This window comes from Pseudoalteromonas sp. P80D2 (genome assembly GCF_036680945.1).
Classification (GTDB): domain Bacteria; phylum Pseudomonadota; class Gammaproteobacteria; order Enterobacterales; family Alteromonadaceae; genus Pseudoalteromonas; species Pseudoalteromonas shioyasakiensis.
In genome coordinates this window covers 288,357-346,027 of the sequence record NZ_JAZDAR010000022.1, presented here as the reverse complement: position 1 = coordinate 346,027, position 57,671 = coordinate 288,357, and the positions used below count along the sequence as shown (strand labels likewise).

Genomic DNA, 57,671 nt, shown 5'->3' with positions numbered 1-57,671 from the left:
GTGCCGCCTTTGTAATCATGACCTTAGTGATCCGCACAATTGTGGCACCACTACAGCAAATTCAACAGCGCGTTGATAACCTTGCCAGTGCCGAAGGTGACTTAACTCAAACCCTGCATGTTGATACTCACGCTGAGCTAATCGCATTGGCAACTGGCTTTAATGCATTTCTTGCTAAATTGCGCGATTTAATTGGTGAGCTTAAAAATGTATCAACGCAAACCAAAGAGCAGGCTCACTTAGCGACCAGTGTTGCTGTTGATACTAAGCACAACGTTCAAGCGCAGTTCCAAGAAATTGAGAGTGTTGTGACCGCCATGAATGAAATGAGCGCAACAGCACTCGAAGTAGCAAGAGCCTCAGAGCAGTCAGCACAGCAAGCTGATGAAATAAACAGCCTTGTGGTGAGCAGTGAATCGAGCTTGTCGTCTGCGGTTACCCAAGTTAAAACCATGTCGGATGAAATCAAAGAGGCCAATCAAGCAGTTGAAAAAGTTGCGGCACGTAGTAACGACATTACACAAATTTTAGATGTGATCAGAACAATTGCAGAGCAAACTAACTTACTTGCACTGAATGCAGCAATTGAAGCGGCAAGGGCCGGTGAACAAGGCCGTGGCTTTGCGGTGGTGGCTGATGAAGTAAGGGCACTTGCTTCAAAAACACGTTCATCAACCGATGACATCAGCGGCCTAATCGACAGTTTACAGCTTGAAGTAGGCAACGCGTCTAAGGTCATTGAGCAAGGTGTTGTGCGTGCACAAACTGCGGTAGATGAAACCTCCGTTGCATTTGATGCATTACACGAAGTTGTCGTCAAAGTGGACGAAATCACGCAGCAAATTACCCATATTGCAACGGCCGCAGAAGAGCAAAGCTCAGTCACAGAAGAGATAAACCGCAACCTGACGTTAATTTCAGATGCCGCATCGCAACTAGCTGAACTATCTACCCAAGCCGGAGATGGTAGCCAAACACTTAATGCACTCGTTGCACAACAAGATGATGAGTTGAATAAGTTAAAGACGAAATAGTTTTAAGGTGCTAGGAGCTAGGCGCTAGGAGCTAGGAGCGAGAAAAACGCGATGTAAAATCGCTGCTACATGCTCGCATCTCGTTCCTCGTAACTAATATCTTGTTTCGAGCGCCAAGCAAGCGTGACGCCTACAAGGTAGCAGCGGCTTTATGCCGCGACAAAGGGTAAAAATATCGTTATGCGGTGAAGTAATCGGATCTGAAAATCGATTAAGGATGGTTATACATCGCTCGTAATTGTTAGATATTTATTTTTACCAAAAGTAACGTAATAAATGGGTAAAAATAGACCCGATAGTAAGTTCCTGCTCATAGTGTTTGAAACAGTTACTTTATTTGATTGAATATCTTTGACAGAAAGTTTAGGGCTAGAGCACCAATCAATGGAGAACCAGATAAATTCAGCGTCATCAGGTATTGTGTAGTTGGCTAAAGAGTTGGGTTTGACTTTGCCGATTTTTTTAGAGTCGGCCCATAAAGTGTAATCTCTAATTTTATCATGATATTGTTTTGGTCTGTTTACTTCAATTTCCATTTGAACCTCACAAGGATAGTAATTCCATTAAACTTAACGGGCTTATAGCTCGTTTTCTTCCATATCCATTGTATTTTTATCAGAGCCGTTAATTAATTACTAGTCGTATAGTGCAAAGAAACTTAAGCTCATGCTCGCATCTCGCATCTCGCATCTCGCATCTCGCACCTCGCATCTTTACTCTCGTCATGAATAATTAACCACCACACAAAAGTTAGCTCCTTGGACGTAGGCGTGAAACTTGTTTCGCGCGCCAAGCCTACATGTAGCAGCGGCTTTATGCCGCGACATGGGTGAGGTAAGGGCGATACGAGAATAAAAACGCGATGTAAAATAGCTGTTATAGACTCGTACCTCGATTCTCGCACCTCGCATCTCGTACCTCGTCTCTCGTAACTTTACTCTCGTAACTAGCAACTCGTAACTCATTCTAACTACACTGCGCTTGATTACGGCCTTGGTTTTTGGCTTGGTACAATGCTTTATCGGCGCGTTTTAACATCGATTCTATATGCTGATCGCTTGCTTGTAAGGTGCTTACGCCAATACTCACGGTGAATTTAACGTGTTTGTTGTCGGCGATGATGTCTTGTTGTTCGATATCGGCTCTGATCTTTTCTGCGATAGCAAAGGCTGTGTGGTTATTTGCCATAGGTAAAAATAAGACAAATTCTTCTCCACCAATGCGCCCCGCAATATCTGATGCTCTGCTATGTTGGATGAGCTTATGCGCTGTGGTTCGTATTACTTCATCGCCAGTAGCGTGGCCATATTTGTCGTTTATAGCTTTAAATTGGTCTAAATCTAACAGTAACAGGGAGCAGGTACATTGCGCGTCATGATATTTTACAAACTGTTGATTAACCTTTTCGAAGAAGCCACGGCGATTATAAAGTTGTGTTAAATGATCTGTCACAGATAAGGCTAATGCTTCATGCTTAGCACGTTCTAGCTCATAGGTTCTTTCTTCTACTTTTTGTTCGAGCATGGTGGTTAGTTTTTGTTGTTCTTTCTTGCGCTGAATAAACACAGCTTGAATAAGTAATACCGCTGAAAGAGTAAATAAAAAGAAAAACTGCATGGTCACTTCTGCTGTTTTAGGATGATGATAATAAAAATACCCCCAGCCTTGATTACTTCCGACCCAAGCTGCAAAAAATACTAACATATTCATGCAGCTGGTGGCGGTTGGTGATAACCGCGTAGCGGCATAAAGCAGTGGAAACAGCAGTAATGCAGGCTGTAAAAATGGCAATGTCATGGTTGTGTATGCGAGGCCAAAAATAAAATAACACAACAAAACCACGGTAAAAGTAAGCAACAGAAGTTTAGAAAATTCACTAGGGGTGACCGTATGCGGCCAATTTCGCCATAAAAAGTAAAGGGCAGGGGTGAACACAATTGCTGCTAAGGCATTGCTAATACTCCAATTTAATATGCCTACATACAAGCCATTAAACCACTCGATACCAACTAGTGAGTATATGCCCACACCGAAAAGCGCAGAAATCACGCCAATCGCAATGCAAGCAACAATAAACACCCTGGCTAAACTGGTAACGCTCGTCAGCAGTGTGTGTTGTTTAAGTTTTCGGTTAATTAGCCAAAATGCAGTCAAAGCAGCGAGAGTATTACCTGTGGTTGTCGCGGCATTTATTGCTATGTGTTTAAACGTGAATGGGTTTAAGCCGCTGAGATAAAAGTAAAAGAGCACAACTAAAAAGGTGCCTGATGCAACGCCCAACCAGGCTTTACGACCAAATAACATCAAGCCTGCCAATGCGACTCCTGCTGGAGGCCATACCGCCAGTGTTTTTAGCACTTGCATAGTAAACAAGCCAAACAGCAGATAAACAGAGCAAACAATGATATTAAATTGCCAAGGCTTGAGCTGTGTGTTCATACATCCCTTTATGCGCTTATGTGAGAAAGCCACCGACTGGCGAGTTAGTATTAATCAAACTACTAATAAATTAGTATATTAGTAGTTAGGAATTAGGCAAATTCGATTAATTTAAAAGTAGTTTTTCTCTAGCTGTTTGCTATTCATACAATTTATTAGACTAATAGTTAATGTGCTTAAAAAACAATCTTTTGCTTACTCTTTAAAAGCACTAAATATAAATAAATCATTAATTATCAATTGTTTGAGTGTATTTTATGAGTCTCTCAACTTATTAAAAACACCTATTTTATAAATTCATACCCGACCATTTGCCTAATCGTGTTTTGTATCTGGCTGCTTTACCCTAACTGCATAATAAAAGCTCACACAATTTTTCAAGATAGGCAGTAGGAGAACTCATGAATACGAGGCAGCAATCAGCGTCAACAACGCCTGCTGAACAAGGATCGGATACTCATACCGACCAGCAAAGCTATCAAGCTCTTCATAAACCCAGCAGTGAATTTTCGAGTCGTGACGAATACCTTGAACACGAATTACAAATTATGCAGCCTAAGCGCTGGCGTCCTAACTTACCATTTCGTGATTATCGGTTCGAATTAGAAGACTCTATCCCTGCCATGGCAGGGACCATAGGCAAGGTGGTTATGGTGGGTGCAATTGCTGCAACGTTTGCAGCGCCACTAGGCTTAGGTGAAGGCTTTATTCTAGAAAACGTGCGTTATGAACTGTTAATTGTATCAATCTTCATTTTATTATTTTCAGGCTTCTTTTTACCAACAGCAAACTTAGCGGGTACGCATGGCCCGCTTATTCCTTTGATCCCGATTGTGGTTGCTGCAGGGGGTCACCCAATGGCCTTCGGTTTACTGATAGGGGCGTTTGGTCTGTTACTGGCACTTAGTAAAGGCGGGAGTTTATTGGCGGGGTTAACCAGCCGAGGCGTGTGTGGTGGTTTACTGCTCTACCTTGGTTTTATTGGCACGATTTCGCAGGTTAAAAAGCTATTTGCATGGGCTGAAGGCATTGATATGACCCATATCGCTTTCATTGTGATCTTGTCGACTATCGTGTTATATGCCTTACTTGAGCACTTCAAAAAACGTTGGTTAGCTGTGCCTTTAAGTTGCTTACTTGGTGGTTTAATCGCATTTTTACTGGGTGCACCGTTTGAGTTTAAAACAGCGCCGGGTTTACCAAATATGAACCCAATGTATTGGTGGGGTGAAAATACCGGTTGGATGCTGGGTTTACCAACCCTAGAGAGCTTTGTGGTGGTATTGCCATTTGCGGTGCTTGCGGTTGCCATGTGGTCACCTGACTTTTTAGGACATCAAGTATTCCAAAAAATTAGTTACCCAGAACGCACAGAAAAAGTACAAATGAACATTGATGATACCATGTTCAGCGCTTCAATCCGCCAGACATTTGGTTCCTTGTTAGGCGGCTCTAACTTTACCTCGTCATGGGGAACCTACATAGTGCCAGCAGCCATCGCTAAACGCCCAATTCCTGCCGGAGCGGTGTTAACGGCATTATTTTGTATTATTGCCAGTATTTGGGGTTACCCAATGGATTTAGCTATTTGGCAACCTGTGTTATGTGTCGCGCTAATAGTTGGTGTGTTTATCCCGCTTCTAGAAGCGGGTATGGAAATGACTCGCGAAGGTAAAACTACGCAATCGGCTGCTATTGTGGTGTTTTCATCGACTTTAGTGAATCCTGCATTTGGCTGGTCATTAACTATGTTGCTCGACAATCTGGGCTTAATTGGTTGTAAAGAACGAAGCTCTGAACTAACCCCAATGAGCCGCTGGATCATTCCATTAGTAATGTTTGTTATTTTAACAAGCGTGATGGCAATGGTGGGTATGTTGCCAGGGATCCCAGCATTAATGGCAGACTTTAGACATTAATATATAAGGGTAAGGTGATAAACGCCTTACCCTTTTTTAAAGCTTTTATTTAAACTTAACTGTTTTTTCGCTGCGGGTGTAAGTTCGGGTATCGGGTTTTGTCCATTGACCTTTTTTAAGGTAAGAGGTCGACACTACAAAGCTGTTGTTTTTAAACTCGCTTGTCGATTTCACCTTAGTGATCCCTTCTTTATTACCCGTTACATTTTCATAAGCAACAAATTGAGTAGGGCTAAGTACATTCATAGTGCCTTGGGTATAAAAACCTGCCGTAGTGAAGTAATAAAACACCAAAGACTGCTTTTTATTGTCCCAAAAAATCATCGACTCACCACCATATTCACCTTCATTGATAGAGTGAATGGTTTTAATCGCCGTGCCATTGAGCGCGCGTTGCCAGCTACTCACATCTTGCACCGCAGGTTTACCTGCTGCGACATTAAAGTCTGACTGCCACGTGCCTAAGTAAGGCTCAAACACTTTTAGCTTGTCATCAAGTTGTTGATCTGCAGCCATAACAGAAAGCGAACATAAGCAGATTGATAGTAAAAGTGATTTTAGGTATGCCATAATAGCGTCCCGATAAAATTAATTTGTTTTGCAGAGTATAGGTGATAATTCGTTGATTAAGAAAACATTAATTACATTTTCATTGTTGTTTCTAGCGCTGCTATGGCTGGTATCGTGGCAACTTAATATTACCTACTTTATTGCAGGCACTTACAGCGTAGCGAGCTTAATAAGCTTTTTGGTATATGGCTGGGATAAACGTTTAGCGATGCAACATGGCGAGCATGTGATAAGAGTACCTGAGCGTACACTGCATATTTTAGGATTAATCGGCGGCTGGCCAGGTTCATTAATTGCACAGCAATGGTTAAGACACAAATCTAAAAAGCGCAGTTTTATTGCCGTACTTTGGTTAACAATTATTGTTAATGGCAGTGCACTGTCGTCACTGTATTATTTGCAGTTAATTTAAGAGCACAAACAGTTGTGTATTAATCTCTTTCTAACAGCACAGCGCCGCTGTTCTCTTCACCTAAATAATCATCTTTGTTGTAGATAGGGCATTTGGCCATTGATAAACAGCCGCAGCCAATGCAACCGTTAACGCGTTCGCGCAATCGTTGCATGTATTGAATGCGTTCATCTAATTGCGTTTGCCAGACTTTAGAAAGAGCTGCCCAATCTTGTTTAGTGGGTGTGCGTTGCTCGGGTAGGGTGCTTAACGTTTGTTTAATGTCTTCAAGAGTTATGCCCATGGTTTGCGCAGCTTTTATAACGGCAATTCGACGTAATACATCGGGTTTATAGCGGCGCTGGTTACCGTTATTACGCCAGCTGCGAATAAGCCCTTTAGACTCATAAAAATGCAAAGTTGAAACTTTTACGCCACTGCGTTTTGCCACAAAGCCAACCGAAAGGTTTGCATCAATAAGTTTCTTATCTGACATAATTTGCTCCAAGGTGTTGACCTAAAGTTAGCTTGAGGTTTTACGCTGCGCACATCATAAAAAAGGAGTGATAGTCATGCAACAAAAACCAATAACAAATACGGTAATTATTTATTCAAGTGCGCGAAAAAAGGGTAACACGAGCTTACAAGTTAATGATTATAAAACCCAATATGGTGGCGATGTAGTATGTCTTGATGACTATGCTATCTCGCCTTATTGCTACGATAAGCAATATAAAAATGATGACTTTTATGCGGTATTTGAAGCGCTGTTGAATTATCAACACTGGGTGCTGGCATCACCTGTGTATTGGTATAACACCACACCGCAGTTTAAAGCATTTTTAGACCGGATCACTGATTACATGGATGATGAAACACTCAGGCCAAAACTGAGAACACTGCGTGAAAAGCAGTTTTCATTGCTCTCAAATGCAGGATCTGCACACGCACCTAACGCGTTTATCGAGATGTTTAAAAACACCTTTAATTACTTAGGCATGACCTTTAAAGCGCACCAACATATTGATGCTAGTTAAACGGGTTTAAACAAGGTAGGCTAGAGTAAAAAACAACAGGAACTTTTATGAAATCAACACTGTTAGCTTTATCTTTAGCCTTATTATCTTCGTTTAGTCATGCAGAGCAAGTTGAGCCTGCTATCAAAGGTTTTGGTTTTTATTATGATGTGCCAAATCATGCACCAATCTCTGATCAAACGGTTTTCAAAGTGGCGTTTGATGTAGCTGATGCGGCAGAAAAAGGGGCGCAGAATAACAAAATGAACTCATTAGCCCGGTTCATTAATATGCATATAGCCCATGGTGTGAAGCCTGAGAACATTCAACTCGCTTTAGTTGTGCATGGTGGCGCGAGTGTTGATGTACTGGAAAACAGTTTTTATAAACAGCGCTTTGACAGTGACAATAAAAATCAGCAATTGATCTCACAATTGTTGGCAAATAATACCGTTGTGTATGTGTGTGGGCAGTCTGCAACGCACATGAAAGTAAAGCAGCAACAGCTTATTCCTGGTGTGCAAATGGCATTATCAGCAATGACGGCGCATGCACAGTTGCAGCAGCAAGGTTACACACTGAATCCATTCTAATGAATATCTTATGTTTTGGTGATTCAAACACCTATGGTATTTCCCCCGTCGATGGTAAGCGCTTTGCAGCCGATGAGCGCTGGCCTAGTTTACTGGGTATTAAATTAGGTGCCGGCTACCAAGTTATTGAAGCCGGCCAACCCAATCGTACACTGGTGAACGACCCACCTTTTAGTGGTGATAAACTGGGCATAAAATACCTAGAGCCTTACTTAGCGGCTTATCATTTAGATGTGATTGTTATTCAGCTCGGCACGAATGATTTAAAGCGCCGTTTTGCACTGTCGGCTGCTGATATTGCCAAAGCCCTCGAAATATTCATTTTAGATATAAAAAACTACTATCTGCACCGCGAATTACCCAAAATAATGATATTAAGCCCGCCGGCGGTGTATGAGGTTGGCGCGTATCAATCTATATATGCAGGCGCGGCTGCAAAGTCTAGCGAGCTAGTTGAGGCTTTTTCTGAAGTGTGTGTGAAACAGCAAACTCTGTTTTTGGATATCAAAGCAATCGCTATGCCTTGCCAGCAAGAAGGTGTGCATTTAATTCTTGAATCACATAAGTCTTTAGCAGAGCATTTACATTGCTTAATTGAAAAACAAAAAAGCCACAGGTTATAAAACACTGTGGCTTGGGTATTGATTCTTTCAATCAAGGGGTTTGGGAGAATCGCTTAAAACTCGTAGCTAATGCTTAAGCGTGTAGTACGAGGCATAATGTAACGACCATTCGGTGCATCAGCATTACGAGGGTCACCTTCAGTGATACCTTGCTCGTCAGTTAAGTTATCAACTGCTAGCTGCACTTTAATACCTTCCATAGGCTCAACAATTAAACCAATGTCTACTTTTTCGTAACCTTCTAACACAACAGTGTTTTCGTTGTCGCCCCAACGATCATCAACCGCTGAGATTGTGCCGTATAAGGTTGCATACATGTCGCTTACTTCAAAGTCATAGCTTGGTGTTACACGTACTTGCCATTTTGGCTGACGTTGGCTTTCGTTACCTTCGTTGCTTGGGCTTTCAGTGATTTCAGTTTCTTGAAGCGTTGAGTTTAAGTTAACTGAGAAACCAGATTCGTGGTTGTAGTTATAATCAAGCTCAATACCGTATGCTTCGTTGGTTAAGATTTCAGCTGGTACACCAGGGCGACGAACAAAGGTGTCACCTTTTACTTCGTTAGTGAAGAATGTTGCATAGAAATCGGTGCTATCAGTTAATAGCTTATAACCAAACTCGGCTTGTGTTACTTCTTTAATTAACTTTTCGCCACCTTCGTATGCGCTAAAGTTATCGCGGAAGTCGTCAAAGTAAGGCATTTTGTAACCACGGTTTACGCGGGCAAATACACCCATGTCATCGTTAATTGAGTAGTTAATACCCGTTGTCCACGATGTTTTGCTTTCGTCATATTGAACAGACTTGTCGATTACGCCATCAAGGCCTTCATCAACCGAGTATTCCACTTCGTGGTTTTCAAAACGAACACCGGCATCAAGCGTAAAGTCATCGTTGAATTTATATTGAGCTGTTGTGTAAAAGGCATTGGTACGTGCATCGCCTGTAGAGTTGATATCGTAGTTGAAGTCACAACCATCAACACTTGCATTACACTCGATGCCGTCTAGCATTTCGCCGCCTGCTTCAAGGACGTGATACGCTGTGTTACCTAAGCTCCACCAGTCATTTGCTGATGTGCTGGCTGTGTAATAACCAAAGGCCAGTGATAAATTATCAAGCTTTTTAGCAAATGCTAAATCATTGGTGAATGCGCTAATTTCTTTTAATACCACCCAACGACCAAGTTGTTGAACCGCTGTGTCTGCATCGTATTCTGTGCCAGTTACTGCACCTGTTGCTGTTTCACCGTTATCAGCCACCGCACCAACGGTTGTTGCAGAGCCTGCCGGTACTAAGCCGTACGTGTTTGCATCACCTTTGGTGATGTTGAAGCGATCTGTGAAGCTCCAACCGTTATCGAATTCAAGTTTGATGCTACCGCCAGAAACATGACCTTTCCAACCACGGCCTTCACCTAAGTCGATCTGTTGCTCGTCATTATTTGCGCCTGTGTAGATAGTCGCTTGGCGATTTAAAGTACCCAGCTGCGTGTAGCTTGCGTCAACGCCGTCAACATTAAGTGGTGTTGGTAAGTACCAAGCACCGTGGTCGTCGGTTTGACGGGTGTATAAATTAATGGTGCCGTTTTCTAATTCTTTAGTGATATTAATTGTGAACTGGCTGCCTTTTTCTGATGTGAATCCAGCATCACGAATACCTGGAGAGCTTTTAACATAACCACCCACCATGAAGAATAAGTCATCAGAAATCTCACCACTTACCATAGCGTCAATGCGTTGTAAGTCGTAATCTGAAGTTGTGTATTTGAATACACCTTCGGTATCTTCACTACCACGTTTAAGGCGGAAGTTAGTTGTTAAACCTGGTTGGCCATTTGATACAACAGGGTTTGGACCACCGCGTAATGCTTCCATCGTTTCAATTGTTTCATCTAAACGAAATAACGACGAGTTTTCTAAAAATGACAAAGTAGGCGCAGGGTAAATTGGCGAACCTTCAAGGCTTAATGTTAAGAATGGTGCATCACCACCACCAGGGAAACCACGTACAAATACGTTCGCGCCAGACTCACCACCCGAGCTTTCTACCCACACACCCGGCACGGCTTTGAATAAATCAGCTGTACTTTTTGGCGATAATTTAACAATTTGATCTGCATCTATATTGGTTACTGCATAGCCAGCATCAATTTTACGTACGCCAATACCTGCAGGTGTACCAGATACAATAATTCGTTCTACTTTTTCTTTAGCTGGTTGCTCAGTTTGCTCTTCGGCCATAACTGTTTGGCCACTCAAAGCTAGCAAAATTGCAGAGGCTAGCGCACTGCGTGTGTATGTAGTTGTCATTGTGTGTTCCCATTTTTTATGTTGTTGAAAGCAATGTATTAGCGAATATTTTGCAATTGTTAACACCTTGCTTTTATAAACCATAAAGATTTATGCAAACGTTTGCAATTTGTTTTTTCAATTTTTTGTCCTTTTTTTACCCACAGGGTGAGTTGGTCTGTTTTGCTTACTGAAAAAATATTATGCTCTTTGGCGCAGCGATTTGGTCGAAATGGTGGTATATTGCCAGCATATGTTTTAAAGGAAAGCAGTGTTTCAGTATCATGAATGATAGAAAATTAAAGTTAGCAGATCTTGCGAAATTAGCCGGTGTTTCTACGTCGACAGTTTCCCGTGCGCTCAATGATAACCCATTGATAAAACAGGAAACTCGCGACAAGCTTCAACAGTTAGCAAAAAAACATAACTTTAGTTTAAACACGGCTGCTAGCCGCCTTCGCACCCAAAAAACCAATGTTGTTGCGGTTATTATTAACCTCGATGGTGATACAGAACAGTCTATTAACGACCCTTTCTTACTTAAAATTGTTGGTGAAATAAATTTAGCACTAAATAAATTTGGCTTAGAGTTATTACTTTCTAATTCGTTTATGGCCAGTGATGATTGGGCAAATTACTTTATTAATAGCCGCCGTGCCGATGGCATTATTGTGGTCGGCCAAGGTAAAAGCCAAGCAAATATTGAAGCTGCAGCGAGTGCTGGTGTTCCTTTGGTTGTGTGGGGCGATCCAAAAACACCCAGCAGTTACCCAATTGTTGGCAGCGATAATTATTTAGGGGGCCGCCTAGCGACTGAGCACTTATTGGCAAATGGCGCTAAAAACATATTGTTTTTAGGTGACCCTGGGCACGCTGAAATTAGTGAACGCCACCGTGGTTATTTAGATGCTATTAATGAAGCCAAAGCCACTCCTCACGTGGTTTCTATCGATATTACTAGTAGTGCTGCTTATAAAGGAATTAACCAATTGTTGGTAGAAAAAGGGCTGTGCTTTGATGGCATTATGGCATGTAGTGACATGGTGGCTTTAGGTGCGATGAAAGCCCTGAAAGAGCGTTACATCAGCATTCCAAACGACGTTGCCCTCGTGGGCTTTGATGATATTGCCATGGCAGATATCAGTCATCCTTCTTTGTCGAGTATTAAACAAAATACTCAACGCGCTTCAGTTATTCTTGTTGAAAAGTTGTTAGCCCAGTTAGCAGGGCAGTCGGTAGAATCTCAAGTTGTTGAAATAGAACTAGTAAATAGGCAGTCGAGCCAGCGCTAAGCCTATTAAATGTTAGCAATATGTGTAATTTTAAATGCAAACGTTTGCATTTTGTTTTGCGCTAAACTAGACTGAATAAAAATAATCGTAGGTTGAAGTGAATGAATCCTATAAGAATAACTATCGCGCTGGCATGCAGCTATTTTGTCTTTGCTATTATGCTTAATAGTGTGGGCACTGTTATTTTACAAGCAATCAATAGCTTAGATGTAAGCAAAACTCAGGCGTCTGTTCTTGAAGGATTTAAGGATCTTAGTATTGCCATTGTGTCATTTTTAGTGGCGTCATTTATCCCTCGTATAGGCTATAAAATTGCCATGCTTGGCGCTTTATTACTGGTTGCAGTGATGTGCTTGGTTGTTCCGAGCATTGCCGACTTTTGGGTATTAAAAGCGCTCTTTGCCGCAATTGGTTGCAGCTTTGCAGTAATGAAAATCTCTGTTTACTCTGTTATTGGTCAAGTGACTGATAATGCTAATAAACATTCAGCGTTATTAAACACCATTGAAGGGGTGTTTATGCTTGGCGTGCTGTCGGGTTATTGGATTTTTGCACTATTTATAGACGCTGATGACCCGCAAAGTAGCCACTGGTTGAATGTTTATTACTTGCTTGCAGCGATTGTTGCGGTGGCGTTTGTTTCTGTGCTTGCGGCACCAATAAAATCGCCAGAACTAAAAACTAATCAGCAATCTCAGCTTCATGATTTTATTGACATGTTAAAGCTGACTTACCAACCCCTTGTGCTTATTTTTGTTGTTAGTGCATTTATGTATGTACTAATAGAGCAAGGCGTGGGCACTTGGCTACCGACCTTTAATAACCAAGTTTTAAAATTGCCTGTTGATGTCAGTATCCAACTTGCCAGTTTGTTTGCAGCTGCGTTAGCGCTTGGTCGTTTGGTAGCAGGGCAAGTACTTAGGTTCATTAGTTGGTTTAGTTTATTAATGGGCTGCTTGGTCGCTATGGGTATGCTCGTATTATTGGTGCTGCCTTTGACTCACGATGTTGATGGTAGCCAAGTGAAAAGTGTGTTTGATGTACCTTTTGCAGCACACATGCTGCCGTTGATTGGCTTTTTTATGGCACCGATTTACCCGTTACTTAACTCTGTCATGCTGAGTTCACTTGCTAAGCACAAGCATGCGGCTATGACAGGCTTAATTGTGGTTTTTTCAGCATTAGGTGGAACAACAGGCTCAATTATTACGGGCTTTGTATTCGATAAATTTAGCGGTCAGCATGCGTTTTATCTCACATTAGTGCCAATAGCCTTGCTATTAATCACCGTTTCAATCTTTAAGAAAATTACCCTAAAACCACAGTATCAAGCGGCTTCAAGCGCAGAATAAGGGATTGTCATGAACTTCGTTAATAGCCAATTATTTAAAGACGTACAGCTAGCAGAAGTGTTTGCTGATTCAAAAATGTTTGCCGATGCAGTGCCAAATTTATCTTGGCAAAGTGCTTGTGAGTTGTATCAACTTGTAGGCCCTTTAAAAGGTGATGAGCTGCGCGAATTTGTTATGTCGAACTTTTTGTTTGCTGATCAGTCTATTCCGACTGCGAAATTAGATACCACTTCGGTTAAACAGTATATTCTTGATTTATGGCCGCATTTGCATCGCAATGCTGATACAGATTTAGCAAGCTCACTAATGCCCTTGCAGTTTGACTACATTGTACCGGGTGGTCGTTTTCAAGAAATTTATTATTGGGATAGTTATTTTACAGCTTTGGGTCTAGAAGATTGTGGCGACCTAGCCACCATTGAAGCCATGGTTAATAACTTTATAGACCTACAAGAACGTAATGGCTGTATTCCAAATGGTAACCGAGTTTATTATAGCTCTCGCTCGCAACCACCTGTTTTGGCGTTAATGATAGCGATGCTATGGGACGCTAAATATAAACAAGAAGCAGATTTAACTTGGCTGGCAAACGCGGTAAAAGCACTTGAAGCTGAGTATCAATTTTGGATGCAAGGCTGTAACGATCTTAGCAGTGAAACGCCTGCTATTAGGCGTGTTGTAAAAATGCCTAATAAGGCTATTTTAAACCGCTATTGGGATAGTGCGGCAACACCTCGTCCAGAATCATTAAAAGAAGATTTACATGACGCTGAAGGGCTAACAACTGAGCTGCAACAAAGTTATTTTCAACATATTCGCGCTGCATGCGAGTCTGGCTGGGACTTTAGTAGCCGTTGGCTTTGTGATCATAATGACTTAAAAAGCATTGAAACAACCAATATCATACCGGTTGATTTGAATAGCTTACTGTATAACTTAGAGCATACGTTATCTCGTTTTTACCGTTTACTTGGTAAAGAACAAAAGAGCCAGTCGATTGCTGAGCTGGCTACACTGCGCTTAGATGCAATTAATACCTATTGTTGGAATTCTGAGGCGGGTGTTTATCGTGATTACAACATTAGACTCAATCAGCAAAGCAGTGTCGATTCGATGGCAATGGCTGTTCCTTTGTTTGTAGGCGCTGCATCTGTACAACAAGCTCAACAAGTGAAGCAAAAACTGATGAATGAGTTTTTAAAACCCGGTGGTTTAGTGACAACATTGTGTAGCACATCACAACAATGGGATAGTCCTAACGGTTGGGCGCCGCTACAATGGTTCGCTGTAAAAGGTTTAACAGAGTATGGCTTTGTCAGCGAGGCACAGGCGATCATAAAAAACTGGCTGAGTATGATCGAAATGCGTTTTGCAGAAGATAAGTGCCTCCTTGAAAAATACAATGTGTGTGAATTAGTTAGCCGTGCAGGTGGTGGTGAATACACAGTACAACAAGGATTCGGTTGGACGAACGGTGTAACATCACGTTTTTACAAACTACTTGATGACTCGCTGTAAAAGGGGAGATGTGAGTATTGGTTGTTTACACTCTGTTAACTTTGGTGTCTGGCCATCCAAATGGGTTAGCAATGTTGTAAATTGCCAAAATAAAGGCTTATAAATGGTTGAATCATGTATCCAAATTGGGTATTGTGAATAAAATGTTTCAAGGAAGAAATGAGATGATTCAACCAACTTCTGTATTTCTAAAAACACAGCCAAGGTTACAAAACCGCAGTCAAAATTATCAATATTTAATTAAAATACTCGATGCGTTTTTTATGCGTGTGAAAGTCGATGCAAGCTTGCCTCATGAGTCTATGCGCGATGAGTTTAATCTTTATTTAATTGATAGCACTGATGCACATTGGAAAGACTTATTACCTGCTGAGTTAGTGCAACTTGCTAAGCAACATTTAGTGGTTATTTTTAATGCGGACGCTAATGCAATTTGCGAAAAAAACTTACTTTTAAATGGCATTAAAGGGGTGTTTTTTGCAGATCAATCACCTGAAGATATTTTTGCAGGGCTGGTCAGAGTGATCAATGGCGAGCTGTTTTTTAGCCGTAAAAGTATTTCTACTACGTTTAATCATATGCTGTCAGCAATGTCTCGTAGCCAATTCAATGCCAGCAACGATTCGGTAAATACAGATATTGACCTCAGCTTACTGACTAAACGAGAAAAATCAGTGATTCACTTACTTGCCCAAGGTGCGAGTAATCGAGATATCGCAGAGCGTTTAAATATCAGCGACCATACAGTTAAAACCCATCTGTACAGTGCATTCAAGAAAACGGCATCGCGTAACCGCGTGGAGCTGGCTAATTGGGCACAAAATTACATGGCAGTGAGTTTGTCTTTACAAAATACACAGTGACAAACTATAGCCAGTTTAATCCCAGTGGTAGTGTTTGATCAGAATATTCAGCCACTTGCTCGATGCTTAAAAAACCGGCTTCGAGCAAGCAGCCTTCAAAATCGTGTTTCCGTTTAGCTTACATTATTCGATACTCAGTTCGATTTAGATGTGACCTTATTCATAAAATACAGTGGAATACACAGTATTAATAATCCTAGCCATTGCCATAATGGCGCAAAAAGAAACACCAGCGCTGATTGTGCATCATGAGAAAAATAGATTGAACCTATGGTCACAGTACCAAATAAGACACACATAATAGTGACAATAAACGTGGCGATTTGTGCCACTCTTGTTTTACTGTGTTCAACCATCCACGCTATTAATAAATAGGGCGAAATACCCCATAAGACAAAGCCAATTGGCAGGCTTTTTGAACTGTCAAAATTATCAATGGTGATAACCAGGGTAATCAGTGCGGCTAAAACAATAAGAGAATAAGCGCATTTGGAGAAAGTAATCCATTTCATAAATAAAACATAATTGACTGAATGCTATAAGTATTTATTTCGATGGATAATTAAGCAGAAAGTTCAAATTGGGCGCTGTGATGTTCAGCGCCACAATAATATACTCATTAAATTAGACCGCTTTTGCAGACCAAATGCCTTTGTTAATACCTTTTAATACAAGGTCGCTAAGCGCTTTTTCAATTGCTTGCGTTACGCAAATACTCATAGGCTCATTGTCGGTGAATCCGGCTTCTGCTTCTGCAAGACGTTTGTAGCTCACATAGCGAAAGAAGCCTGCGCGCATTTCTTGGCTGAGTACTTTTTTGCTTGTCGCAACGGATAACAAAACTTGGCCTGTGCGAACATCGACAGCGCGTAAATAAATTGAGATTGCATCTTCACGGTATAACTCTGATGCGCCAATCCCGAAGTATTCCATACCAATCCCGCCGGTTTTGATATTTGTGTCGTAGCTAATGATACCGCCTTCTAAGATTATTTTAGCTGTCGTGAGCGGTGGTAATTCAGGTAGCTTATCGTTTTCGGCTTGCGCAGCGCGAATAATTTTACGCTCAGTTAAGATATTTTGTAGACCTTCGCGTTCTACCGGAATAAACCAATCAGATTCATGCAATGCTTGCACTAAAATAGAGTTAGCGCCTTGTGTTACTGCGGTAGAAAATGAGCTTACATTTGCCTGTGGTTTGTATTGCCCAGTTTGGTCACGAAATGAGTATACTGACACAGGAATGCTTCCCATTGGTTGAGGAAGGGCCTGCAAAGCCTGGAATGTTTCGGTTGGCTCAAGAGAGTCTGCCAGCTGTTTGGTCGGCGGGATTAAATTGCCCATTGATGAACAACCCGACAGAAGTAATACCATTGCTGCTAATGTGAGTGTCTTCATTATCCAAACCTCGGTACTTCAATTACTGTCACTGTGCCATCAGAGGTGTTGGTAATTCTAACGGTGATTGTGTCACTGGTACTGGTGATAATTTGAATTTCATAATCACCTGTCATAAAGGTCGAGTCACCATTAAAGATGCTGTCGTCGATTTCGTCACCAAATGCCATATCTGTGATTTCTCGTACCATTCTATTTAAGTAGGTACGCTCTAACGAATCTTGAAATTTTTCCCCGTAGGTTTGTTCGATAACCGGCGCTTTGTGCTTGTTTTGTGATTGCGCTTTATTAAGTAGCATGCTGGCATTTAATGGGCTGCCACCAAAGCTTGGGTTAATTGGGGTATAAACGAGTTCGGTTGCCCAACTAGAAAGAGGGCAGAGGATTATTATTAGTGTTGTTAAGTATTTCATTTTACCATCCATTTTTTGCCATATCGGGTGTTGATTGCTGCATTTGACTGCGTGCCATGGCATCCATCACGCTATACATGGCTTGTTTTACATGTTCATCTAATGGCTCTAAGCGACGTCCTAGATAGGTGACGTACACTATTTGGTTATTCATTTTTAAGACAAGTCGAGTCCCCGCTCGGGGTAATACCGTTTCTTTTATTTCGATATTAAAACCTGCTGTTGAAGGTAAATCGCGCCATAGGTTGGCAAACTCAAAATAAAATTGATGGCCAAATCGGCTAATACTTCTATCGAGTACTAAGCCATCGATTTCGAGGTCTTCGCCATAACTAGCCGTACTTTGAGCTGCAAGCACGATGCAACATATGCGTAGTAAGTTTCTTATTTTCATAATGGAATGAGGGAGCAAAGCTCCCTCTTAAGCGATTATTCTTGGGTTACAGTTGCGGTATTGCCATCACCTAGTTGAGTGATAACAACTGTGCTGTTAGAGCCAATCATTGAGCCTTCAACAAGGTTTGCATTGCCGTCTTGTACAACGACAAGTGAGTTACCCTCACCACCTAGCAAGAATGCACTTTGACCTATACCTACAACAAAGTTTTCTGAGCCTGTTTGGCTAATATCAACAGAGTTGTTGCTACCTTCCATAATCAGGTCGATGGCATTGAGTTCACCAACTTGTGTGAAAGCAACTTGGTTGTTGTTGCTATCAAGCACGCTTGCGAATGTTAATGCCGCTTCGTTAAGGTCACCCAGCTGATTAACTGAAATGTCATTATCGTTTGAAGAGAGTGAGTCGTCTGGGTATGAAGACTGAACTAGTACAGTGTTTTCATTGCCGCCTTGAGCAATATCAACGTTGTTGTCGCTACCACTGAAGTTAGCAACGTGAGCACTGTTTGCGTCACCAATTTGGTTAGCAACAAACTCATTGCTATCGCCAATAGCACCTAAGTACACATCATTACCGTTACCATTTTGGAATGCAGTGAGTTCGTTGTCGTTGCCAATAGCATCTAAGCCAGCGGTATTACTGTCATGCTTTTGATTGACCAATAATGTATTGCCATCACCAACAATCACGCCTGATTCAAAGCTGTTGCTGTTGCCTTCTTGATCAGACTTAACCTCGTTGTCATTGCCTGTGATTTCTGCAACTAATGCGCTATTAGAGTCACCATCTTGCTCAAATTCAACTTCGTTATAATCACCATGCAGCGAAGTAAGCTCAGCGCTGTTGAAGAAACCTGTTTGGTCAATAGTAATTTCATTGCCGTTGCCAATTACTTCATCAGAGGTAAACGCATTGAAAACACCCTCTTGCATTACTTCGATGCTGTTGTCATCACCTCTAATTACATTGAACGTTGCTTCATTTAGTAAGCCGCTTTGCTCTGCGCTGATTGTGTTGCTGTTACCTTGTAAGTCAAAGTTGTAGAACCAATGGCCACCATCACCTTGCGTTACAGTTGCGCTATTTTCATCACCAACCATGACGTTGATAGCTTCGTTGTTAACACCAAAGAATCCTGCACCTTCTTGCTCAACGCGAACAGCATTGCCAACACCAACGGTTTCAGATAATGCGCCATTCATGGTGCCGTTTTGGCTGTGCGAAACAGTATTATCGTCACCTGTGTTGTAGATAAGAGATAAGTTAGATGTTTGTGCTTGGCTTACTTCAACCATGTTGCCATCACCTACACTGACAGTTTCTGCACGATGACCTGTACCTTGTTGAGCAATAACCGCATCGTTACCAACACCGGTAACCGATACTTGATCTAGGGTAATTGAGTTTGATACACCCAGTGTTGAAACTTGGCTTGCAAGCTCAGTGCTAGATTGTGTTTTATCATCTGTGTTTGCACTTGCTGCAAAGCTTGAACCTAACGCAATAGTAATTGCACAGGTAAGTAGAGACTTTCTTAACTTCATGATTATTTCCTTTAAATTATTATTAATCAAAGCTCTAAAATTATTATTTTCGCTTTTAGAACCATGTACCAGCATGCCTTGCCGGATTAATTTCTGTGATATTCAACTGTTAGCTAACAATCAGAAGTGAATGAAGCAACTTTGTTAGTTGTGACTCTGAGGTCGTACAAATAACAAGAAAATTACTTTAGACAGATTTGGAATAATATAAAATCATCAGTTTTTGTGGTTTTTATAAATTATTTATTTTCAATTGGTTATGTGTGTTTGTTTAGGTTTTGGTATGGGTTTTGATTTAAAAGTAGTAAAAAAGTTGGGGAAATATTGATGGATCATTGAGGGTGCTTTTTTCACAAAAAAGTGTGAATTGGACGTATTTTTATTGATTCAATCAGCAAAAAAGTATGGATTTAAACTTAGCATCATTTTTTTTCTTGCCTGTTATCTGCAATTTGCCATTTATGAAATATGCCACGTGATATTCATCATTCAGAAGTAATGAGCTTTGGTGGTCGGATCATAGTGATTCGATCAGTTCAACAAATTATGGATAGTAAATATGAAAACTAAATTATCTGTATTAAGCCTAGCCTTATTACCATGTTTAGGTGCTGCACAAATCAGCACACCAGCAAAAACAACCGTCGTTGGTGCAAGTGAAGACTCAGTACTTGTTATGTATAAAAAAGGCACCTCTGCTGCAATGCGTGCCCATGCTCGTAGCTTAGTTAAAGCCACCATCAGCGACATCAACAAAGATGGTGTTGATGATAACTATTCAGCCATTTTGTCTGGCCGTTTAGCTAAATTTAAAATTGCAGGTATGAGCAGCAAAGAAGCTATCAAACGCTTACAAAACCACGCTGCTATTGAATATGTAGAGCCTGACTACCGTGTATCGATTGCCAGTGTACCTAATGATCCTGATTTTTCGTCGCTGTGGGGTTTACACAACGAAGGTCAAACAGGTGGTGTCGCCGATGCTGACATTGATGCAGTTGAAGCATGGTCAATCTCAACCGGTAGCCGCGAAGTTGTTGTTGGTGTAATTGATACCGGTATTGATTACAGCCACGAAGATTTAGCTGATAACGCATGGATCAACCCAGGCGAAATTCCGGGTGATGGTATCGATAATGACGGTAATGGTTACATCGATGACGTGCACGGTATTAATGCGATTACCGACTCAGGTGATCCAATGGATGACCAAGGCCATGGTACTCACGTATCGGGCACAATAGGTGCGTCAGGTAACAATGGCACCGGTGTTGTTGGTGTGAACCATGAGGTATCAATTGCGGGCTGTAAGTTCTTAAGTGCAGATGGTACAGGTTCAACTTCTGATGCAATTAAGTGTATCGATTACATGGTTGATCTTAAAAACCAAGGCGTAAATGTACGTGTTTTAAATAACAGCTGGGGTGGCGGTGGCTTTAGCCAAGCACTGGCAGATGCTATTACGGCAAGTGAACAAGCCGATATTCTATTTGTAGCAGCAGCGGGTAACGATGCGGTTGATAACGATCAAAACCCTCATTATCCGTCTAACTACGAGCATGACAGCGTTTTATCAGTTGCCAGTACTGACAACAGAGATAACATGTCGAGCTTTTCACAATGGGGTTTAACAAGTGTGGATTTAGGCGCACCAGGTAGTGCAATTCTATCAACGGTACCGGGCAATGGTTACGCTAGCTATTCTGGTACATCAATGGCAACACCGCATGTTGCAGGTGCAGCAGCACTCGTGCTTTCGATCAACCCTGATTTATCAGCGCTTGAACTTAAAGAGTTGCTAATGAATAGCGGCGACCAAAATGAAGCGCTGCAAGGCAAAACAGTGTCTGGCAATCGCTTAAATGTGAATCAAGCACTTGAGCAAGCAGATCCGACTCCAAGCTTCAAAATCTCGGTGTCGCCAAGTTCACAGCAAATTACTGCTGGTGAAACTGCAACATATACCTTTGAAATTGGTTCAATCGCCCAGTGGGATGGTGTCGTTAGCCTAGCACTTCAAGCTGATTTAGCGGGCGCAACACTATCGCAAACAGAAGCTGTACCTGGTGATGTAGTTACACTAACGGTACCAACACAAGAAGCAACAGCATGGGGCAGTTATAGTTTTGTTGTTGATGCAACATCAGGTGAGTTAGCTAAACAAAGCAGTGCGTCACTGTTTGTTAACCCTGTTGGCTTAAATGACTTTACTTTCTCAAATGAAACACCAGTGTCTATTCCAGATAACAATGACACGGGTATTGATTCGGTGATTACGGTAGCTGATGAACTTACTGTGTTCTCAACGGATGCAAGTATTGATATTACTCATACTTACATTGGTGATTTAATCGTCACATTAACGTCGCCGCAAGGAACAACTGCAACACTTCACAGCCAATCTGGCGGTGGTGCTGATGATCTAGTACAAAGCTACTCGCTGGCTAATTTTAATGGCGAAGTTGCGACAGGTGATTGGGTACTCAATGTCAAAGACGTACTGTCTGCTGATACCGGTACTTTAAACAGCTGGTCACTGACGTTTAGCGCTATTGGTGAAGTGAGCCCGCAGCCTCCACAAGCTGGCTTTGCATTTGAAACATCAGGTTTAGATGTCACTTTCACTAATACCAGCACAGATAGCAATGACGATATTGTTGCTTGGGCGTGGGATTTTGGTGACGGTGCTTCATCAACAGATGCTGATCCTATGCATACTTACGCACAAGCAGGCAGCTATGAAGTGACGCTAACTGCGACAGATAGCGAAGGTCAAACAGATACGTTCACGCAAACGGTTGTGGTATCTGATGTTGAAATTGAGCTATCGGTTAAACGTGCTAACAAAACACGTTTAGGTACTATGCGTGTTGATTTAAGCTGGCAAACCGTGGCTGATCAAGTAAGCATCTACCGTAATGGTGAACTACTTGAATCAGTAGCTGATCGTGGTTTCTATCGCGATGTAGAGCGTAAAGCTGAGTTACCAAGCTATGAATATCAAGTTTGTGTATCTGATACTGTTTGTTCTAACCCAGTGACAGTGTCCTTCGACTAACATTGTTTCACTGCTCAAAGCCCAGTTTCCCCACTGGGCTTTTTTTATTTGTATTACAAAATGAAGTTTTCGCTAAAACTGTGTATAATTTGCGCCCTTTAAATATCTGTTCACGTGTCGTATTAATGTGGGGTTGTGAGTGAAAGCATTGCTGAAACAGCATGGTGTAATTTTTATTCTTCTAAGTATGCTAACCGGGTTAATGGGGGCATTTGTTAACCCATTGATGAGCTTATTCATTGTCGAAGGGTTGCAAACACCGCCCGTGTATTTAGGTGTTTATATGGTGGCGGTCACCATTACTGGGTTAGTTATTAGTCAGTGGTTAGGTGGCATGGCTGATCAAGGCACCAGTGCGCGAAAGTTATTTATGGTGGCTGTATCAGGTATGGTGTGTGCGTTAGTGACCTTTGCGAATGCCACTGCATTTTGGCAAGTATTGCTCGCAGGCGTGTTGTTTCTTGCGATGGGCAATGCGGCAATTCCGCAAATGATGACCGTGGCAAGACAATGGGCTGGGCGTCAACAGAACATCGACATTACCAGTTTTAATTCCCGTTTACGTGCTGCTATTTCCTTTGCTTGGGTCGGCGGCCCGCCGCTTGGTTATTTATTAGCCGCTGGAGGCGAGTTTAGCCGCTCGTTTTACTTTGCTGCGGTGTGTGCCTTGGTTGCACTTATCTTTGCATTTAAGTTTATTCCTGACTACAGTGCTCAAAAATCGCAAAATGGCAGAGAGCCTGCAGCCGCAACGAGTTTATCATTTTGGTTGCTGGGCTTAGCTATTATGCTTGGTTCAACGGGTAATATTATGTATTCATCGGCACTGCCGCTTTATAGCATTACAGAACTAGGGTTTGCTGAACATACACCCGGGCTGTTTATGGGGGTAGTGGCACTGTTAGAAATTCCTATCATGCTGTATGGGGCAAAGCTTGCTAAAAAATACAATAAAGTTGCGATGCTTGCAGTGGCATTTTGTTGTGCAATTGTATTTTATTTAGGGGTGTTTTTTGCCAGCCAAGTATGGCACTTAATCGCGTTGCAAGTTTTAAATGGGCTATTTTACGGTATTTTTGCGGGCATTGGCTTAACCGTCTTACAAGATCAGCTTCCCGAGCGAATAGGGTTTACCTCTGCGTTTTACACGAACGCTATTAAATTGGGTGTTATGTGCGGGGCAGGGGCAACAGGGGTTGTTGCACAGTTTTATAGTTTTAGGTTTGCAACCCTTGGCTCTATGCTAGCTGCAAGTTTAGCCCTTGGCTGCTTAATGTTGTTTAGCTATGTAAAGCGCCAAGAGCAGCAAGGAGGCGTTATGCCAGTACTGCAAGAAGGCTTAGTTGAATAACTAGCTTAAATAGATAAAAAACCGAGCATCGTAGCTCGGTTTTATTATTTTTAGTAATTAGGCATTAGCCATTGGCGATTTGATCCAGTAAATGCATGACTCGTTCACTGGCTGCTTCCATCTTATTAATGTGATTAATAGCTGCGTCTTTATTGCCAGTTTGCAGCATGACTAACGCTTCAACACCATTGCGATGAACTTCACGATGTGGCTCTTCTAATTGACGATAAGCATTGTGTTGTTTGAAGCCATTTGATTGCTCTGAATTATACCATTTACCTAATCGGCACATGGTGTGATCTGAAAAGTCATCAATCGACTTATTACTTGTGCCATTGGCAACTGAGTAAACTTCACCTTTCCAAACAATATGATCTAGTTTTACGGTTTGCACAAATGAGCGTGTAGCTGCATTAATAATGGTTTCTTTCATTGAGCTACAGTGATTCATGATAGAACCATAGTCATTGTTTAGAGTATCAAAACTGGTTGAAAGCTGAGTGTTATTTTGCTGGATATCTTCAACAGAGGTCACCGTTTCGCCAGTTTTATTGATGATCTCTTTTACTAGATCAGATACTTCTTGGGCTGATTTATTGGTGTTGGTTGCAAGTGTACGAACTTCGTCGGCAACAACGCTAAAGCCACGACCAGCCTCACCAGCACGGGCAGCTTCGATTGCGGCATTTAGCGCAAGTAAGTTGGTTTGATCAGAGATTTTAGAAATGGTTGATACAAATGTGTTGATGCTATCGGCCATATCAGACAGACCCGTAATGTTACTGGTCATGCTGCCCATTTTGCCTGCCATACTCGCCATTTCACTGACAATATGTTGCAGGGCATTATTTGAGTCGTTTAATAGTTGGCTTATTTGTAAAGTAACTTGGCTTTCTTCTTCGATAACAAGGTATGAGTCGAGTACAGTTTGGCGTACGCCCTCAATTTGCGTGATACATTCAATCGAACTATTCAATAAGTTGGCAAGGAACAGTTGGTCTGCATCATCAGCTTGCTGATGTAATTTTGCTTCTAAGCGTTCGTTTTCGTCACGTAATACGTGATTGTCGGCTTTAAGTGCCTCAACTTCAGCTAATAGCGCGTTGTATTGATCTTGGAGTAAAGAGTGGCTTTTGCTAGAGACAAACATGTATGTTCCTAATTTATATGGTTAATACCTACCCATGCTGATTATAGATCAAAGTATTAACTTATTATCAGTGTTTTTTATTAGAGAGAGGTTAATTACGACTATTTGATTAAGTGTAGTAGAAAAGCTGGTTATTAAAGCCGAAAAAGCCCAGTAAAAACTGGGCTAAAACGAGGGAGGAGAGTAATTAATAAAAAGAGTATTTTAAAGTAAGCGACGTTGTACGGCCGTTAATAGTACGGGCACGGATAATGTCGTTATCTGGTACTGAGCCTTCTTCTGCTTCTGTGATACCTACGGTGTCGAACAGGTTGTTCACGTTAAGCGATAGACTTAAGTTTTCAGATAAATTGTAACTTACAAAACCATTCACTTGTGTATAGCCATCAAACTCAAGGTCGTTACTGTCTTGTGCGTAAGCATCTGTTGTACCAATAAAGCTAAGACCAGCAGCACCTTTGTCAAAGTTGTAAGTTGCCATTAATGAGTAAATAAGGTCAGCTTGACGACGAGGTGTATTACCGACTAACTCTGGTGATAACGCATCTTTAGCAATTTCTGCGTCTGTCCAAGTAAAGTTACCACGGAAGTCCCAATCACCTACGTAGTAGGTTGATTCAACCTCAATACCTTTTGCTTCGTACTCGCGGTCAAAGAATTTTTGTGATGTTGCTTCGAAGTTTTGCTCTTCAGTTTCTGCGTAGAATGCTGTTGCAAATACTGATAGTGAATCAAAACGTTTTTTCACACCGAACTCATATTGATTTACTTCATCAATTGCATCGGCTTCGGCAACTGAACCGTCAGCTTCTACTTTACCGAATAGTAAGCGGTCTGCATTTGCGCGGCCGCCTTTACTTAAGCGGGCAAATGTCGCAAAACTTGGGTCAATTTGGTAGTTCGCACCAATTGAGTATGAGCTGTAGTGCCAGTCGTAGTTAACAATGCTTGGGTTCGCGTTATCAATACCAACAACACTTTGCTCAGGAATTGAGATGGTACCGTCGCCATTCATATCAATTGTTGATGTTACGGCACCTGCGTAGTTACCGCGCGCTTCACCTGAATCATAGCGAGCACTTGCATCAATGCTTAAATCGCCAAACTTAGTAGCTAAGTTAATGTAAGGTGCGCGTGTTTCGTACTCTGTATCATAGTTACGCTGACAGCAGTTACCCCAGTAAGGTGTACCATAAGCGTACAAGCCATTATCTGAGTAGCTGTCGCCATTTGCAGCGTAAACGTCAAGTAATGCAGCGTTGTCGCCTTTTAGCTCCATAACATATGAGTTCCAAAGCCACGACATATCAATCGATTGGCTTGATGCAAAGTAACCAAACGTAACGCTAGTGTCATCAGAGAACGACTTAGTTAACTTAAGGTCATTAACAATTGAACCCATGTCGTTTAGCGTTACATCGAATGTATGAATACGCATTGCTAAATCGTCATCGCCATAGGCTTCGCCTGCTGAGCCACCATTTGCATAAACAAGCGATGCACCATCACCAGCAATACTAGAAGCAATAGAGCTTGCGCTTGCAACTTCAGCTGGAATCAGAGAAATAAAGTTACCGCTTACTGATGATGTTCTAAAGCGGTTTTCGATGCGCCAGTCGTTTTCTAAATCAAATGCAGCTTCAAAACCCACTGAGGTAACAACTGGGTTCATACCGTCGGTCATATCGCCCGTGCTGATTTGGTTATCACCATTTAAACGCAGAGTTTGTGTGAAAAGCGCTGAATGGGGCGTATCTGATTGTGCATCAAAACCTGGGATTGAATCACCATCTGAGTACATAGGCATAGGTAGGTAACCTACGCTCTTATCATCGAGGTGTTTAAAGTAAACGCGAACATAACCAGCATCAAATTCTTTGGTTAGGTTTGCCTTAATTTGGCCACCTTTATTTGATGTATAACCGGTTTCACGTGGGCCTTCACCTTGGCGAACAAAGCCACCAATGTGATAGCGCACACTGTCGTTTAGGTAAGTACCATACTCAAAGTCTGTACGAATAGAGTCATAATCAAGGCCTACCGTGGTCGATACACTGCCTGATTCGTTCTCACCCGTTTTTGAAATAAAGTTGATGATACCACCAGGGGCATCACTTGCTGCTGTTGATGCTGAGCCACCACGGATTGATTCAACACTTTGCACTGTTGAATCTAAGCGCATGAAAATGTCTGCGTTACCAAAGGCAATATCGCCAAACTGCATAACTGGTAAGCCATCTTCTTGTAGTTGCAAAAATTTAGCACCGCCCGATGCAACCGGTAAACCACGTACCGCGATATTTGCGTTACCTTCACCACCTGTTGATTCTGAACGAACACCCGGGATTGTTCTAAATGCTTCTGCAGTAGAACGAGGTGTTGATACTTCAATTTCAGCTAATGTAACACTGCTAACCGATGAGCTTGATGCCATGATGGTTGTACGGCGTGGTACACCGGTTACAACGATAGTTTCAAGGCCGCTTTTTTTAGCCTCAGGTTGTGCTTGCTCTTCTGCGTGTAAGTTTTGGCTTACTGCTAATGCAAGCGCGCTTAATGTATAAAGGGCATGTTTGTGTGTTGTCATAATGTGCCTCGTCTCAATCCCAGATGGTTTGTTGTCTAAATTGCTATCTTAATCGATTAAGTAAAGATAACAATAATTTTACACAGTGCAAGTCTTTTTAGCGAAAAACTTGCACAATTTATGTTCGATAATTGATTTTTAACGATTTTTATTTAGTGGCTTAATGCACTGTGCTGCGCTAAAGCTTGCTCAGCAGGGTTTCGTAAGTAGTTATATAGCATGGCTAAAAACAGTATACATGCGAAACCTGTTGCGAGATAAAAGCCGTAACGAATGTGGCCAAAGTAGTCACTGATCACACCCATTAATAATGGGCCTGCTGCCGCAGAAAGGGCAGTAAAAAACAAAATAACCCCAGCAACTGCACCGTGCTGTTGCACCGCAAAGCAAGAAATCCCTTTTGAGTTTAAAGTTGGGTAGATCATCGACATGAATAGCCCAGATAAAGGGAGTAAGAACACCGCCCAATCAACGCCGCCGAAGATTAAGCCTAAATAACACAGTGCAATTCCTAAGCTTAAATACAGCATTGCTGCTTGCCAGCTTAAGTGATTTAAAAGCCATACCGCTAAGAAACGCCCAGCAGCGCGTAAAATGAAAAATAAGGTCAGTGCATAGGTTGCCAGTAATTGCCAAGGGCCGTTGTAATCGCCAAGTAGAGTAGGCATCCACACATAAATAGCCACTTCGGTTGCAACATAAAGGGCAATCGCTAACGAAAAGCCCAGTGCATATGGATTTTTCATCATACTCATGGTGGTTGCAAGAGAGGCTGGTTTGGCGTGTTCTTCAAGCTTTTTAGGTTTAGGATAATCTGCACGCCAAGCAATTAAGGTTAAAATTAAACATAAAACCCCAGCGATAACGTAAAGGTATGTCCAGCTTACCTGTTGGGTGATTAAAAAGCTGACAAGGGCAGGGCCTACAATGGCGCCAACACCAAAAAAGCCTTCGACCAAATTCATGGTTTTTGTGTGCTCTAAATTGTTTTTAGAAATATCACCTAACAGCGCCAAAGCACCGGTTTTAAATAACCCAATAGCAAGACCAATACAGCTAAGCAGCACTACAAATATGCTAAAACTACTGCTAACGGCGAACAGAAAACAACAAATGGTGAATATGCCGAGTCCCAGCATGATGGTTTGCTTGCGACCAAAACTGTCGGCCAAAAAACCTAAGAACAGGCCACTAAAAGCAATAAGTGCCATAGGTGCATAATGGAAAGCACTGGCTTGGGTCATGCTTAAATTAAATTCTTCGATAAGCTCAGGAATGATCATACCAACCGCATCAGAGGTCATCGCAAACATAAAAAACATCATGTATGTCAGCCATCTAATGGTTTGCAAAGGATCGTGTGTTCTATTCATTGTTGTATCCCCACCGAAAGGTCTGCGCCTTTACTATGTATATTAGTGTATAAAAACTATAAAAACTGCTTGAATAATTTGCTGTCGTGGTTAAAGATATATCTTAATCGATTAAGTTTCAACTTGGTATTAACAATTATGATCAACAATAAAGTGCAATTAATCACCTACGCAGACCGTATTACTGGTCAAGGTATTGATGAATTAAGTAATTTATTAAATGGCCCACTTAACAATGTGTTTGCAGGTGTACATTTGTTGCCATTTTATAATCCGATTGATGGCAGTGATGCTGGCTTTGATCCTATTGATCATAGTGAAGTAGACTCGCGCCTTGGTAGCTGGGACGATATTAACGTGCTTGGTGCAAACTATGACCTTATGGCTGACTTAATTGTTAACCACGTTTCAGCACAATCTTTCCAATTTAAAGATGTACTCGCTAAAGGCAAGCAATCTGAATTTTGGGATTTATTTTTAACCAAAGACGATGTATTCCCAAATGGCATGTCTGAGGCTGAGCAACAAGCGATTTACCGTCCGCGTCCGGGTAGCTGCTTTACACCTATTGCGTGTGGTGATGGCCAAACCTATGATTTTTGGACCACATTTACCGATAACCAAATTGATATTAATGTGAAATCAACGGCGGGTATCGAGTATTTAAATACGGTGCTTGGCAAGTTTGCTGATAATAATGTCAACATTATTCGTTTAGATGCGGCAGGCTATGCGATTAAAGAGGCTGGTACAAACTGCTTTATGTTGGATGAAACTTTTGAGTATTTAAATAAGCTTTCGGCACAAGCTAATGAAGCGGGTATGGAAACCATTGCCGAGATCCACAGTCATTTCCAGACTCAGGTTGAAGTCGCAAAGCGTGTAAATATGGTTTATGACTTTGCTTTACCACCCCTTATTTTACACAGCTTGTTTAGCAATGATGCGCAAGCATTACTGAATTGGCTAACCATTTCGCCGCGAAACTGTTTAACGGTACTCGATACCCATGATGGCATTGGCATCATTGACGCAGGCCCAATGGGTGATAAACCGGGTTTATTAAATGCAGCAGAAATTGATAACTTGGTTGAAACCATTCATGAAAAGAGTGAAGGGCAAAGCCGCTTAGCAACTGGTGCAGCAGCAAGTAATGTCGATTTATATCAAGTTAACTGCACATACTACAATGCCTTGGGTGCAGATGACTTTGATTACTTATTAGCGCGTGCAATACAGTTCTTCGCGCCAGGTATTCCACAAGTTTATTATGGTGGCCTGTTCGCTTGTGAAAACGATATGGAATTATTAGCTCGCACCAATGTAGGTCGTGATATCAATCGTCCTTATTTAAATGCGCAAGACATTGATGCTGCGCTTGCTAAACCTGTGGTGAAAGGTTTAATCAAGCTAATTCAATTACGTAATGAGCACCCAGCATTTAACGGTGAGTTTATTGCTAAAGGTGAAGGCAGTGTGTGTCGTTTAAGCTGGCATGATGATACCAGCTCAATCGAGTTAAAAGTTGACTTCGCTAGCCGCGAAGTGATCATTGTTGATCACCGAGACGGCGAACAGAACATTGTTGATTTGGCTGACTTTTTAGCTTAACTACTTTGACCCAATTGCAGTTGATAGTCGATTTCGGCTGTTTGCTGCTCTTTCGATAGAAACAAGGTCGCAGCAATGCGGCCTTTTTCTTCGCTATTTTGATGGACAGTGGTGAGTTTTGGCACAAATCGTTGGCCTTCATCTATGCCATCAAAACCAACAATTCTGACATCTTCAGGAATCGATAAGCCCATTTTTAATGCTTCGCGCATGGCAGCAAGAGCGATTAAATCACTCATGCACAACAGTACGTTTGGTCTTGGAGTGCTGCTAAGCGCTTCTTTGGCGGCAATGCTGGCAAAGCGTTCACTGCTTTCTGGAATATTCCATGTTCTATCATCACCCAAGGTGATGCCTGCGTCGCTGATTGCTTGGTGATAACCACGCAGTCGTTGATGAGCAATCGACTGGCCGGCTTCAAATTCATGATGTTCGTATACTCGGCATAATACGTCGTTATCGAGTAAGCGCAGGCCTAAAATAGCAACCCGATCATCATTTTTTTGTAGTGCATGCTTGGCAATATCGAAACTGGCTTGTTGGTTATTTACGTTTACAGAGGCATCACGACCGATGTTAAAATCAACCGTTACAACATGCTTGGCAACCTGTTTTAACTGTTCAACAAGTTGTTTATTACGAGGGCGACCATAACAAATAAAGCCATCAACAAAATCGACTACGCTATTTAGGTTATCGTTGTTACCTGAAAATAATAAAAGATTAATGCCATTTTTTTCGAGCACCGCCGATACACCGCGCATAAAGCTGCTAGCAACCGGATCTGATACCATATATTCAACGCTGTCTGGCAATACTAAAGCAACAATATTAAAGGTGCCTCGGCGTAATGATTGCGCCGCCTTGTTTGGGCCAAAATAGCCAAGCTTTTTACAGGCCGCCAAAATTTCTTCGCGGCGTGCTTTCGATAATTGATCAGGACGATTAAACGCATTTGATACGGTGGCATTTGAAACGCCTAACTCTTTGGCAATACTTTTTAGCGTCCAAGTTTTTGGCTTTGTCATTGTAGGTTCTTAATCGATTTACTTAATGGTAAATTACCATATAAAGAGTCGAAAAAAAGTGTTTTTAGTCATAAAAATAGGCGTACCATAAAAGAATGAGTACGAGTGTGAGAAAAAGGCGAATAGTGAGTGATTTCTAAGTTACCAAAATGGGTTGAGATTGGCGCATTTATTTTGGCGCTGGTGGCTGGGTGTGTGAATGCGGTTGGTTTACTTAGCTTTGAGCATCAAGCGGTATCCCATTTATCAGGAACTGCAACCTTGCTTGGCGCAGATCTCATGCATGGCAATAGCCTTGATGCTTTACATTTATTAGGTGTATTACTGTCATTTTTAGTTGGGTCTGGTATTGCTGGGTTCTTGCTGCATAGTTCAGCACTTAAACTAGGTCGTCATTACGACACGGCATTATTGATTGAAGCAGGGCTTTTATTGGGCGCACTTTGGTTATTGTTTAATGGCTCGGGTTACGGGCACTTTTTGGCCTCTGCGGCATGTGGTTTACAAAACGCCTTAGCAACAACTTACAGTGGTGCAATTGTTCGTACCACCCATGTAACGGGTATCTTCACTGATTTAGGTATTATGTTTGGCCGCGTTTTACGTGGCGAGGCACTTGATAAACGTAAGGCTAAACTGTTTGGCCTAATCATTTTAGGGTTTATTTTTGGCGGCTTAGCAGGGGCATGGTTATTTGCAAAAATGAGCTTTGCGGCGCTTTATGTGCCAAGTGCCATTTGTATTCTACTTGCCTTAACTTATCGCGTTTATTCTCATCGCAATCCAGAGCTTAATGGTTAGCAATGCTCTTAGGTGTTGCGCCAAAGGCTTGTTTAAATACACGGCTAAAATGGCTTGGGTTATTAAAGCCTAATTGGTAACAAACTTGGCTAATCGCCTCGCCTTTTTCGAGCAATTTATACGCTTTTTGTAAGCGTAATTGTTGTTGCCAAAGAGCTGGTGTAACACCAAATGCCAGCTTAAATTGCTGATAAAATTTACTGCGGCTCATACACGCTATCTTGCATAACACATCAATATCAATATTCTCAGCAAGATGCTGTTCTATATAACTTACTACATGGCTTAATGGGGTTGCGAGCTTGCCTTGCTTACAACTTGCTATCATTAAGTCTCGGCTTTGCTGCTGTAACAGACGGGTTATGAGTTCATTGAGTGATAGATCAATTAAGTAATCGCGGTGTTGTTCATTTTCACTAAATAGAGTGATCATGCGCTCCAGCAGTTGTTGAGTTTGCGGATTATGCTGGGCGTGCACTAACTTGGCTTGATATTGAAAAAAGTCATCCTGGGTAATTTGCTGGTTAAAATTAAGAGCATCAACTACTTGGCTTATTTTATCGATACTGATTTCAATCGCTAAACAGGTTGTTGGCTGATTGAGAGATGCATTGGGAAAATCGATTAGCACCCCTTGCTCTGGGGCAAGTACAAATGACTGGTTTGGTAAAAACTCTTCATGATAATCACTGTCGGCGACATGCATGATTTTTTTACCGCTGATCATGCCGCAAAATAATAATTCAGTGGAATGTAACGCCACTTTTTGGGCATCTAAATAGGTGTCGTAAATACTTAATTCAGCATGTTCGCCCGCAAAACTGACTTTATTTTCAATAAGCACATCAATACGTTGCCGTTTTTTATCTAAACTTCTATTGCTAACTGATGTGTTCATTGTTGCCTCGCTGTCGTCCTAAATTCTGGACAAATAGTCAAAAAGTCTGGACTAGGAATCAAGTGTGTTTTCAGTAACTGAGCTAACTTCAACTGTTAGCGGTTCATTAAACAATAACCTACCGCATAATTTAGTCAATGCTAAATAAAACACAACAATTTGAAGAGAGAACACATTATGATTTATGCAAATCCAGGTAGTGAAGGCGCAAAAGTTAACTTTAAAGCGCAGTATGAGAATTATATTGGTGGCCAATGGATTGCCCCTGTAAAAGGAGAATACTTTGAAAACATCAGCCCAGTAAACGGTAAAGTGTTTTGTAAAGTACCTCGTTCATCAAAAGAAGATATCGAACTGGCACTTGATAAAGCCCACGATGCAAAAGCGGCATGGGGAACAACGTCGGTCACCGAGCGTAGCAATATCTTATTAAAAATTGCCGATCGTATTGAACAAAACCTAGAAATGCTGGCAGTGGCCGAAACCTGGGATAACGGTAAAGCAATTCGTGAAACACTTGCGGCAGATGTGCCACTCGCGGCTGATCACTTTCGCTATTTCGCAGGTTGTGTGCGCGCGCAAGAAGGTTCAATCGGTGAGATAGACGAAACCACGGTGGCTTATCATTTTCATGAGCCACTAGGTGTAGTAGGGCAAATTATTCCTTGGAACTTTCCATTGTTGATGGCTGCATGGAAACTTGCACCAGCCCTTGCTGCGGGTAACTGTATCGTTTTAAAACCAGCTGAACAAACGCCAGCATCTATATTAGTGCTACTTGAAGTGATTGGTGACTTATTGCCTGCAGGTGTTCTAAATGTGGTAAACGGCTATGGTAAAGAAGCGGGCGAAGCGCTGGCAACCAGTACTCGAATCGCGAAGATTGCCTTTACAGGTTCAACGCCAGTGGGTTCACATATCTTAAAATGTGCTGCTGATAATATTATTCCTTCGACGGTCGAGCTAGGTGGTAAATCGCCAAATATCTTCTTCAACGATGTAATGGAAAAAGACGATGAATTTTTGAGTAAAGCGATTGAAGGAGCCGTACTTGCGTACTTTAACCAAGGTGAAGTGTGTACGTGTCCATCGCGTTTATTTATTCAAGAAGATATTTACGAGCAATTTATTGAGCGTGTTCTTGCCCGAACTTTACAAATTAAACGGGGTAACCCACTTGATACTGAAACCATGGTGGGTGCTCAAGCATCACAAGCTCAGTTTGATAAGATTCTAAGCTACATCGAAATTGGTAAACAAGAAGGGGCCGAAGTCCTCGCTGGCGGCGAAGTGGAGCAACTGTCTGATGAGTTTAACGGCGGTTACTACATTCAACCAACACTATTAAAAGGCACTAACGACATGCGCGTGTTCCAAGAAGAGATTTTTGGGCCGGTAATTTCAATGTCGACTTTTAAAGATGAAGACGAAGCATTAGCCCTTGCTAATAGCTCAGAATTTGGTTTAGGTGCTGGTGTGTGGAGTCGAAACATGAACCGTGCTTATCACTTTGGTCGTAAGATTGAAGCGGGCCGTGTTTGGACTAACTGCTACCATATGTACCCAGCACACGCTGCGTTTGGCGGCTATAAAAAGTCAGGTATAGGCCGCGAAACACATAAACTCGCCCTTGATCATTACCAACAAACTAAAAACCTATTAGTAAGTTACAGTGAGAATCCACTGGGCTTCTTTTAAAAGCAATTTCTTATTGTTGTCGAAACTACCCAAACGCCACATCTAGTGGCGTTTTTATTTTATAGCGGGCATAAAAAAGCCCGGCGAACACACAAGCCAGGCTTTTCGACAACAATTTGGTTGAGTCACCGCAAGTGCAGTGACTCGGAATAAAAAAGCTTAGAGAACACACAAACTAAGCTTTTGACAACAATTTGGTTGAGTCACCGCAAGTGCAGTAACTCGGAATAAAAAAGCTTAGAGAACACACAAACTAAGCTTTTGACAACAATTTGGTTGAGTTACCGCGTGTGCAGTAACTCGGTATATAAAAAGCCCAGAGAACACACAAGCTAGACTTTTTGTGACAACAATTCGGTTAGCGCAAACACTCTCAATGGTGTGAAGCTGTTTAGCTTAAAAGCGCTGATGGGTTAACTTTAGAGTAATCCTTCTAAACCGACAAACGATTAAAATAAACCTGATAGATGAATTTTTTTAATCTATTAGCATGTGAATTGTTTTTTATTGCCACAACAATGCCTTAGTGATTAAATAGGGTGTTTTTTAAACATAATAACTACTTAAAATGGATTTTTATGAAACGCTTGACGCTTTACTCATCACTCATCTTTACAGCTCTAAACTTGTCAAAAAACGCCAGTCAGTTTACTAGACCTGTTTATGTGATTGTGCCAGGACAATGTGCCAGTGCTTGTTCAAATGATAGCCGAGTTGTAATTAAGCAGTATCTTTAGCGAAGAGTTTGGTAGACCCCTGAGGGAGGGAGTTGAAGTGTTGACCTTACGTGAAGAAGAGCAACACTTTTTAAATAAATGGTATTAACAAGCTAATTCTGTAGCAGGCTCTTCTGCTAACCAGTTTAGAGCCGCCGTTTTTGACTTAAATACACTCATTACCATGCCAGCTCGTTTATACAAATTGCAGTAGGTATCACTCAACAAGCTACCGCCTTCAAGCCCTTCTTTTATCACTAAGGCTGTTTTGGCTGGCGCAATACCTTTACGTCGAAGCTCAACAAAATACACCATTAGTTTTTCAAGTGCCCCGGGGGTTGCCATGCATGAATTTTCAAACTCAACCAATTCAAACCATTGACCATAATCAGCGCTGAGTTTGTTGATGTAATCTTTTTGCATAAAAGAGTGCGCGTCAATAATCTCTTCGTTGAAAGGCCCTGTGGCAGTAGTTAAAAGCACATGCTCACGTTGATAAAACTCTACGAGACCATGGGGTTTAAAATCTTTGAATGGATAATGATTGGTTGATACTTTTTTATGCATCCGTTCAATCCCTGAATATTTATTGAGCTATTGATGATAGCAGTGAAATAAATTAATTCAATCTTTAGGTTTAATTGGTCGTTAAAATAATAACAAAAGTATTAGTTTGGATTACCAAGTAGAACCCGCCTGAATGTAAATTGCATTCTGTTCAGGGCCATGGGCTACATCTAAGCCGATACTAATACCGTAATGTTCATCAATTAAATAGCGAAAGCCTGCACCTACAGTATCTATGGTTTCAGCTTTCGATAAGTCAGAAAAGTTATCGGCTGCCCAGCCCATACCAGTAAACACATTGAGCTTTATTTTGTGAGTGATTTTATAGCTCGCTTCTGCTTCGGTAACAAATACATCGAGACCTTAATAGCGAGTTGCAGACACACCGCGAAGGCTAATACTTGGCGGAATATAAACCGGTAAGCGTTTTTCACCACGGTTGTTAACTGAGTCATACTGCATGCGCAGAGCAAAGTTGAATTTATCGGTATAACGCCAGTAATTTAAGGCGGTAAGCTTTAAGCTCGTGTAATCAACCTTACTGCCAATTGCCTCATCATAATATAAATATTCGGCCTTATAATTAAAACCGCGCTCAGGGTTAAGGGGGTTATCTCGGCTATCGTATTCTATTAATGGACCAATACCTGACGTATTTACATCAAGTGAAAGGTGGTCCTTGATTATATTGTTTTCGAGCAGAAAATCTTCGATAGGGTTTTCGGCTAAGCTTATTTCTACTTTACGATAAATCTGTTTAAAGCCGTAAAAGAAGTTACTGTCGTCATAGCGTAACTTAAGGTTTTGAAACACCGCTGGGCCTTCAATATTCAACGATAATGGTGTGAGTAGCTTGATCTCGTCGAAGGTATAAAAATCAAGGTTTATACTCGCCCAGCCAACAATCCCTTGATAGCGAATTCGGTCTTCATCCCAAAAGGTAATGTGGCCAACAGCACCGCCTTTGGTACCATTTTTAGTGCCCATCAGGCCCACTAAACTAATGCTTTGTGGTAGGGTAGAGCCTTCTTTTTTCTTCTTTTTGGCCTTCTTTTCGTTATCATGAAAAAAAAGGCCAACAACACCAAGCCCAGGCCCTACAGCTGGCTCTGTAATAAAAGTCGGTATGGGTAAAAATGAAATGGGTTCATCAACTTTTTGTTGTTGATTACTTAATTGCTGCTCTGCAGGTTTTATTGCATATTCATCGTAACTTGATGCAAAGCTTTGTGTGCTTAGCAAACTTGCTGTAAGCATATTTATTAGTACAACTTTTTTCACTTAATCCCTTACCTTGTTGTTTCTTGATATTTCAAATTTTAATTTATAGCTGATAATTAAATTCGAGACGATGATCGCCATCTATAAAGTCAACGTTTTCATTCCAGTTTGCGAAATAGCGTAGATTCATACGCGGGTTAATTTGGTAACTTGCTGCAAATTCATGAGTCAAAATATGGCTTTGGTTTAGACCGTAGTAGTGGTCTTTATAGTTATCGCTACCGCCGATAGTTGTTAGCCAAAATGGATTGTAGTTAAGCCAAATTTTATCGTTAATAGTAATTTTTGCATACATACCCACTAAACCATAGGCTCCCATAATGGAATAACCACTGTCACGACTACCATCATCTTCTAACGTATTTTCACCGAGCGATGCACCCACACCAGCTAACGGGTAAAAGGTAAAACGCCCCATAGGTTTTAGTGCTTTTATATAGCTATACGAAACATCCATACTTTCGTCAGCAACAAGGTTGGCATTTAGGTTATAGTTGGCATCAATCTGTGTTGCACTGATAGTGCTTAAGTCAACTGAGAAGTTTCGAAAGCGGAATGAGTCAATTGAATCTGTCGTTTTGCTATCGCTCTCCCAGCCTAGCGCATCGCCATATATGCCTTTTACTTCAAACACATTCATGCCGGCAGTTGTTGCTATGCCCGTATCGTATGCTTGGCCAACTTTGAAATTGAGCCCTTTATTTGTAGCGCCAACTCCTACTTGAGTATAAACGGCCAGAGGGTCTGACATGTCTTGTACTTCTTTTTGCTCAGCCGCATGGCTCGAAGCTGCAATCATAAGCGTTAGTAAAGAGGGGAATCGAAGAGAAGTCATGTGTTTTCCTTACACAAAAGTTTGAAAAATTAATGTTTTTTTAGTTTATATAAGTTGAAATTAGATACTTTTAGCTTAATAAATTCTCGACTTCAGCCTCTATCTAAAGAGGCATCAATTTATTCCTTTCTAAAATAAAAATAGCATAAAAATAGTGACAAATGCGAGAACAAAAATCGAACAAGCCTCAGTAAATAAAACGAGGCAATCAAAAAGCACTTAAGTATTGTTTTGCTATTGTTTTTCAGTGGCTTAATAAAAATGTGTGATTTTTGTGGAAATTTGATTTAAATCGTTTTTGCCGCTTTTAGAGACTAGACTGGTTTGTTTTTTAATCTATACTGAAAGCTGCTCATCTAGAGTAAAAAGTACTATTAATGAAAAGGGATGATTTATGAAAAAACTAATAGCGGCAGCTATCTGTGGCTTGGTTTCAACGGTAAGCCTTGCTGCAGATAAACCGAACGTATTAGCCATTATGGTTGATGACGTTGCCCCAATCTCACTCAGTGCATACTCGCACGGTATGACCTACCCAACCCCTAATATTGATCGCATTGCTAACGAAGGTGCATTGTTTACAGATCACTATGCACAACCTAGTTGTACAGCGGGTCGTGCTGCGTTTTTAATGGGGCAATTACCAATTCGAACAGGCTTAACAACAGTGGGCCAACCAGGTAACCCACTTGGCATAAAAGAAGCCGATCCTACGCTAGCTGAATTTTTAAAAGATCGCGGTTATATGACTGCGCAATATGGTAAAAACCACTTAGGTGATTTAGATGAGCACTTACCAACAAAGCATGGCTTTGACGAATTTTACGGTAACTTGTACCACCTCAATGTATCTGAAGAGCCAGAACAAGCGGATTACCCAAAAGATCCTGAGTTTGTGAAAAAGTTTGGTCCACGTGGTGTTATCGAATCTTACGCCAATGGCAAAATTATCGATACAGGCCCGCTTACTCGCAAACGTATGGAAACCTTTGACGAAGAAGTGTTAGAGCGCTCACTTAACTTTATGGAACGTGCAGTTAAGGCGAAAAAGCCATTCTTTATTTGGCATGCGTCTAGTCGTATGCACGTTTACACACACTTAAAACCAGAAAGCCGTCATTTAGCGACGGGTATTAGCTCTGAAGAAGACGTATTTGGTAGTGGCCTGATTGAACATGATGGCCATGTTGGCAAGCTGCTTGATAAACTTGATGAGCTAAAAATTGCCGATAACACCATTGTTATTTACACCAGTGATAATGGCCCTGAGCAATCAAGCTGGCCAGATGCAGGTACAACTGAATTCCGCGGTGAAAAAATGACAACCTGGGAAGGTGGTGTACGTGTGCCTTTCTTAGTTCGTTGGCCAAACAAAATACCAAAAGGCTTAAAGCTAAATGGTATTTCATCGCATGAAGATGTTTTCCCTACAATTGCGGCTGCATTAGGCGAAAAGAACTTACGTGAAAAGCTTAAAAAGTCAGACAAAGTGTATATTGATGGTGAAAACAACCTAGCTTATTGGACAGGTAAGGCGGATAAGTCTGCACGTAACTATTTCTTCTATTACTATGAGTCTCAGCTTACAGCAGTGCGTTTTGGTCCATGGAAAATGCACTTTGCGACTAAACCAAATGGCTTATATTACGAAGACATGGTAACTCATAGCATGCCTAAACTATTTAACTTACGTAAAGATCCATTAGAGCACTATGATGGAGTAACAGGTTTCCACCAAATCATGCGTAAGAGCTGGTTGCTACAGCCAATCATTGCTAAGTTAAACGAACATGTACAATCTTTTGTAGAGTTCCCACCGCGTCAAGAGTCAGCGTCTCTTAACGTGAATGAAGCAATCGAAAAAGCAAAATCACTAAACTATGGTCATTAATTATTGACCATAAGTTAAGTTGAAAAGGGCCTACTTGGCCCTTTTTTAATGCTTAATGATTAATACTATTCATCATTTCGAGCTGTTTCACAAACTGCTCAATTTGCTGGTTACCCGGTACCAAGCGGGCTAGGTTTCTGGCATAAAACAGCGCTTGGCTGTAGTTTTCTTCTGCCACATACCACTGCGCCAAACTGTAGCTGATATCTGGGTTATTCGGTGTTAGATTAAAAGCGCGCTCAAGGGCTGATATTGCAGCTGGCATATTGCCTAAATCTTGTAATAGCAGTGCGTAGGTAAACTGATAGTTTGCATTTTCTTGTGCAAACTGTGCTGCTTTTTGTAAATGTGTAAGGGCGGTGTCTTTTTGTTTTGTGCGAATAAGGCTCATTGCCAGAGCATAATGAATATCGCCGCTTTCTGCATTAACGTCTAATCCTTGTTTCAAGATGGCTTGCGCTGCTTTTTCATCGCCTTGGTTTCGGTATAAATCAGCTAAATTGACATAAGCAGGAGCAAAAATAGGCTCAACACTGATTGCTTGTAGGTAATGTGTTTTGGCTTGCGCTGGGTTTTGTAGTGTAAGCGCCAGATTACCTAAATTGGTATGGGAATAGCCACGCTCTGCTTGGTATTGTTGAATGCCTTTGTACTCATCAAGGGCTGCATTTAAGCGTTTGCTGTCTTGCTCGTTGAGCCCCGTAGGGAACGGCTGAGTTAACATGGCCGCCAGTGCTCTTGCAGCTTCGGCTCTGATGGGTAAGTGCTCATCATCTAAAAGCGGGTTTAATAAACGCCAGCGCTGATTGATATCAAATGGCATCGCCGCTTCAATGGCGGCTTGGCGTTTTAATGGTTCGCTGTCTTTTACTGAGCGAGCAATCGCAACGACAGCGTTGTTATCTGGGCTTGCTGCTAAGCGGCCTAATGCTGAAGCGCGAATAATCTCAGGAAAGCTTTTATCTTGCACTATTTTGGTCAGCATGGTTGAGGTATTAGGTAAACGGTTATCGGCAGCATAAAACGCCTCAGAAAAATGCGCAGTGCCAAGGTGTTTTGAATTTGGATGCCAGTCTTTTATTTTGGCAACCGCCCACTGCGGCGTCTTGTCTTCATGGCAGCTATTACAGGCATTTGGAGCATTTGTTTTTAATGTTAAATCTGGGCGTGGTACCCGAAAGCTGTGGTCGCGCCTTGCATCAACTTGCATATAGGTGGTGGCAGGCATATGACAATCAACACATTGGCTACCAGTACTTGCCACTTTGTGACCGTGATGTTTCGGCGTATCGAACACTTCTTGGCTATGACATTGCGTACAGGTTTGATTGCCCGGTAGCTTTAATTTACCCGAATGAGGGTTGTGACAGTTACTACAGGTCACCCCTGCATTGAACATTTTACTTTGTAAAAATGAACCCCAAACATAGTCTTCGTCCCACACTTGACCATCAACGTGATAAAGCTCAGGAGTGAGTAATGAGCCTTGAAAGCTTTGTAAAAAGCTATGTGGGTCTTTGCGGTCATCAAGCTGTGAGCGGCGAGCATGACAGGTTGCACACACTTGCACTTGCTCGCTTTTTACCAGTGGCTGCACGCTTTGCATACTGCCATCGGCTTTTTGGGTAAAAAGCGGAGTTTGCTTTTTAATATTATGAGTAAAGCCCTTATCGGCAATACTGCTATCGCCATCAGCCCATTTTAAATGAGCTTGTGGATCGCCATGACACGCTTTACAGCTCACGTTAATGCTTGAATAACTCGAATCAAAGCTATTCGTTTTAAGGTCAAATTGCTTTTTGAAATCAGTTGAGTGGCAATCGGCACACATGTGATTCCAGTTTTGGCCTTTTTGCGACCAATGAAATAGGTCGTGTTTTTTTTGTTCCGGGTGCAGTACAAACCAGCGCTGACCGCCTTGTGCTTTACTGCGTGAGTCCCATGCAAATGGAAACAGCTGAATGTGGCCTTGGCCCATATCAAACATGTATTGCTGCAATGGCTCATAGCCAAATGTGTATAAAACAGGGTAGTCAGTCAGCTTGCCATCAAGGTTTGGCATGCTTATAAAAAGTTGTTGGTCTTGTTGATAAAAGCGTGCTCGCTGACCTTGGTAGTCAAGGGTTTGCTCATTGAAATTACCAAGCACTGTAGTGGGAGTGGCTTTTTCCATAGCATGAAAATGATGGGATGTTTGCCAATCTTCAACTTGGCTTTGATGACAGTTAATACACTGGGGTTCTGCAAACGCATTGAATGCGAAAAAGCTGCATAACAGCCAAGCCAATCTTATCACTGAATAAATCCTTTTTATTTTTACCACATGCACTTAGAGTTATATCAGTTTGTTGCTGATAAGCAAAGTCGGCTTATTAAAACGAGGATGTAAAAAAGCCCGAGAAACTCGGGCTTAGTAAGTTATAAACTTTTCTTCGGTGGCAGCGCGACGTTAGCAAAGATAAGCCCCGCTACTAATGACATGAAAATCAAAAATGTTTGCTGGCCAATATGGTCTGCATAAACGAAATCTTGGCCTTCAATAAGTGAGTTCAAGCCAATATAGGTTTTACTACCAGGTACCAATACGATCAGTCCTTGCATAGCTACAATAGAGGCTGGAGCATTGACAACGCGGTTGAATAAGTTGCTAAAAACGCCCACGGCTAATGCGCCTACAAATGTGCCTAATGTGTAGTCTAGGTACATGGCTGAACCAATGCTTGTGCCATACGCTATGAAGCCAGATGCAATAGACCAAACAGCATGCTTTAGCTTGGTTCTAAAAATCACGATTAGGCTGCTACATAGCATGAATATAGCTAGCCAAGCTGTCCATTTGGGTAAAGGCTCAGGTTGCACAAAGTCACTTTGGCCAAAAATAGCAAAACCAATACCAATACCAATAAAGGCGCCAAAATACAGCTTAAACAGCAGCATGAATGAGTCCATCACCCGAGCTGTACCAGATACTAAATGCCTTGCCGCTAACTCTGCCAAACCTAGGGCTAATGCTAAGCCGGGTATAAACACAATGATGGCAGAAAGTACCACTAGTCGTATGTTAATTTGGGCGTCAATATAGACACTAATAGCACAGGCTATAATCGCCGATACGATGGCAACTAATGGTTCAAGCATATGGGCAACACGTTTAGAGCGTGTTGACCAAAGTACAAATAAATACACCACTAAGGTAATAAGCGCTGACCAAAATACATCATTCCAGCTAGTACCCATCAACATGGCAAATGCACCACCCGAAGTCGCAAACGCAACGCCAGTCATAAATTTATTATATGGGTTTGGCATGGTGTAAATAATATCGAGCTGTTTATCGACCTCTTGTAGTGTCAGCTCGCCATTAAGCATTTTGTTTACTAAGTCATCGGTATCTGCAAGCGAGCCTAAGTCATGATCGCCCGGATCAACACGCGCAACATGGGTGTACTCTTCTTCGTGCCCATCTGTCCAAATAACAAATGTCACTGATGTTGGCGACATAACAAAAGATGATTTCAAACCGAGGTAAGTCGCAACTTCCATTAAGTGCGCTTCTAGTCGGTATGCAGGTGTACCGTATTTATGAAGCATTTTGCCAAGCTTCACGATAAATTTTCGTTTTTCAGTAAACGTTGCGGTTTTCAAAGGCGTTTTGAACCAAAGGTTAAATTGTTCAGTTAAGGATAGACCAAAATTCAATAAGATATAGTCCAATAGCTAGACTATATCGCTTAAATTTACCAGCGCGATTTTAGCGACAAAAGCCGCTATGTCTAGTGTTATTTACGGCAAAATTACTTATTTTTTGCTTCAATCCACTGCGCCATGTATTGGGTTGAACGCATGGTGTGATGTTTGAGCATTTGGCCGGTAAAATTTTGCTGTCTATGCTGCGCTAATGACTCACTAATGGCGGTGATTTTAGCGATTAACTGCGACTGAAGTTTTGATTTATCATAATATTTTTGCAATAACTGCTGGCCATTTTGCTGTGCCTGAGTAAATAACGCTTCATCTTGATAAAGTGCCACTGCTGCATCTGCAAATTGCTGTGCATCTTCACAGATTGCGCCTGACCAAGGCTCATTTTGATGCATGCCTTCACTGCCAATAGGAGTTGTTACGCTCGGCGTTTGCATGATCATCGCTTCGAGTAACTTACCCTTAATACCAGCCCCAAAACGCAGTGGCGATAAACATACTCGGGCATCTTCCATCACTTGATAAGCATCATCAGCCCAGCCTTTGATTAAAAAGCCGGTTTTTGGATTGTTCAGCGCTGTTGCCTTTGGTGGCGGGTAAGAGCCATAAATGTGGAGTTCGGCATCAGGTAATTGTTTGCGGATCAGCGGCCAAATCTGTTGTAAGTACAACACTGCATCCCAGTTTGGCGCATGACGAAAATTACCTATGGTCATAAAGTGTTTACGCTCTGCAAATGCTTTGGTGCTGGTAGGAATATGCTGCAAATCAACCAAAAATGGTAAGTGGTGAAGTAGGGCGCTATCAACTTTGAAAACGTCATTGAGTAGCTGCATCTCGTAGTGCGAGATAATTAAGCTGATGTCTGAGCGTAAAATAGCGGCGATTTCTCGCTTTGCAATATCACTGTGTAAATCACTATGGCTGAATTCTCGGCCTGCTTTGTGAGCTTCGTGACGGGCATTTCTGAGGCACTGTAAATCTTCGGTATCAAGAATCTTAAGTGCGTTAGGGCAGTATTTGTCGACTCGCCAACCAAATTGCTCTTCCATCATAAAGCGGTCAAACATCACAATATCAGGGTTATAAGCTTGTACGTACTCATCAAAGCTAGAGCAGTTTAATGCAATGACCTGTGTGGTAATGCCATCTTCGCTGAGATCCACCATGTGTTCGGTTTTTTGCGCAGGGCTTGCAAATTCGACTTGCCAGTTTTCTGCACGAAAGGCGCGCAGGAGTGACATCATGTGGGTGCCGGCTGCCGACGAATTAGGCTCAGGCCATACATAGCCGATCACTAACACTTTTTTCATTGACTTGAATCTCGTATTTTTAAGTTAACATCCACCAAGGTGCGAACTGGGGGTGTTGATTTATCTAATAGTTCTTTTAGCACCTGACAGGTGCGTTTACCGATTTCATCGGCATTAATGGCGATGGTTGAAAGGGAAGGCAACATTAAGCGGGAATCTTCTAAGTCATCAAAGCCAATAACTTTGATGTCTTTACCCGGCTCTAGGCCGTGTTGGCGCATAGCTTCAATCGCGCCGTAAGCAATCACATCATTAAAACAGACAATGGCTTTGGTATTTGGCGCTTGTTTTATAAGGGTATTAAAGGCTTCTCGGCCACCTTGGCGGTTTGTTGGTGCTTGAATAACGGGTTTTTCGTCAGTGATATTAAATTGCTCAAGCGCAGCTAAAAAACCACTCAAACGTTCATGGTAATCAGATATTTCTGCCGTACCACCTAAAAAGGCTACCTCTTCTATGCCTTGCGATAAAATATGGCTGGTCGAAATATGTGTGCCTTTTTTGTTATCAGGCAAAATACACGGCGCTGCTGAAAAGGGAATTTCACGCATGATATTAATAACCGGAAAACCACTATTTATTAAATCATCTTGCCACTGCTGCTGTGTGCCCGGAGCCGGACACATAATAAACGCCGATACGTTGTATTCTTTTAGGGTTTTCACCACTTGAGTTTGCCTTTCGACACACTCCGCAATATTCACCAGCATTGGCAGCATGCCAAGCTCAAAGATGTGTTTTTCGAGACCAACAGCCAGCTGAGCTGAATACGGGTTGGTTAAGTCATTTATAACCAACGCGACGAGGTTTGAGCGCTTGCTACGAAGTGCTGCAGCATCGCGGTTATACACATAGCCAAGCTTATCAATGGCAGCCAGTACTTTTTCTTTACTTTTTTTACTGACCTTATCACTGTTGGTAAGGACCAAAGACACCGTTGATTTTGAAACTTGTGCTTGTTCAGCTACATCCCAAATTGTGACTTTGCCTGTCGATTTTTTCATTTTTATTAGCAAAAAGTGGCGAATAGAGTGCTTTTATTTTAGCGTAATTTAGCTGTTTAAGTCACTGATTGGCTGACAAAAGGGTCTAAACTCTTTATGAAATGCTGCAAACATGTTCTACTTGTTTACAGAATCGAAAATAAAAACGAAAAAGGAACGAACATGAAAGCATTTAAACTGCTTTTTGCGCTAGTTATTGGCGCAGCTGTTTGCACACCCAGTTTTGCTAATCAAGGTTATCAAACTCCATCGCCCGCACTGGCTGCTGTGGTTGATGCTAAGCTTGCACCGAGTAGTTATTTATCCAATGATGGCCAGTGGCTGGCGTTATTTGATAGAAAACGCATCGATACGTTACAAGACTTAGCCAAAGAAGAGTTGAAACTTGCGGGTATTAAGCTTAATCCTGCTAATTTTTCGCGCTCACGAGTGCGTAATAAATTCACATCTTTAGTGCTTAAGCATGTTGAAACCGGTTCTGAAATTGTTGTATCTGGTTTGCCTAATGGCATTTTACGCTCACCAAGTTGGTCAAGCGACAGTCAATACTTGGCGTTTGTGGTTGAGCAAGCATCGAGTGCTAACTTATGGGTTTATAATGTAAGTACTAAGCAAGCCCGCCAGTTAAGTGATACACCACTTAATTCAGTGCTAACGCGCACGCCTTATACTTGGTTGCCAGATAGCAGTGCCATTGTAGCTAATGCAGCGGTTAATATTGGTAAAGCACGTATCAGCAACGACAGCTCGCAGATTGTACCAGTTATTCAGCAAAGTAGTGGTGAAAAAGCGCCTGCTCGTACTTATCAAAACTTGTTAACTAGCCCATATGATGAAGCACAATTTAAGTTTTTTGCGCAAAGCCAGCTGACTTATATTCCGCTTAGTGGTCAAGGCCAACCAATTGGTCAACCGGGCTTAATTAAATCGTTTTCGGTCTCACCTGATTCAACCAATATTTTGGTTGGCATGATTGATGAGCCTTTTTCTTATCAAGTGCCTTACAGCCGATTTGCTGCGACTTGGCAAATTTGGGGAATGCGTGGCTATACGCTAGCAGAGCTTGCGAAGCAGCCTTTAGCAGATAACATTCCACAAGGTTATGACAGTGTGCGTACTGGTCGCCGCGAATTTCAATGGCGAGCTGATCAAGGCGCTGAAGTAATTTGGGCAGAAGCACAAGACGGCGGTGATATGAAAACCGACGTTCCTCATCACGATTACCTTTATAGCCTAAGAGCACCATTTAAACGTGATGCTAAGTTATTTGCTAAAGTTGAACGCCGTTTTGATTCAATTACTTGGGGCAACGGTAATGTTGCTCTGTTATCTGAATGGCGCTTTAGGGACCGACAAGTTCGCACATTTGTTATTCAACCACGTAATGCAGATAAAAACCGTGTGCTATTTTCCGAACGCAGTTATAACGATGCCTACAAAAACCCAGGTTACCCAATTTATGAAAAAAATGATTTGGGCGCTGATGTATTAAAAGTTGTTGGCGGGCGTTATCTTTTCTTACGCGGAAATGGTGCATCTGAAAAGGGGAATATTCCGTTTTTAGACCGTTATGATGTAAAAACTAATACCACAACACGCATTTGGCAATCAGAAGCGCCATACTATGAGCGTGTGCGTGCCATGCTTGATGATGAAGGCGAGCGTTTAATTACTATTCGCGAATCTAAAACTGAGCAACCTAACTTTTTTATTCGCGACCTAGACGATAAAACCCTGACTCAACTTACGACTTTTGAGCACCCTTACCCAGAATTTAAAGGGGTGACTAAAGAGCTAATTCGATACAAGCGTGATGACGGCGTTGAGCTTAGTGGTACGCTTTATTTACCGCCTGGTTATGATTCAACTCAAGGCCCGTTACCGGTTCTAATGTGGGCTTATCCGCTTGAATATAAAGATAAAGCCGTTGCGTCACAAATGCGCGAGTCGCCGTATGAGTTTACTTATATCGGTTATTGGGGGCCAATGCCTTATCTTGCAAAAGGTATTGCTGTATTTGACGACCCGAAGATGCCAATTGTGGGTGTTGATGGTAAAGAGCCAAACGATTTATTCCGTAAGCAGCTGGTGGCAAGTGCTAAGGCAGCGGTTGATGTACTTGTTGAAAAAGGTGTGGCAGATAAAGATAACATTGCCATTGCAGGTCACTCTTATGGTGCCTTTATGGTGGCGAATTTATTAGCGCACAGCGATTTATTTAAAACCGGTATTGCCCGCAGTGGTGCTTACAACCGCACCCTAACGCCATTTGGTTTCCAAGGTGAAGAGCGTGATTTTTGGCAAGCGCAAGATGTGTACGCGGCTATGTCACCGTTTTTCCATGCTGAGAAAATCAATGAGCCTATGCTGATGATCCATGGTCAAGAAGATCCTAATTCGGGTACTTTCCCAATGCAAAGTGAGCGTATGTACGCTGCATTAAAAGGCTTAGGTAAAGAAGCTCGCTTAGTGATGTTACCTTATGAGGCGCATGGCTATCGCGCTCGTAAGAGCTTGCTGCATGTACTTTGGGAGCAAGAGCAGTGGTTAGATAAATACTTATTAAGAGACGAAAAACCCGCAGAGCCAGTTGCCGTTGACGGTGTTACTCAGTAATTTGTTAAATATTAAAAATCCCCGCCTTATAGCGGGGATTTTTGTATTGCCTACTTGCATATTCCTATTCGTAGATAAGCGGTTAGCAAATAAGAGGAAATGTTGTTCATGTTTATAATTCCAGATACCGACAAGAAAATTCGAGCAAAGATATCTAGCTATAAATACTAAAACTACGTTAATCACGTACAGGTTTGCCATCTATACGTTGTTTGCGTATACTTTGCCAATGAAAAGTGTATTTGTTGAATCAACTATATTTGAAAAGTACCGTAACGAGTATCTTAGCGATGAAGAGTTTAGGGTTTTCCAAGCTGAATTAATGTCTAACCCTAAACAGGGGGATGTTATTCAAGGTACAGGTGGTTTACGTAAGGTGCGAGTTGCTGGCAAAGGTAAGGGCAAGCGCGGTGGCTTTCGTGTTATTTATTATTTCCTTGATGAAAAACATCGTTTCTACTTATTGACCATTTATGGTAAGAGTGAAATGTCTGATTTAACAGCAGATCAAAAGAAACATTTAAAGGCTTTTATGGAGATTTGGCGTAATGAGCAGTCGTGATTTATTTGCAGAGTTAAGTTCTGCACTTGTTGAGGCTAAAGAGCATTCAGAGGGCAAGCTAACTCTTAAAACGCATCAAATTAACGACATTAGTGAGTTAGACATCTCACCTGATGAAATTGTAAGTATTCGTGAGCAATTTAATATGTCACGGGGTGTCTTCGCTCGTTTGCTGCACACATCATCTCGTACCTTAGAAAACTGGGAGCAGGGGCGAAGCGCACCAAATGGGCAAGCAGTAACTCTTCTAAAGTTGGTTCAGCGTCATCCTGAAACTCTTTCGCACATAGCTGAGCTATAACTCTCAGCGTTAGGAAAAGAGTGTTTTTTGGAAATATTACTATTCCTTACATTATTTTAATAAGCTCACTAGCTTTTTGTTATCGGTTTTAATTGCTCGCTTAACCAATCAATAAACACTCGGGTACGCCTTGGTAAATGGCGTCGATTTGGGTAGACGATATTCATAGGCATGGGCGGCAAATTATAGTCAGGTAAAACTTGGATAAGTTCACCACGGCTGAGCTCGTCAAGAACTCCATGACGAGGCACTTGAATAAGGCCAAGCCCTGCTAAGCACGCTGCTTTGTAGGCATCCGTGTTGTTAACTGTAAGTTGTGATTTCATGGTCAGGGTTTGCCAATCGCCTTGTGTATCTTGGTATTCAAAGCCGGGGTCAAGTTGGCCGAGTGTTTGGCTATAGCGAACAATGTAGTGCTCGGCTAAATCGCTAAGTTCTGTGATGTTGCCGTGTTTTTTAATATAACCTGGGCTTACACAGTTAATCATCGGGCAGTGGCCAATTTTTTTCGCAATCAGCGATGAGTCTTCTAAATTACCGACTCGCACTACACAATCAAAGCCTTCTTCAATTAGGTTAACTCGTCTGTCAGAACTACTCAGTTCAATCTCTAATTGCGGGTGTGCAGATAAAAAGCTGTCTAGATTCGGTAGCACTAAACGTCTGCTAATTGGCTGTGGCATATCTACTCTAAGACGCCCTGATAACGCTTCGTCTTTTTTATGAAATAGGGTTTGTAGTTCGTCTATATCAGCAAGCATATCTTTGCAGCGCTGATAAAAAACCGTGCCTTCGTTGGTCAGCGTAACTCGTCTTGTTGTGCGGTTTAGAAGCCGAGCACCTAACGTATCTTCGAGTTGTTTGACCAACTGCGAGACAGATGATTTAGGCATGCTCAGTGCAAGTGCTGCAGCTGAAAAGCTTTTTAGCTCTGCAACCTGAACAAAGGTTTTCATGGCATTTAGTTCATTCATGATTGTTTGTTATTTACGAACAGTTAATTCAATTTTACATGGTTTATCTGGTTTTGCAGTGTAAATATACTGGTTGCTCACAATTACTTCAAAGCAAAAGGTAAACATGATGAGCAATAGAATTGCAGTGATCACAGGTGGTAATCGCGGTTTAGGTAAAAATACAGTTTTAAGTTTGGCACGTAAGAGCATTGATTGCGTATTTACTTACAGAAGCCATAAAGATGAAGCACAGCAGGTTGTAGAAGAAGTAGCTGCACTGGGGGCAAAAGCCGTCGCCATTCAACTTGATGTGAGCGATATTTTAGGTTTTGCTGAATTTAAACAAACACTTGAAAGTACCTTGGCAACACAATGGCAAACATCTCGATTTGATTATTTAATTAATAACGCAGGCCATGGCAGTGATAGTGCATTTGCTGATACCAGTGAAGCTATGTTTGATAATTTGATGAATGTACATGTAAAAGGGGTGTTTTTCTTAACGCAAACACTGCATGAGATGATCAATGATGGTGGGCGTATTATTAACTTATCTTCAGGGCTGACACGTTTTGCATTACCAGGAAAAGCGGTCTACGCCACCATGAAAGGGGCCGTTGAGGTATTAACCAAATACATGGCAAAAGAACTGGCTGGTCGCAATATTGCCGTGAATATCGTCGCTCCAGGCGCAATTGCCACTGATTTTGGTGGCGGTGCTGTCCGTGATAATGAGCATGTAGCTCAATTAGTGAGTTCATCTACAGCCATGGGGCGCGTTGGTCAAGCTGATGATATTGGCCCTATGATTGCGCAATTACTCGGTGATGAAAACCGTTGGGTAACCGGGCAACGAATAGAAGCATCGGGCGGTATGTTTTTATAAGCCTGTTAGCAATCGCGTGTTTGTTTGCTTATTTAAGTGAATGTGATTTAATCGCTTTCTCTTTTTAAGCAATAAACATGTGATTGCATTTATGCTCGATTTAGCAGTACTCGCGGTTTTTATTCCGACCTTTTTCTTTGTTTCTATTACACCTGGTATGTGTATGACGCTTGCCATGACGTTAGGGATGAGTGTGGGCGTTAGACGTACGCTGTGGATGATGGTCGGCGAGGTGTTAGGCGTTGCCACGGTAGCCATTGCTGCGGTGATTGGGGTTGCTAGTATTATGCTTAATTACCCTGAGTTATTTGCCTTTTTAAAATACTTAGGTGGTGCGTACTTAATTTACCTAGGGGTTAATATGTGGCGCGCTAAAACCAGCTTTAAACCTAGCGATGATACACAGCAACAAATTGGTCGTGGGCAATTATTTTCGCAGGGTTATATCACTGCCATTGCAAACCCAAAAGGGTGGGCATTTATGATTTCTTTATTGCCTCCGTTTATTAATGTTGATTTAGCGGTTGCCCCTCAGCTTGCCGTATTAGTGAGCATTATTATGCTGAGCGAATTTATCTGTATGTTGATTTACGCAACAGGCGGAAAGAGCTTAAGGCTGTTTTTAGATAAAGGCGATAATGTGAAGTGGTTAAACCGTATTGCTGGCGCGTTAATGATGTGTGTGGGCGTTTGGCTGGCGCTAGGCTAATACTAATTTGGATAATACCCATCCGAATACGGCAAATGGGTATTATCCTTGTAGCGTCTTAATCAACTAACTCAACTTGCTTAGACACATGGTTAAAGCACAGTTTTAATGTATCAATGGCAGTTTTTGTTTTTGCCGCTAAGCTGTCTCTGGCTGGTGTTACGGCATAAACAGTGTAATTTGGCATTGCCCACTCAGGTGCGATTTCAACCAGCTCTTTCGATTTTAGTAAATGCCTGACTTCTGGCTCTGGTAATACGCCATAGCCAACACCATCACACACTAATTTAATTAAGCTTTGCATATTATTTACGGTGATCTTTGCTTTCGGTAACGGCTTGCTTGCCAGCGTTGACGGGTTAAACGCATTACTGTCGGCGTTGCTGTGGGCGATACGGGCAAAGTTGCCAAGGTCTTCCCAATTGGCTTTATCGAGTTTGCTAATTGCATGGTCTTTATGAGCACATAGCTTTAACGGCCAAGTTGCTAATTTACGAGCAACGAGGTTTGAGTCAGTTAATGGGCCAATCGCAATCGCTAGGTCAGCGCCGCATTTGATCATATCAATTGGCTCATCAGTCAAAATTAACTGAATACGTAAATCATCAAACTCGTTAATTAAGCGATCTAATGGCTCGCTTAATAGGCCACCGCCAAACCCCACTGGCGCAACTAATTTGAGCTCGCCACTAGGCTTATTTTGTAATTGTTGCAATTGCGTACTGGCCTGATCCGCCAGTGCCAGTATTTTTAAACAGCTTTGATAATACAGATGGCCCGCTTCGGTTAAAGTCAGTTCGCGTGGGCTGCGGTTAAATAGGCTCAATCCGATTTCTTGTTCTAATTGCTTAATGTGTTGACTGACAGCCGATGTGGTCATCGATAACTCTGCAGCTGCACTGCTCATGTTGCCTGTTTCAACAGTACGAGAAAATACACGCAATGTTTTTATCAGCTTGGAATTCATGGTTCAGGCCTTCTTAATTCAGTTTTAAGAAATCGTAAATTGTGAAAATCGGGACTTCTCATTAGTATGCAAACGCTAATTATTATCATTTATAAACAAAAAGTCACGGAGTATTATTATGACGAGGGTTGTTTCTTCTGTTTTACCACTCACCGCTGCTGTGTTAGCAGGTCTTTCCCATTTTGCATACGCTGATGACAAAAAACAAGACATGGAAGTAATAGTTGTATCGGCTTCCGGTTACGAGCAAATGCTTAAAGAGGCGCCAGCCAGTATCAGTGTTATCGACCGTGAGCAGCTTGAAAAACGATTTTACCGAGATCTAACCGATGCGATGACCGACGTTCCTGGTGTGGTTGTCACAGGTGGTGGCGACAGAAAAGATATCAGTCTGCGCGGGATGGCAAGTCAATATACTTTGATTTTAATTGACGGCCAGCGTCAAACCTCACGCGAAACTCGTCCAAACAGTGATGGCCCAGGTGTCGAGGGGGCATGGACTCCACCTATTTCAGCAATTGAGCGTATTGAAGTTATTCGCGGCCCTATGTCTTCACTATATGGCTCAGATGCAATCGGTGGTGTTATCAATATTATTACCCGTAAAACACCTGAAAAATGGTACGGTGAATTACGCTTAGACAGCACGATTCAAGAATCAAGTGAATCGGGTAATATCAACCAAGGCAGTTTCTTTACTGCGGGTGGTTTAATTCCTGAGTTATTAGGTATGCAGTTATCTGGTCAGTTTTCAAAGCGTGACGAAGACGATTTCGAAGCCGGTTTTCGTGGTAAAGAGCAAAGTAATATCAAAGCAAAGTTTATCTTAACGCCCTCTGATAGCCATGAAATTATGCTTGAAGTAGGCTCTGCAAAACAAAAACTCGACGAAACATTAGGTAAAACAGTTGCTCCTTTAGCAGAAGGTGAAAGTTGTGGCCGTAATGGTTGCCCAGAGTCATCAACCACAGAGTACGACCAAGAAAGCTACTCACTAAGCCATAATGGTTTTTATGATTTTGGCTCATCACGCAGTTACTTAAAGTATGACAAATTCGATAATACCTCTCGTGAAATGTACGTCGAAAATACCGATGCGCAAACAAGCTGGACTTTACCATTTACCAATCATAATGCTGCATTTGGTGCGTCATATTTAAAAGAAGAGCTGGACGATTACACCAGTAACCGCATTAGTGACTTAACGCATGTTGAGAACGAGCAATGGTCAGTATTTGCCGAAGATGAATGGGCTGCAACCAAGCAGTTTAAACTCACTACCGGTCTTCGTTATGACCATGATGGTAATTTTTCAGGCCATTTCAGCCCGCGCTTATATGGTGTGTATACAGCAACTAAGTCGTTGACGGTGAAAGGCGGTATCTCAACAGGCTTTAGAGCGCCGAATATTCGTCAATCTACCGCAGCTTGGGGGCAAGTGAGCCGAGGTGGTAATATTTACGGTAACCCAGATTTAAGCCCTGAAAAATCAGTAAACTACGAAATGGGTATCTACTATGATGCCAGCCGTGATTTATCACTTTCAAGCACCGTATTTTACAACGAATTTGAAGATAAAATTACCCGTATTTCGTGCCCACTCACCCAGTGTACGGATGGACCAAATCAGTTTGGTTCGATGCCAACAACCTATGTCAATGTGGATGAAGCCGTTACACAAGGTTTTGAGTTATCAGTATCTTACGACATAACCAGTGAGCTTGATGTCAGTGCCAACTACACCTACACCGACTCTGAGCAAAAAACCGGTGAATACAAAGGCAGCCCACTTAACCAATTACCGAAGCATATTTTACAAACATCAGTTAATTGGCGCCCGGTTGATAAGCTAGGCACCTGGTTGCGTGTTCATTACCGCGGCGAAGAAAGCCAGCCGACAACAGGCCCATCGCAAGACAGCCTAATTGCGCCAGATTACACCTTGGCTGATATTGGCGGTAACTACGATTTAAGCCGCAGCATTAAGTTAGGATTTGGTGTTTATAATCTGTTTGATAAAGAAATCACCGAAGATGAATACGGATATGTTGAAGATGGTCGACGTTATTGGGTTTCTCTAGGCTTTAACTTTTAAATAATTATTAAGTTATTCGTATTTGCAGGTTTAACCACTAAGTTAATTGGTGGTTAAACCTTATTTTAGTAAAACTTAGGTTGTTATCTCAACGATAGCACCTTGGTGCTGAATGACTTGCCCTGCAATATAATTTCCTTGTTTTGCGCATTCTTCAATAGCTTGATCCTGCAGCCAAGCCGATAAAAAACCGGCATTAAATGCATCTCCTGCCGCTGTTGTATCAATGACTTTATTAATTTTATTGGTAGGATAATGCGTTGCATTTTGCTGCTCTAATGTACTGTATTGGCATCCATTTCCACCATCTTTAATTACAAGTTCTTTAACGCCTAATTCATGAAGCCACTCTCTACAAGCTGAAATATCTTTGCAATTCCAAATCAGTGCTTCATCATCAAACGTTACCAAAGCCAGGTCGGCTAATTGCGCTATCCGCTTATTAATATCCTGACAGTATTGCATCGAGTGCCATAACGAAGGCCTGTGATTGCTATCATAAATAATTTTTACACCTGCGCGTTTTAAGTTTGTCAGCTCGTTAAGTAATGCATAGCAATCCTCTGGGGGCAAAATTGCCAAACTAATGCCTGATAAATAAACAGCATCAAACTCAGTTAATTTATTGATGATATTATAAAATGTTGGCTGCTGAACAAGGTGCTTTGCTGCAGAATTATTGCGCCAATATTGAAAAGAACGCTCGCCATGTTGGTCTGTTTGAATCATATAAAGGCCAGCATGTCTTTGCTTATCTTTGAGAACAAAGTCGCAATTTATTTGATAATCCTGCCAACGAGCTATCATAGCTTGGCTTAATGCATCTTCACCCATGGCAGTGAAGTAACAAACATCAATTCTTTCGCCCGCTAATTTCTTTAGGTAAATTGCGGTATTCATGGTGTCACCACCAAAGTTTTGTTGCATGGTTGCGAATAGCTGGCCAGACAATTCCACCATACACTCTCCAATAATGGCGACTTTTTTAGCCTGCATTACAGAGTGACTCCTTTTTTCCAAATAGCGACTTCACGAATATCATTAACTTCGTTACATGTTGGCTTTCCATTTACTATCTCAACTAATAAATCGACAAATTCCTGATGCACTTCAGGCATGCTTTTACCGCTGACTAGCACACCGGCATCAAAGTCTATCCAGCGCGTTTTCTTATTTGCCAGCTCTGAGTTAGTAGCAATTTTTAAAGTCGGCACAAAGCCACCATAAGGCGTACCTCGGCCAGTTGTGAATAGCACAATATGACAGCCTGCAGCGGCAAGTGCGCTGGTGGCAATGGGATCATTACCCGGTGCATTAAGTAAATTTAAACCAGCGACACTTAAGCGTTCACCATACTCAAGCACAGCCTGCACTTTGCTTGTGCCAGCCTTTTGTGTACAACCTAACGACTTATCTTCTAATGTACTAATTCCACCTTTTTTATTGCCTGGAGAAGGGTTTTCGTAAATAGGCTGATTATGTGCTTTGTAATAACCTTTAAAGTTATTAACCATGCTGACAAGTTGATTAAAGGTTTCTTCATCTTTACAGCGAGACATGAGTAATGTCTCTGCACCAAACATTTCGGGGACTTCCGTCAGGACTGTTGTGCCCCCTTGAGCAATTAAGTAATCAGAGAAGTAGCCAAGCATGGGGTTGGCTGTGATCCCTGATAGGCCATCACTGCCTCCACACTCAAGACCAAATTTTACTTCACTGAGCTTTCCGGTTTCTCGCTTATCGTGTTTAACGACGCTGTAGATTTCTTCTAGCAGAGCTACGCCATCTTCAACTTCATCATCAGAGTGCTGTGAAATTAAAAACTTAATTCGTGATTCGTCTATTTCACCTAAACCCGCTTTAAAAGCAGCTAATTGGTTGTTTTCGCAACCTAGGCCAACGATTAACGCACCACCGGCATTAGGGTGTAAGGCCATATCTTGCAATAAAACTTTTGTGGTTTCTAAATCATCGCCTAATTGAGAGCAGCCAAATTGATGTGGAAATATGTGAACGCCATCAATTTCAAGATCAGCATGGTTACGTAAAAACTCATCTT

The 57,671-nt window shown here is 41.8% G+C and carries 49 protein-coding genes (2 of these 49 cut by a window edge); 22 read left to right on the top strand and 27 right to left on the bottom strand.

The genetic code is table 11. From position 1 onward, the window contains the following. Positions 1–1,034, top strand: the 3' end of a protein-coding gene (locus tag VRK28_RS04100; RefSeq protein WP_332393495.1) for a methyl-accepting chemotaxis protein. The gene continues 1,090 nt to the left of window position 1, outside the view; 1,034 of the gene's 2,124 nt are visible here — the last part of the coding sequence; its start codon lies beyond the left edge, outside the window; the stop codon is at positions 1,032–1,034. A gap of 221 nt (positions 1,035–1,255) precedes the next feature. On the opposite strand, the gene VRK28_RS04095 is transcribed toward VRK28_RS04100, so the two are convergent. Both VRK28_RS04095 and VRK28_RS04090 read right to left on the bottom strand, forming a co-directional pair. After that, positions 1,256–1,570, bottom strand: a complete 315-nt coding sequence (locus VRK28_RS04095; protein WP_062565816.1) for a hypothetical protein — start codon at positions 1,568–1,570, stop codon at positions 1,256–1,258. A 430-nt stretch (positions 1,571–2,000) separates the two neighbouring features. After that, complete coding sequence (locus VRK28_RS04090) at positions 2,001–3,473, bottom strand: sensor domain-containing diguanylate cyclase (protein WP_332393492.1); 1,473 nt, start codon at positions 3,471–3,473, stop codon at positions 2,001–2,003. A 401-nt stretch (positions 3,474–3,874) separates the two neighbouring features. Here VRK28_RS04090 and VRK28_RS04085 point away from each other — a divergent pair, with 401 nt between their 5' ends. Then, positions 3,875–5,392 carry a DUF3360 family protein gene (locus VRK28_RS04085; protein WP_332393491.1) on the top strand — a complete coding sequence of 506 codons (1,518 nt, stop codon included), beginning with the start codon at positions 3,875–3,877 and terminating at the stop codon, positions 5,390–5,392. A 45-nt stretch (positions 5,393–5,437) separates the two neighbouring features. Here VRK28_RS04085 and VRK28_RS04080 read toward each other — a convergent pair whose 3' ends face one another. After that, positions 5,438–5,962 (bottom strand): hypothetical protein, encoded by a 525-nt coding sequence (locus VRK28_RS04080; RefSeq protein ID WP_063704405.1) that lies wholly within the window; start codon positions 5,960–5,962, stop codon positions 5,438–5,440. A 52-nt stretch (positions 5,963–6,014) separates the two neighbouring features. On the opposite strand from VRK28_RS04080, the gene VRK28_RS04075 reads away from it, so the two are divergent. Continuing rightward, positions 6,015–6,374: a DUF1294 domain-containing protein gene (locus tag VRK28_RS04075; protein ID WP_063704408.1), complete on the top strand. Its 360-nt coding sequence runs from the start codon at positions 6,015–6,017 to the stop codon at positions 6,372–6,374. 19 nt (positions 6,375–6,393) lie between these two features. Here the strand turns inward: VRK28_RS04075 and soxR are convergent, their stop codons facing one another. Then, positions 6,394–6,849, bottom strand: coding sequence for a redox-sensitive transcriptional activator SoxR (soxR, locus tag VRK28_RS04070; RefSeq protein WP_332393488.1), 456 nt, complete (start codon positions 6,847–6,849; stop codon positions 6,394–6,396). Positions 6,850–6,925: 76 nt separating this feature from the next. On the opposite strand from soxR, the gene VRK28_RS04065 reads away from it, so the two are divergent. The 3 genes from VRK28_RS04065 to VRK28_RS04055 are packed head-to-tail and all read left to right on the top strand — an operon-like array spanning position 6,926 to position 8,585. Continuing rightward, on the top strand, positions 6,926–7,390 hold the full coding sequence (locus tag VRK28_RS04065; protein ID WP_332393486.1) for a flavodoxin family protein: 465 nt from the start codon (positions 6,926–6,928) through the stop codon (positions 7,388–7,390). A gap of 47 nt (positions 7,391–7,437) precedes the next feature. Then, a complete protein-coding gene (locus VRK28_RS04060; protein ID WP_332393484.1) occupies positions 7,438–7,962 on the top strand; it encodes a DsrE family protein in 525 nt (174 codons plus the stop codon). After that, positions 7,962–8,585, top strand: a complete 624-nt coding sequence (locus tag VRK28_RS04055; RefSeq protein WP_269407252.1) for a GDSL-type esterase/lipase family protein — start codon at positions 7,962–7,964, stop codon at positions 8,583–8,585. The genes VRK28_RS04060 and VRK28_RS04055 overlap by 1 nt, the downstream gene beginning before the upstream one ends. Before the next feature lie 53 nt (positions 8,586–8,638). Here VRK28_RS04055 and VRK28_RS04050 read toward each other — a convergent pair whose 3' ends face one another. Then, positions 8,639–10,897, bottom strand: a complete 2,259-nt coding sequence (locus VRK28_RS04050; RefSeq protein ID WP_054562535.1) for a TonB-dependent receptor — start codon at positions 10,895–10,897, stop codon at positions 8,639–8,641. Between the two features lie 263 nt (positions 10,898–11,160). Here VRK28_RS04050 and VRK28_RS04045 point away from each other — a divergent pair, with 263 nt between their 5' ends. The 4 genes from VRK28_RS04045 (at position 11,161) to VRK28_RS04030 (ending at position 15,901) form a co-directional block, all read left to right on the top strand. Beyond that, positions 11,161–12,168, top strand: coding sequence for a LacI family DNA-binding transcriptional regulator (locus tag VRK28_RS04045; RefSeq protein WP_269407251.1), 1,008 nt, complete (start codon positions 11,161–11,163; stop codon positions 12,166–12,168). A gap of 101 nt (positions 12,169–12,269) precedes the next feature. Next, positions 12,270–13,520: an MFS transporter gene (locus VRK28_RS04040; RefSeq protein WP_332393479.1), complete on the top strand. Its 1,251-nt coding sequence runs from the start codon at positions 12,270–12,272 to the stop codon at positions 13,518–13,520. Positions 13,521–13,529: 9 nt separating this feature from the next. Further along, positions 13,530–15,038 carry a trehalase family glycosidase gene (locus VRK28_RS04035; RefSeq protein ID WP_332393478.1) on the top strand — a complete coding sequence of 503 codons (1,509 nt, stop codon included), beginning with the start codon at positions 13,530–13,532 and terminating at the stop codon, positions 15,036–15,038. Positions 15,039–15,202: 164 nt separating this feature from the next. Continuing rightward, on the top strand, positions 15,203–15,901 hold the full coding sequence (locus tag VRK28_RS04030; RefSeq protein WP_063528060.1) for a helix-turn-helix transcriptional regulator: 699 nt from the start codon (positions 15,203–15,205) through the stop codon (positions 15,899–15,901). 134 nt (positions 15,902–16,035) lie between these two features. Here VRK28_RS04030 and VRK28_RS04025 read toward each other — a convergent pair whose 3' ends face one another. From VRK28_RS04025 to VRK28_RS04005, 5 genes are all read right to left on the bottom strand, one after another. Then, on the bottom strand, positions 16,036–16,413 hold the full coding sequence (locus VRK28_RS04025; protein ID WP_269407249.1) for a hypothetical protein: 378 nt from the start codon (positions 16,411–16,413) through the stop codon (positions 16,036–16,038). 112 nt (positions 16,414–16,525) lie between these two features. Next, positions 16,526–17,299 (bottom strand): CsgG/HfaB family protein, encoded by a 774-nt coding sequence (locus tag VRK28_RS04020; protein WP_054562529.1) that lies wholly within the window; start codon positions 17,297–17,299, stop codon positions 16,526–16,528. After that, positions 17,299–17,724 carry a curli assembly protein CsgF gene (locus tag VRK28_RS04015; RefSeq protein WP_054562528.1) on the bottom strand — a complete coding sequence of 142 codons (426 nt, stop codon included), beginning with the start codon at positions 17,722–17,724 and terminating at the stop codon, positions 17,299–17,301. Before VRK28_RS04015 ends, VRK28_RS04020 begins: the two co-directional genes overlap by 1 nt. Continuing rightward, positions 17,714–18,106: a curli production assembly/transport protein CsgE gene (locus tag VRK28_RS04010; RefSeq protein ID WP_332393468.1), complete on the bottom strand. Its 393-nt coding sequence runs from the start codon at positions 18,104–18,106 to the stop codon at positions 17,714–17,716. Before VRK28_RS04010 ends, VRK28_RS04015 begins: the two co-directional genes overlap by 11 nt. A gap of 35 nt (positions 18,107–18,141) precedes the next feature. Then, positions 18,142–19,656, bottom strand: coding sequence for a curlin (locus VRK28_RS04005; protein WP_332393465.1), 1,515 nt, complete (start codon positions 19,654–19,656; stop codon positions 18,142–18,144). 559 nt (positions 19,657–20,215) lie between these two features. Between VRK28_RS04005 and VRK28_RS04000 the strand changes: the two genes are divergently transcribed. Next, positions 20,216–22,714 (top strand): S8 family serine peptidase, encoded by a 2,499-nt coding sequence (locus VRK28_RS04000; RefSeq protein WP_332393463.1) that lies wholly within the window; start codon positions 20,216–20,218, stop codon positions 22,712–22,714. A 139-nt stretch (positions 22,715–22,853) separates the two neighbouring features. Further along, positions 22,854–24,065 carry a sugar efflux transporter gene (locus tag VRK28_RS03995; RefSeq protein WP_332393461.1) on the top strand — a complete coding sequence of 404 codons (1,212 nt, stop codon included), beginning with the start codon at positions 22,854–22,856 and terminating at the stop codon, positions 24,063–24,065. Positions 24,066–24,129: 64 nt separating this feature from the next. Here the strand turns inward: VRK28_RS03995 and VRK28_RS03990 are convergent, their stop codons facing one another. From VRK28_RS03990 to VRK28_RS03980, 3 genes are all read right to left on the bottom strand, one after another. Beyond that, entirely contained in the window at positions 24,130–25,215 is a 1,086-nt protein-coding gene (locus VRK28_RS03990) for a methyl-accepting chemotaxis protein (protein WP_058584668.1), read from the bottom strand. Between the two features lie 187 nt (positions 25,216–25,402). After that, positions 25,403–27,802, bottom strand: a complete 2,400-nt coding sequence (locus tag VRK28_RS03985; protein ID WP_063529447.1) for a TonB-dependent siderophore receptor — start codon at positions 27,800–27,802, stop codon at positions 25,403–25,405. A 152-nt stretch (positions 27,803–27,954) separates the two neighbouring features. Beyond that, positions 27,955–29,175: an MFS transporter gene (locus tag VRK28_RS03980; RefSeq protein WP_063529446.1), complete on the bottom strand. Its 1,221-nt coding sequence runs from the start codon at positions 29,173–29,175 to the stop codon at positions 27,955–27,957. Between the two features lie 138 nt (positions 29,176–29,313). Between VRK28_RS03980 and gtfA the strand changes: the two genes are divergently transcribed. Next, the gene (gene gtfA, locus VRK28_RS03975) at positions 29,314–30,786 is read left to right on the top strand and encodes a sucrose phosphorylase (protein ID WP_063529445.1); all 1,473 of its coding nucleotides are present in this window, start codon (positions 29,314–29,316) and stop codon (positions 30,784–30,786) included. Here the strand turns inward: gtfA and VRK28_RS03970 are convergent. After that, on the bottom strand, positions 30,783–31,814 hold the full coding sequence (locus VRK28_RS03970) for a LacI family DNA-binding transcriptional regulator (RefSeq protein ID WP_063529444.1): 1,032 nt from the start codon (positions 31,812–31,814) through the stop codon (positions 30,783–30,785). The two genes, gtfA and VRK28_RS03970, sit on opposite strands and share 4 nt — an antisense overlap. A gap of 129 nt (positions 31,815–31,943) precedes the next feature. On the opposite strand from VRK28_RS03970, the gene VRK28_RS03965 reads away from it, so the two are divergent. After that, entirely contained in the window at positions 31,944–32,615 is a 672-nt protein-coding gene (locus VRK28_RS03965; RefSeq protein ID WP_054562518.1) for a YoaK family protein, read from the top strand. On the opposite strand, the gene VRK28_RS03960 is transcribed toward VRK28_RS03965, so the two are convergent. Beyond that, the gene (locus tag VRK28_RS03960) at positions 32,605–33,513 is read right to left on the bottom strand and encodes an AraC family transcriptional regulator (protein ID WP_332393448.1); all 909 of its coding nucleotides are present in this window, start codon (positions 33,511–33,513) and stop codon (positions 32,605–32,607) included. The two genes, VRK28_RS03965 and VRK28_RS03960, sit on opposite strands and share 11 nt — an antisense overlap. Before the next feature lie 177 nt (positions 33,514–33,690). Here VRK28_RS03960 and exaC point away from each other — a divergent pair, with 177 nt between their 5' ends. Next, positions 33,691–35,211 (top strand): acetaldehyde dehydrogenase ExaC, encoded by a 1,521-nt coding sequence (exaC, locus tag VRK28_RS03955; RefSeq protein WP_332393446.1) that lies wholly within the window; start codon positions 33,691–33,693, stop codon positions 35,209–35,211. 821 nt (positions 35,212–36,032) lie between these two features. Here exaC and VRK28_RS03950 read toward each other — a convergent pair. From VRK28_RS03950 to VRK28_RS03935, 4 genes are all read right to left on the bottom strand, one after another. Beyond that, positions 36,033–36,494, bottom strand: coding sequence for a hypothetical protein (locus tag VRK28_RS03950; RefSeq protein WP_058584677.1), 462 nt, complete (start codon positions 36,492–36,494; stop codon positions 36,033–36,035). A gap of 111 nt (positions 36,495–36,605) precedes the next feature. Beyond that, positions 36,606–36,779 carry a hypothetical protein gene (locus tag VRK28_RS03945; protein ID WP_332393443.1) on the bottom strand — a complete coding sequence of 58 codons (174 nt, stop codon included), beginning with the start codon at positions 36,777–36,779 and terminating at the stop codon, positions 36,606–36,608. A gap of 78 nt (positions 36,780–36,857) precedes the next feature. Next, a complete protein-coding gene (locus VRK28_RS03940) occupies positions 36,858–37,775 on the bottom strand; it encodes a BamA/TamA family outer membrane protein (protein WP_332393441.1) in 918 nt (305 codons plus the stop codon). A 43-nt stretch (positions 37,776–37,818) separates the two neighbouring features. Then, complete coding sequence (locus VRK28_RS03935) at positions 37,819–38,610, bottom strand: hypothetical protein (RefSeq protein WP_332393440.1); 792 nt, start codon at positions 38,608–38,610, stop codon at positions 37,819–37,821. 394 nt (positions 38,611–39,004) lie between these two features. Between VRK28_RS03935 and VRK28_RS03930 the strand changes: the two genes are divergently transcribed. Continuing rightward, positions 39,005–40,501 (top strand): arylsulfatase, encoded by a 1,497-nt coding sequence (locus VRK28_RS03930; RefSeq protein ID WP_130167682.1) that lies wholly within the window; start codon positions 39,005–39,007, stop codon positions 40,499–40,501. Positions 40,502–40,553: 52 nt separating this feature from the next. Here VRK28_RS03930 and VRK28_RS03925 read toward each other — a convergent pair whose 3' ends face one another. The 4 genes from VRK28_RS03925 to VRK28_RS03910 form a co-directional block, all read right to left on the bottom strand. Next, the gene (locus tag VRK28_RS03925) at positions 40,554–42,797 is read right to left on the bottom strand and encodes a CDC27 family protein (protein ID WP_332393437.1); all 2,244 of its coding nucleotides are present in this window, start codon (positions 42,795–42,797) and stop codon (positions 40,554–40,556) included. A gap of 122 nt (positions 42,798–42,919) precedes the next feature. Continuing rightward, positions 42,920–44,146, bottom strand: a complete 1,227-nt coding sequence (locus tag VRK28_RS03920) for a threonine/serine ThrE exporter family protein (protein ID WP_082401625.1) — start codon at positions 44,144–44,146, stop codon at positions 42,920–42,922. 149 nt (positions 44,147–44,295) lie between these two features. Continuing rightward, positions 44,296–45,516, bottom strand: a complete 1,221-nt coding sequence (locus tag VRK28_RS03915) for a glycosyltransferase (protein ID WP_332393435.1) — start codon at positions 45,514–45,516, stop codon at positions 44,296–44,298. Further along, a complete protein-coding gene (locus VRK28_RS03910) occupies positions 45,513–46,520 on the bottom strand; it encodes a LacI family DNA-binding transcriptional regulator (RefSeq protein ID WP_062565789.1) in 1,008 nt (335 codons plus the stop codon). Before VRK28_RS03910 ends, VRK28_RS03915 begins: the two co-directional genes overlap by 4 nt. A 162-nt stretch (positions 46,521–46,682) precedes the next feature. Here VRK28_RS03910 and VRK28_RS03905 point away from each other — a divergent pair, with 162 nt between their 5' ends. From VRK28_RS03905 to VRK28_RS03895, 3 genes are all read left to right on the top strand, one after another. Next, complete coding sequence (locus VRK28_RS03905; protein WP_332393431.1) at positions 46,683–49,136, top strand: S9 family peptidase; 2,454 nt, start codon at positions 46,683–46,685, stop codon at positions 49,134–49,136. A 229-nt stretch (positions 49,137–49,365) separates the two neighbouring features. Continuing rightward, the gene (locus tag VRK28_RS03900; protein WP_063527586.1) at positions 49,366–49,698 is read left to right on the top strand and encodes a type II toxin-antitoxin system RelE/ParE family toxin; all 333 of its coding nucleotides are present in this window, start codon (positions 49,366–49,368) and stop codon (positions 49,696–49,698) included. Next, complete coding sequence (locus tag VRK28_RS03895; RefSeq protein WP_062565786.1) at positions 49,685–49,999, top strand: helix-turn-helix domain-containing protein; 315 nt, start codon at positions 49,685–49,687, stop codon at positions 49,997–49,999. The genes VRK28_RS03900 and VRK28_RS03895 overlap by 14 nt, the downstream gene beginning before the upstream one ends. Before the next feature lie 68 nt (positions 50,000–50,067). Here the strand turns inward: VRK28_RS03895 and VRK28_RS03890 are convergent, their stop codons facing one another. Continuing rightward, a complete protein-coding gene (locus VRK28_RS03890; protein ID WP_082710918.1) occupies positions 50,068–50,973 on the bottom strand; it encodes a LysR family transcriptional regulator in 906 nt (301 codons plus the stop codon). A gap of 106 nt (positions 50,974–51,079) precedes the next feature. On the opposite strand from VRK28_RS03890, the gene VRK28_RS03885 reads away from it, so the two are divergent. Next, a complete protein-coding gene (locus VRK28_RS03885) occupies positions 51,080–51,841 on the top strand; it encodes an SDR family NAD(P)-dependent oxidoreductase (RefSeq protein WP_205990975.1) in 762 nt (253 codons plus the stop codon). 91 nt (positions 51,842–51,932) lie between these two features. Then, a complete protein-coding gene (locus tag VRK28_RS03880) occupies positions 51,933–52,550 on the top strand; it encodes a LysE family translocator (RefSeq protein WP_062565940.1) in 618 nt (205 codons plus the stop codon). Positions 52,551–52,608: 58 nt separating this feature from the next. Here VRK28_RS03880 and VRK28_RS03875 read toward each other — a convergent pair whose 3' ends face one another. Then, positions 52,609–53,517: a LysR family transcriptional regulator gene (locus VRK28_RS03875; protein ID WP_058584682.1), complete on the bottom strand. Its 909-nt coding sequence runs from the start codon at positions 53,515–53,517 to the stop codon at positions 52,609–52,611. Between the two features lie 118 nt (positions 53,518–53,635). Between VRK28_RS03875 and VRK28_RS03870 the strand changes: the two genes are divergently transcribed. Continuing rightward, positions 53,636–55,612, top strand: coding sequence for a ligand-gated channel protein (locus tag VRK28_RS03870; protein WP_138519543.1), 1,977 nt, complete (start codon positions 53,636–53,638; stop codon positions 55,610–55,612). Between the two features lie 75 nt (positions 55,613–55,687). Here the strand turns inward: VRK28_RS03870 and VRK28_RS03865 are convergent, their stop codons facing one another. Together VRK28_RS03865 and VRK28_RS03860 are read right to left on the bottom strand one after the other, a co-directional pair. Continuing rightward, the gene (locus tag VRK28_RS03865) at positions 55,688–56,608 is read right to left on the bottom strand and encodes a sugar kinase (RefSeq protein ID WP_130167680.1); all 921 of its coding nucleotides are present in this window, start codon (positions 56,606–56,608) and stop codon (positions 55,688–55,690) included. Further along, on the bottom strand, positions 56,608–57,671 hold the 3' portion of the coding sequence (locus VRK28_RS03860) for a UxaA family hydrolase (protein ID WP_130167679.1). The gene runs 424 nt beyond the window's last position; the window shows 1,064 of its 1,488 coding nt (coding positions 425–1,488); the start codon falls outside the window, past its right edge; the stop codon is at positions 56,608–56,610. Before VRK28_RS03860 ends, VRK28_RS03865 begins: the two co-directional genes overlap by 1 nt.

Excerpts from the sequence above, each read along its gene's own strand:
- VRK28_RS03910 (WP_062565789.1), bottom strand. The coding sequence starts at position 46,520 with ATGAAAAAATCGACAGGCAAAGTCACAATTTGGGATGTAGCTGAACAA.
- VRK28_RS03915 (WP_332393435.1), bottom strand. The coding sequence starts at position 45,516 with ATGAAAAAAGTGTTAGTGATCGGCTATGTATGGCCTGAGCCTAATTCG.
- VRK28_RS04015 (WP_054562528.1), bottom strand. The coding sequence starts at position 17,724 with ATGGATGGTAAAATGAAATACTTAACAACACTAATAATAATCCTCTGC.
- VRK28_RS04050 (WP_054562535.1), bottom strand. The coding sequence starts at position 10,897 with ATGACAACTACATACACACGCAGTGCGCTAGCCTCTGCAATTTTGCTA.
- VRK28_RS04090 (WP_332393492.1), bottom strand. The coding sequence starts at position 3,473 with ATGAACACACAGCTCAAGCCTTGGCAATTTAATATCATTGTTTGCTCT.
- VRK28_RS03945 (WP_332393443.1), bottom strand. The coding sequence starts at position 36,779 with ATGGGCTGGGCAGCCGATAACTTTTCTGACTTATCGAAAGCTGAAACC.
- VRK28_RS04055 (WP_269407252.1), top strand. The coding sequence starts at position 7,962 with ATGAATATCTTATGTTTTGGTGATTCAAACACCTATGGTATTTCCCCC.
- VRK28_RS03970 (WP_063529444.1), bottom strand. The coding sequence starts at position 31,814 with ATGACAAAGCCAAAAACTTGGACGCTAAAAAGTATTGCCAAAGAGTTA.
- VRK28_RS04065 (WP_332393486.1), top strand. The coding sequence starts at position 6,926 with ATGCAACAAAAACCAATAACAAATACGGTAATTATTTATTCAAGTGCG.
- VRK28_RS03875 (WP_058584682.1), bottom strand. The coding sequence starts at position 53,517 with ATGAATTCCAAGCTGATAAAAACATTGCGTGTATTTTCTCGTACTGTT.
- VRK28_RS03905 (WP_332393431.1), top strand. The coding sequence starts at position 46,683 with ATGAAAGCATTTAAACTGCTTTTTGCGCTAGTTATTGGCGCAGCTGTT.
- VRK28_RS03885 (WP_205990975.1), top strand. The coding sequence starts at position 51,080 with ATGATGAGCAATAGAATTGCAGTGATCACAGGTGGTAATCGCGGTTTA.
- VRK28_RS04020 (WP_054562529.1), bottom strand. The coding sequence starts at position 17,299 with ATGAAGACACTCACATTAGCAGCAATGGTATTACTTCTGTCGGGTTGT.
- VRK28_RS03895 (WP_062565786.1), top strand. The coding sequence starts at position 49,685 with ATGAGCAGTCGTGATTTATTTGCAGAGTTAAGTTCTGCACTTGTTGAG.
- VRK28_RS04045 (WP_269407251.1), top strand. The coding sequence starts at position 11,161 with ATGAATGATAGAAAATTAAAGTTAGCAGATCTTGCGAAATTAGCCGGT.
- VRK28_RS04040 (WP_332393479.1), top strand. The coding sequence starts at position 12,270 with ATGAATCCTATAAGAATAACTATCGCGCTGGCATGCAGCTATTTTGTC.
- VRK28_RS03935 (WP_332393440.1), bottom strand. The coding sequence starts at position 38,610 with ATGACTTCTCTTCGATTCCCCTCTTTACTAACGCTTATGATTGCAGCT.
- VRK28_RS03960 (WP_332393448.1), bottom strand. The coding sequence starts at position 33,513 with ATGAACACATCAGTTAGCAATAGAAGTTTAGATAAAAAACGGCAACGT.
- VRK28_RS04060 (WP_332393484.1), top strand. The coding sequence starts at position 7,438 with ATGAAATCAACACTGTTAGCTTTATCTTTAGCCTTATTATCTTCGTTT.
- exaC (WP_332393446.1), top strand. The coding sequence starts at position 33,691 with ATGATTTATGCAAATCCAGGTAGTGAAGGCGCAAAAGTTAACTTTAAA.
- VRK28_RS04030 (WP_063528060.1), top strand. The coding sequence starts at position 15,203 with ATGATTCAACCAACTTCTGTATTTCTAAAAACACAGCCAAGGTTACAA.
- VRK28_RS04035 (WP_332393478.1), top strand. The coding sequence starts at position 13,530 with ATGAACTTCGTTAATAGCCAATTATTTAAAGACGTACAGCTAGCAGAA.
- VRK28_RS03930 (WP_130167682.1), top strand. The coding sequence starts at position 39,005 with ATGAAAAAACTAATAGCGGCAGCTATCTGTGGCTTGGTTTCAACGGTA.
- VRK28_RS04000 (WP_332393463.1), top strand. The coding sequence starts at position 20,216 with ATGAAAACTAAATTATCTGTATTAAGCCTAGCCTTATTACCATGTTTA.
- VRK28_RS04080 (WP_063704405.1), bottom strand. The coding sequence starts at position 5,962 with ATGGCATACCTAAAATCACTTTTACTATCAATCTGCTTATGTTCGCTT.
- VRK28_RS03880 (WP_062565940.1), top strand. The coding sequence starts at position 51,933 with ATGCTCGATTTAGCAGTACTCGCGGTTTTTATTCCGACCTTTTTCTTT.
- VRK28_RS03900 (WP_063527586.1), top strand. The coding sequence starts at position 49,366 with ATGAAAAGTGTATTTGTTGAATCAACTATATTTGAAAAGTACCGTAAC.
- VRK28_RS03985 (WP_063529447.1), bottom strand. The coding sequence starts at position 27,802 with ATGACAACACACAAACATGCCCTTTATACATTAAGCGCGCTTGCATTA.
- VRK28_RS03990 (WP_058584668.1), bottom strand. The coding sequence starts at position 25,215 with ATGTTTGTCTCTAGCAAAAGCCACTCTTTACTCCAAGATCAATACAAC.
- soxR (WP_332393488.1), bottom strand. The coding sequence starts at position 6,849 with ATGTCAGATAAGAAACTTATTGATGCAAACCTTTCGGTTGGCTTTGTG.
- VRK28_RS03870 (WP_138519543.1), top strand. The coding sequence starts at position 53,636 with ATGACGAGGGTTGTTTCTTCTGTTTTACCACTCACCGCTGCTGTGTTA.
- VRK28_RS04005 (WP_332393465.1), bottom strand. The coding sequence starts at position 19,656 with ATGAAGTTAAGAAAGTCTCTACTTACCTGTGCAATTACTATTGCGTTA.
- VRK28_RS03950 (WP_058584677.1), bottom strand. The coding sequence starts at position 36,494 with ATGCATAAAAAAGTATCAACCAATCATTATCCATTCAAAGATTTTAAA.
- VRK28_RS03980 (WP_063529446.1), bottom strand. The coding sequence starts at position 29,175 with ATGAATAGAACACACGATCCTTTGCAAACCATTAGATGGCTGACATAC.
- VRK28_RS04095 (WP_062565816.1), bottom strand. The coding sequence starts at position 1,570 with ATGGAAATTGAAGTAAACAGACCAAAACAATATCATGATAAAATTAGA.
- VRK28_RS04010 (WP_332393468.1), bottom strand. The coding sequence starts at position 18,106 with ATGAAAATAAGAAACTTACTACGCATATGTTGCATCGTGCTTGCAGCT.
- VRK28_RS03890 (WP_082710918.1), bottom strand. The coding sequence starts at position 50,973 with ATGAATGAACTAAATGCCATGAAAACCTTTGTTCAGGTTGCAGAGCTA.
- VRK28_RS04025 (WP_269407249.1), bottom strand. The coding sequence starts at position 16,413 with ATGAAATGGATTACTTTCTCCAAATGCGCTTATTCTCTTATTGTTTTA.
- VRK28_RS04085 (WP_332393491.1), top strand. The coding sequence starts at position 3,875 with ATGAATACGAGGCAGCAATCAGCGTCAACAACGCCTGCTGAACAAGGA.
- gtfA (WP_063529445.1), top strand. The coding sequence starts at position 29,314 with ATGATCAACAATAAAGTGCAATTAATCACCTACGCAGACCGTATTACT.
- VRK28_RS03865 (WP_130167680.1), bottom strand. The coding sequence starts at position 56,608 with ATGCAGGCTAAAAAAGTCGCCATTATTGGAGAGTGTATGGTGGAATTG.